Origin of the sequence: Acinetobacter sp. A47 (genome assembly GCF_000805455.1) — a bacterium.
In the GTDB taxonomy this organism is placed as follows: Bacteria; Pseudomonadota; Gammaproteobacteria; order Pseudomonadales; family Moraxellaceae; genus Acinetobacter.
The window spans coordinates 1-57,671 of sequence record NZ_JSUS01000049.1 but is presented as its reverse complement, the minus strand read 5'-3'; the positions used below and the strand labels follow the sequence as shown (position 1 = coordinate 57,671).

At 42.0% G+C, this 57,671-nt stretch carries 49 protein-coding genes and 4 pseudogenes (1 of these 53 running past the window's edge); 15 read left to right on the top strand and 38 right to left on the bottom strand.

Annotated elements, in window-relative coordinates:
* On the bottom strand, window positions 1-497 hold the 5' portion of the coding sequence (locus OC23_RS11695) for an IclR family transcriptional regulator (RefSeq protein ID WP_038345079.1). 349 nt of this gene lie to the left of the window's left edge; only the first 497 of its 846 coding nucleotides appear in the window; the start codon lies at window positions 495-497; the stop codon falls past the left edge of the window.
* Between the two features lie 162 nt (window positions 498-659).
* Complete coding sequence (locus tag OC23_RS11690) at window positions 660-1,877, bottom strand: CaiB/BaiF CoA transferase family protein (protein ID WP_038345005.1); 1,218 nt, start codon at window positions 1,875-1,877, stop codon at window positions 660-662.
* A gap of 326 nt (window positions 1,878-2,203) precedes the next feature.
* On the opposite strand from OC23_RS11690, the gene OC23_RS11685 reads away from it, so the two are divergent.
* Window positions 2,204-3,355 carry an acyl-CoA dehydrogenase family protein gene (locus tag OC23_RS11685; RefSeq protein WP_038345004.1) on the top strand — a complete coding sequence of 384 codons (1,152 nt, stop codon included), beginning with the start codon at window positions 2,204-2,206 and terminating at the stop codon, window positions 3,353-3,355.
* Between the two features lie 63 nt (window positions 3,356-3,418).
* Window positions 3,419-4,672: an MFS transporter gene (locus OC23_RS11680; protein WP_038345003.1), complete on the top strand. Its 1,254-nt coding sequence runs from the start codon at window positions 3,419-3,421 to the stop codon at window positions 4,670-4,672.
* Window positions 4,673-4,876: 204 nt separating this feature from the next.
* On the opposite strand, the gene OC23_RS11675 is transcribed toward OC23_RS11680, so the two are convergent.
* Both OC23_RS11675 and OC23_RS11670 read right to left on the bottom strand, forming a co-directional pair.
* A complete protein-coding gene (locus OC23_RS11675; protein ID WP_038345078.1) occupies window positions 4,877-6,028 on the bottom strand; it encodes a winged helix-turn-helix domain-containing protein in 1,152 nt (383 codons plus the stop codon).
* A gap of 92 nt (window positions 6,029-6,120) precedes the next feature.
* Window positions 6,121-6,897: an AraC family transcriptional regulator gene (locus OC23_RS11670; RefSeq protein WP_038345002.1), complete on the bottom strand. Its 777-nt coding sequence runs from the start codon at window positions 6,895-6,897 to the stop codon at window positions 6,121-6,123.
* Between the two features lie 150 nt (window positions 6,898-7,047).
* Between OC23_RS11670 and OC23_RS11665 the strand changes: the two genes are divergently transcribed.
* Both OC23_RS11665 and OC23_RS11660 read left to right on the top strand, forming a co-directional pair.
* Window positions 7,048-8,271, top strand: coding sequence for an MFS transporter (locus tag OC23_RS11665; protein ID WP_038345001.1), 1,224 nt, complete (start codon window positions 7,048-7,050; stop codon window positions 8,269-8,271).
* Between the two features lie 325 nt (window positions 8,272-8,596).
* Window positions 8,597-9,781 (top strand): TCR/Tet family MFS transporter, encoded by a 1,185-nt coding sequence (locus tag OC23_RS11660; protein ID WP_038345000.1) that lies wholly within the window; start codon window positions 8,597-8,599, stop codon window positions 9,779-9,781.
* Between the two features lie 75 nt (window positions 9,782-9,856).
* Here the strand turns inward: OC23_RS11660 and OC23_RS11655 are convergent, their stop codons facing one another.
* The 15 genes and pseudogenes from OC23_RS11655 to OC23_RS11590 form a co-directional block, all read right to left on the bottom strand.
* A complete protein-coding gene (locus tag OC23_RS11655) occupies window positions 9,857-10,723 on the bottom strand; it encodes a cysteine ABC transporter substrate-binding protein (RefSeq protein WP_038344999.1) in 867 nt (288 codons plus the stop codon).
* A 34-nt stretch (window positions 10,724-10,757) separates the two neighbouring features.
* On the bottom strand, window positions 10,758-11,660 hold the full coding sequence (locus OC23_RS11650) for a transporter substrate-binding domain-containing protein (RefSeq protein ID WP_038344998.1): 903 nt from the start codon (window positions 11,658-11,660) through the stop codon (window positions 10,758-10,760).
* Between the two features lie 18 nt (window positions 11,661-11,678).
* Window positions 11,679-12,410 (bottom strand): amino acid ABC transporter ATP-binding protein, encoded by a 732-nt coding sequence (locus OC23_RS11645; RefSeq protein ID WP_038344997.1) that lies wholly within the window; start codon window positions 12,408-12,410, stop codon window positions 11,679-11,681.
* The gene (locus OC23_RS11640; protein WP_005231252.1) at window positions 12,407-13,078 is read right to left on the bottom strand and encodes an amino acid ABC transporter permease; all 672 of its coding nucleotides are present in this window, start codon (window positions 13,076-13,078) and stop codon (window positions 12,407-12,409) included. Before OC23_RS11640 ends, OC23_RS11645 begins: the two co-directional genes overlap by 4 nt.
* Window positions 13,068-13,727: an amino acid ABC transporter permease gene (locus tag OC23_RS11635; protein WP_038345077.1), complete on the bottom strand. Its 660-nt coding sequence runs from the start codon at window positions 13,725-13,727 to the stop codon at window positions 13,068-13,070. Before OC23_RS11635 ends, OC23_RS11640 begins: the two co-directional genes overlap by 11 nt.
* 326 nt (window positions 13,728-14,053) lie before the next feature.
* A complete protein-coding gene (locus tag OC23_RS11630) occupies window positions 14,054-14,392 on the bottom strand; it encodes a hypothetical protein (RefSeq protein ID WP_227505552.1) in 339 nt (112 codons plus the stop codon).
* A gap of 165 nt (window positions 14,393-14,557) precedes the next feature.
* A pseudogene (locus OC23_RS19055) lies at window positions 14,558-14,695 on the bottom strand (IS256 family transposase); the annotation flags it as partial.
* A gap of 142 nt (window positions 14,696-14,837) precedes the next feature.
* Entirely contained in the window at window positions 14,838-15,173 is a 336-nt protein-coding gene (locus OC23_RS11625) for a hypothetical protein (protein ID WP_038344994.1), read from the bottom strand.
* A 241-nt stretch (window positions 15,174-15,414) separates the two neighbouring features.
* On the bottom strand, window positions 15,415-16,140 hold the full coding sequence (locus tag OC23_RS11620; protein WP_038344993.1) for a hypothetical protein: 726 nt from the start codon (window positions 16,138-16,140) through the stop codon (window positions 15,415-15,417).
* Between the two features lie 142 nt (window positions 16,141-16,282).
* Complete coding sequence (locus tag OC23_RS11615; protein ID WP_038344992.1) at window positions 16,283-17,284, bottom strand: spore coat U domain-containing protein; 1,002 nt, start codon at window positions 17,282-17,284, stop codon at window positions 16,283-16,285.
* On the bottom strand, window positions 17,284-19,779 hold the full coding sequence (locus OC23_RS11610) for a fimbria/pilus outer membrane usher protein (protein ID WP_152607831.1): 2,496 nt from the start codon (window positions 19,777-19,779) through the stop codon (window positions 17,284-17,286). The genes OC23_RS11615 and OC23_RS11610 overlap by 1 nt, the downstream gene beginning before the upstream one ends.
* Before the next feature lie 8 nt (window positions 19,780-19,787).
* Window positions 19,788-20,612 carry a molecular chaperone gene (locus tag OC23_RS11605; protein WP_038344989.1) on the bottom strand — a complete coding sequence of 275 codons (825 nt, stop codon included), beginning with the start codon at window positions 20,610-20,612 and terminating at the stop codon, window positions 19,788-19,790.
* A gap of 4 nt (window positions 20,613-20,616) precedes the next feature.
* Window positions 20,617-21,129 (bottom strand): spore coat U domain-containing protein, encoded by a 513-nt coding sequence (locus OC23_RS11600; protein WP_081407327.1) that lies wholly within the window; start codon window positions 21,127-21,129, stop codon window positions 20,617-20,619.
* Window positions 21,130-21,139: 10 nt separating this feature from the next.
* Window positions 21,140-21,694, bottom strand: coding sequence for a spore coat protein U domain-containing protein (locus OC23_RS11595; RefSeq protein ID WP_038344987.1), 555 nt, complete (start codon window positions 21,692-21,694; stop codon window positions 21,140-21,142).
* Window positions 21,695-21,746: 52 nt separating this feature from the next.
* Window positions 21,747-22,283, bottom strand: a complete 537-nt coding sequence (locus OC23_RS11590; RefSeq protein WP_161792289.1) for a spore coat U domain-containing protein — start codon at window positions 22,281-22,283, stop codon at window positions 21,747-21,749.
* 582 nt (window positions 22,284-22,865) lie between these two features.
* On the opposite strand from OC23_RS11590, the gene OC23_RS11585 reads away from it, so the two are divergent.
* The 3 genes from OC23_RS11585 (at window position 22,866) to xseB (ending at window position 25,840) form a co-directional block, all read left to right on the top strand.
* Window positions 22,866-24,224 carry an amino acid permease gene (locus OC23_RS11585; RefSeq protein WP_081407326.1) on the top strand — a complete coding sequence of 453 codons (1,359 nt, stop codon included), beginning with the start codon at window positions 22,866-22,868 and terminating at the stop codon, window positions 24,222-24,224.
* 154 nt (window positions 24,225-24,378) lie between these two features.
* A complete protein-coding gene (xseA, locus tag OC23_RS11580) occupies window positions 24,379-25,656 on the top strand; it encodes an exodeoxyribonuclease VII large subunit (RefSeq protein WP_038344984.1) in 1,278 nt (425 codons plus the stop codon).
* On the top strand, window positions 25,631-25,840 hold the full coding sequence (gene xseB, locus OC23_RS11575; protein WP_038344983.1) for an exodeoxyribonuclease VII small subunit: 210 nt from the start codon (window positions 25,631-25,633) through the stop codon (window positions 25,838-25,840). Before xseA ends, xseB begins: the two co-directional genes overlap by 26 nt.
* Window positions 25,841-25,916: 76 nt before the next feature.
* Here xseB and OC23_RS11570 read toward each other — a convergent pair whose 3' ends face one another.
* Together OC23_RS11570 and OC23_RS11565 are read right to left on the bottom strand one after the other, a co-directional pair.
* A complete protein-coding gene (locus OC23_RS11570; protein WP_038344982.1) occupies window positions 25,917-26,606 on the bottom strand; it encodes an LrgB family protein in 690 nt (229 codons plus the stop codon).
* A gap of 11 nt (window positions 26,607-26,617) precedes the next feature.
* Window positions 26,618-27,049, bottom strand: a complete 432-nt coding sequence (locus OC23_RS11565; protein ID WP_038344981.1) for a CidA/LrgA family protein — start codon at window positions 27,047-27,049, stop codon at window positions 26,618-26,620.
* 111 nt (window positions 27,050-27,160) lie between these two features.
* Between OC23_RS11565 and OC23_RS11560 the strand changes: the two genes are divergently transcribed.
* Window positions 27,161-28,075 carry a LysR family transcriptional regulator gene (locus OC23_RS11560; protein WP_152607830.1) on the top strand — a complete coding sequence of 305 codons (915 nt, stop codon included), beginning with the start codon at window positions 27,161-27,163 and terminating at the stop codon, window positions 28,073-28,075.
* Between the two features lie 116 nt (window positions 28,076-28,191).
* The gene (yghU, locus tag OC23_RS11555; RefSeq protein WP_038344979.1) at window positions 28,192-29,043 is read left to right on the top strand and encodes a glutathione-dependent disulfide-bond oxidoreductase; all 852 of its coding nucleotides are present in this window, start codon (window positions 28,192-28,194) and stop codon (window positions 29,041-29,043) included.
* Between the two features lie 110 nt (window positions 29,044-29,153).
* On the opposite strand, the gene OC23_RS11550 is transcribed toward yghU, so the two are convergent.
* The 6 genes and pseudogenes from OC23_RS11550 to OC23_RS11525 all read right to left on the bottom strand — a co-directional run bounded on the left by OC23_RS11550 (window position 29,154) and on the right by OC23_RS11525 (window position 37,901).
* Window positions 29,154-30,302, bottom strand: a complete 1,149-nt coding sequence (locus OC23_RS11550) for a DUF1624 domain-containing protein (protein ID WP_038344978.1) — start codon at window positions 30,300-30,302, stop codon at window positions 29,154-29,156.
* Window positions 30,303-30,521: 219 nt separating this feature from the next.
* Window positions 30,522-32,240 (bottom strand): fructose-specific PTS transporter subunit EIIC, encoded by a 1,719-nt coding sequence (locus OC23_RS11545; RefSeq protein ID WP_038344977.1) that lies wholly within the window; start codon window positions 32,238-32,240, stop codon window positions 30,522-30,524.
* Window positions 32,227-33,177 carry a 1-phosphofructokinase gene (gene pfkB, locus OC23_RS11540; RefSeq protein ID WP_038344976.1) on the bottom strand — a complete coding sequence of 317 codons (951 nt, stop codon included), beginning with the start codon at window positions 33,175-33,177 and terminating at the stop codon, window positions 32,227-32,229. The genes OC23_RS11545 and pfkB overlap by 14 nt, the downstream gene beginning before the upstream one ends.
* Window positions 33,170-34,828 (bottom strand): annotated as a pseudogene (ptsP, locus tag OC23_RS19655) (phosphoenolpyruvate--protein phosphotransferase); the annotation flags it as partial. The pseudogene ptsP and the gene pfkB, both read right to left, overlap by 8 nt.
* A gap of 80 nt (window positions 34,829-34,908) precedes the next feature.
* Window positions 34,909-36,031 (bottom strand): annotated as a pseudogene (locus tag OC23_RS19650) (HPr family phosphocarrier protein); the annotation flags it as partial.
* Between the two features lie 421 nt (window positions 36,032-36,452).
* Window positions 36,453-37,901, bottom strand: coding sequence for an aldehyde dehydrogenase family protein (locus OC23_RS11525; RefSeq protein WP_038344971.1), 1,449 nt, complete (start codon window positions 37,899-37,901; stop codon window positions 36,453-36,455).
* A 1,004-nt stretch (window positions 37,902-38,905) separates the two neighbouring features.
* Here OC23_RS11525 and OC23_RS11520 point away from each other — a divergent pair.
* Window positions 38,906-40,069, top strand: coding sequence for an oxygenase MpaB family protein (locus OC23_RS11520; protein WP_052209164.1), 1,164 nt, complete (start codon window positions 38,906-38,908; stop codon window positions 40,067-40,069).
* 97 nt (window positions 40,070-40,166) lie between these two features.
* Here the strand turns inward: OC23_RS11520 and OC23_RS11515 are convergent, their stop codons facing one another.
* The 5 genes and pseudogenes from OC23_RS11515 to OC23_RS11495 form a co-directional block, all read right to left on the bottom strand.
* On the bottom strand, window positions 40,167-41,759 hold the full coding sequence (locus tag OC23_RS11515) for an AMP-binding protein (protein WP_038344969.1): 1,593 nt from the start codon (window positions 41,757-41,759) through the stop codon (window positions 40,167-40,169).
* A gap of 716 nt (window positions 41,760-42,475) precedes the next feature.
* Window positions 42,476-42,922, bottom strand: a pseudogene (locus OC23_RS11510) (META domain-containing protein); the annotation flags it as partial.
* 407 nt (window positions 42,923-43,329) lie between these two features.
* Window positions 43,330-43,971: an HAD family hydrolase gene (locus OC23_RS11505; RefSeq protein ID WP_038344967.1), complete on the bottom strand. Its 642-nt coding sequence runs from the start codon at window positions 43,969-43,971 to the stop codon at window positions 43,330-43,332.
* 6 nt (window positions 43,972-43,977) lie between these two features.
* Window positions 43,978-45,039 (bottom strand): zinc-dependent alcohol dehydrogenase, encoded by a 1,062-nt coding sequence (locus OC23_RS11500; protein WP_038344965.1) that lies wholly within the window; start codon window positions 45,037-45,039, stop codon window positions 43,978-43,980.
* Window positions 45,039-46,274: an aspartate aminotransferase family protein gene (locus OC23_RS11495; protein ID WP_038344964.1), complete on the bottom strand. Its 1,236-nt coding sequence runs from the start codon at window positions 46,272-46,274 to the stop codon at window positions 45,039-45,041. Before OC23_RS11495 ends, OC23_RS11500 begins: the two co-directional genes overlap by 1 nt.
* 807 nt (window positions 46,275-47,081) lie before the next feature.
* On the opposite strand from OC23_RS11495, the gene OC23_RS11490 reads away from it, so the two are divergent.
* From OC23_RS11490 to OC23_RS11480, 3 genes are all read left to right on the top strand, one after another.
* Complete coding sequence (locus tag OC23_RS11490) at window positions 47,082-47,351, top strand: PAAR domain-containing protein (RefSeq protein ID WP_038344963.1); 270 nt, start codon at window positions 47,082-47,084, stop codon at window positions 47,349-47,351.
* A 336-nt stretch (window positions 47,352-47,687) separates the two neighbouring features.
* On the top strand, window positions 47,688-48,485 hold the full coding sequence (locus OC23_RS11485) for a hypothetical protein (protein WP_038344962.1): 798 nt from the start codon (window positions 47,688-47,690) through the stop codon (window positions 48,483-48,485).
* 401 nt (window positions 48,486-48,886) lie between these two features.
* A complete protein-coding gene (locus OC23_RS11480; RefSeq protein WP_227505551.1) occupies window positions 48,887-49,192 on the top strand; it encodes a hypothetical protein in 306 nt (101 codons plus the stop codon).
* A 182-nt stretch (window positions 49,193-49,374) separates the two neighbouring features.
* Here the strand turns inward: OC23_RS11480 and OC23_RS11475 are convergent, their stop codons facing one another.
* The 3 genes from OC23_RS11475 to OC23_RS11465 all read right to left on the bottom strand — a co-directional run bounded on the left by OC23_RS11475 (window position 49,375) and on the right by OC23_RS11465 (window position 52,520).
* On the bottom strand, window positions 49,375-50,145 hold the full coding sequence (locus tag OC23_RS11475; RefSeq protein ID WP_038344961.1) for a hypothetical protein: 771 nt from the start codon (window positions 50,143-50,145) through the stop codon (window positions 49,375-49,377).
* Window positions 50,146-50,210: 65 nt separating this feature from the next.
* Window positions 50,211-51,026, bottom strand: coding sequence for a hypothetical protein (locus tag OC23_RS11470; protein ID WP_038344960.1), 816 nt, complete (start codon window positions 51,024-51,026; stop codon window positions 50,211-50,213).
* 798 nt (window positions 51,027-51,824) lie between these two features.
* Window positions 51,825-52,520: a biliverdin-producing heme oxygenase gene (locus tag OC23_RS11465; protein ID WP_161792288.1), complete on the bottom strand. Its 696-nt coding sequence runs from the start codon at window positions 52,518-52,520 to the stop codon at window positions 51,825-51,827.
* Window positions 52,521-52,819: 299 nt separating this feature from the next.
* Between OC23_RS11465 and OC23_RS11460 the strand changes: the two genes are divergently transcribed.
* Entirely contained in the window at window positions 52,820-53,260 is a 441-nt protein-coding gene (locus OC23_RS11460; RefSeq protein WP_038344958.1) for a hypothetical protein, read from the top strand.
* A gap of 197 nt (window positions 53,261-53,457) precedes the next feature.
* On the opposite strand, the gene OC23_RS11455 is transcribed toward OC23_RS11460, so the two are convergent.
* Both OC23_RS11455 and OC23_RS11445 read right to left on the bottom strand, forming a co-directional pair.
* A complete protein-coding gene (locus tag OC23_RS11455; RefSeq protein WP_038344956.1) occupies window positions 53,458-54,375 on the bottom strand; it encodes an OmpW/AlkL family protein in 918 nt (305 codons plus the stop codon).
* A 1,257-nt stretch (window positions 54,376-55,632) separates the two neighbouring features.
* Window positions 55,633-56,703 carry an LLM class flavin-dependent oxidoreductase gene (locus tag OC23_RS11445; RefSeq protein ID WP_038344954.1) on the bottom strand — a complete coding sequence of 357 codons (1,071 nt, stop codon included), beginning with the start codon at window positions 56,701-56,703 and terminating at the stop codon, window positions 55,633-55,635.
* Between the two features lie 277 nt (window positions 56,704-56,980).
* On the opposite strand from OC23_RS11445, the gene OC23_RS11440 reads away from it, so the two are divergent.
* On the top strand, window positions 56,981-57,442 hold the full coding sequence (locus OC23_RS11440; RefSeq protein WP_038344952.1) for a hypothetical protein: 462 nt from the start codon (window positions 56,981-56,983) through the stop codon (window positions 57,440-57,442).
* Between the two features lie 102 nt (window positions 57,443-57,544).
* On the opposite strand, the gene OC23_RS19475 is transcribed toward OC23_RS11440, so the two are convergent.
* Window positions 57,545-57,671: hypothetical protein (locus tag OC23_RS19475; RefSeq protein WP_227505553.1), on the bottom strand; the 127-nt coding region annotated here is incomplete at its 5' end.

Sequence of the window (57,671 nt, the reverse complement as noted above, 5' to 3'; positions counted from 1 at the left end):
GGTAAATATGTTCCGACTTGACGGCGCATGGTCATATTGCCTTTGCCCTGTACCACATCCAGATAGATCATATTCAGGCGGTCACGTGTAGCCATGGCAACTGCCGCACCGGCATAGTCCGCCAGATTTTTCATATAAGGATGTGCAATTGAACGGATCGAGACATTGGAGAGCATGGAATAACCAAAAGCTAACACCCCAACCGAGAGCTGGAATTTACTCGAATTTGGCACCTGCTTGATATAGCCCAGACGCGATAAGGTATGGGTCAAACGGGTAATGGTTGGTTTGGGTAAGCCTGTCATCTGAGCCAGTTCCTGATTGCCCAGATGTTGATGCTTTGGGGTAAAGCAACGTAAGAGCTCTAAACCGCGGGCCAAAGCCGTAATAAATTGACGGTCATTTTCATCCTGCATATCTTCAATCGGATGCAGTAGTTCATGCCTTAAAGGCGCTAATAATTTTTCTGCTTGTTCGGCATCTACGGCATCATTCATGGCTTTATCAATCCACATATTTATTTCGCACTGCGAAAATTATAATCTATTTTTTCTATAATAAACAGTTTAAAGCACATCGCTGATTTATTTGCACAACAAAAATGATGTCAATCAAAGCCCATGCCAAAATACATATATCTTTTGGCATGGGTGCATGGTTTATCCAATAATCCCTTTCTGCTTCAATTCATGGAGCTTTTCCCGGGTAAAGATCCGGCCAAGAACCGTATCGGTGTGTTGCCCCAATAAAGGCGGTGCATTTTTATACTCGACTGGCGTTCTTGAAAGTTTAATCGGCGATCCAATCACAGTCAGCTTTTCGCGTTGCGGATGCTGCATCTCAACCAGCATTTCCCTTGCCTGCACCTGTGGTTCCTGAAAGGCCTGTTCCAGATTATTGATCACCCCCACCGGAACTTTGGCGGCATGAATGGCAGCCACCCATTCATCGGCACTCTTGCTTAAAAAATGCTGCGATAAAATTCCGATAATTTCATTTCGATGTTTGATACGGTCGGCATTGCGTCGAAACCGGGGATCATTCGGTAAATCAGGTAAACCGATACTTCTACACAGCTGAATAAACTGGGTATCATTGCCGCAAGCAATAATAAACTCCCGATCAGCAGCTTTAAACACCTGATAAGGCACGATATTGGCGTGTGCATTACCATAACGTTTGGGGATATTTCCTGAGGAAAGATAATTCATGCCCTGATTGGCCATAGTGGCAATTTGTACATCAAGCAATGCCATATCAATATACTGCCCCAGACCGGTCTCATGGCGGTTGAGTAAAGCAGCCTGAATGGCAATGGTAGAATAAAGACCGGTCGCCAGATCTGAAAATGCCACTCCGACTTTTTGCGGACCACCGCCCGGTAAATCATCCTTTTCACCGGTGACAGACATTAACCCGCCCATACCCTGAATAATGAAGTCATAACCGGGCTCTTCTGCTCGCGGGCCAGTTTGACCAAAACCAGTAATTGAACAGTAGACCAGACCAGGATTGATTGCAGATAAAGCTGCATAATCCAGACCATATTTTTTTAGCGAACCCGCCTTATAGTTTTCAATCACGACATCTGTGTCTTGAATGAGAGCTTTAATCAGCTCCTGTCCTTCAGGAGTGGCAATATCAATCGCTACCGAAAGCTTATTCCGGTTGGTTGACTGATAGTAAGCCGCCTCTTGCGTGTCTTGTCCTGAATTATCCTTCATCCACGGCGGCCCCCAAGACCGGGTATCATCACCCAGCTTTGGCCGTTCTACCTTGATCACTTCTGCCCCCAGATCAGCCAGTATCTGTCCACACCACGGCCCAGCCAGTACCCGACTTAAGTCAAGCACCCGAATTCCATTTAAAGCACCCATGTTTGTCCCTTCAATTTACAGCTAATGTCCCAGATAAAAACCCATTTAAAAGTTTCGCACAGCGATATATATTTTTAATATACACAGCTATTTTTAAAAAACCAACTTTAATTTTCTACTAAAAATAATGATTTTCTATAAGAAAATATAGCTTAAATAAATCAATATATTATTAAATATAAGTCAAAAACCATATATCGCATTGCGAAATTTATTTTCAAAATATATTGTTTTGCAACTTTTCTTTGATTACTATCGCATCAAATATTGATGATTTTACGAACATCGTATTGCTGTTTTTAGCTATATGTACAAAGGATATGACTATGATTCGTGATCAGGAAACACTGAACCAGCTGGTCGATATGATTCGGCAGTTTGTTGAAGGTGTATTAATTCCTCATGAGAATGAAGTCGCTGAAATGGATGAAATTCCTGAAGATCTTGTTGAGCAAATGAAAGCTCTCGGATTATTCGGTTTAACCATTCCTGAAGAATACGATGGTCTTGGGCTGACCATGGAAGAAGAGGTCTATGTGGCTTTTGAATTGGGTCGTACCTCTCCTGCTTTTCGCTCTCTTATTGGAACCAATAATGGCATTGGCTCAAGTGGACTCATTATTGATGGGACTGAAGCGCAAAAATCTTTTTTCTTACCCCGTTTAGCACGTGGTGAAGTGATCAGTTCTTTTTGCCTGACCGAACCGGATGCAGGTTCTGATGCAGCATCTTTAAAAACCAGTGCAGTAAAAGATGGTGACTTTTATATTTTAAATGGCACCAAACGCTTTATTACCAATGCACCTCATGCTGGTGTATTTACAGTCATGGCACGTACAAACGCTGATATTAAAGGTGCTGGCGGCATTTCTGCTTTTATTGTTGATAGCCAAACTCCGGGCATTTCTCTTGGCAAACGCGATAAAAAGATGGGACAAAAAGGTGCCCATACCTGTGACGTTATTTTTGAAAATTGTCGCATCCCAGCTTCAGCACTCATTGGCGGTGTTGAAGGTGTTGGTTTTAAAACGGCGATGAAAGTTCTGGATAAAGGCCGACTGCATATTGCCGCGCTCAGTGTCGGGGCAGCGACACGGATGCTAGATGATTCTTTAAATTACGCCATCGAACGTAAGCAATTTGGACAACCGATTGCCGGATTTCAACTGATTCAAGCCATGCTGGCTGACTCTAAAGCTGAAATCTATGCCGCTCGATGTATGGTGCTGGATGCAGCACGCTTACGCGATCACGGGCAAAACGTCAGTACAGAAGCCTCTTGCGCCAAAATGTTTGCAACCGAAATGTGCGGTCGCGTGGCAGATCGTTGTGTACAGATTCATGGCGGCGCCGGCTACATCAGTGAGTATGCCATCGAACGCTTTTACCGCGATGTCCGTCTGTTCCGCCTCTATGAAGGCACCACGCAAATTCAACAAATGATTATTGCCCGAAACATGATCCGGGCGGTGTCTTAATCAACTCCCCAGCACTTTAAACGACTTAAGGTGCTTTAAAAAATCAAATGTAGGTAATGGATTATGGCTACACACGACTATTCCCCCGTTTCCACGGTACAGGCCCGCACCTGGAAAATTGCTTTTATTTTTGCCTTTCTGGCTCTACTGGTCGATGGCGCCGATCTGATGCTGCTGTCTTATAGCTTAAACAGTATCAAGGCAGAGTTTGGCTTAAGCTCGGTTCAGGCCGGAATGCTGGGTAGTTTTACCTTGGCCGGTATGGCGATTGGCGGGATTTTTGGCGGCTGGGCATGTGATAAATTCGGACGCGTCCGCATCGTTGTGATTTCTATTCTCACCTTTTCGCTATTAACGTGTGGCTTGGGTTTTACCCAAAGCTTTATGCAATTCGGAATTTTAAGGTTCTTTGCTTCACTGGGACTGGGTTCACTTTATATTGCCTGTAATACCCTCATGGCAGAATATGTTCCTACCCGTTATCGTACCACAGTACTCGGCACCTTACAGGCTGGCTGGACCGTTGGCTATATTGTGGCAACCTTGCTTGCAGGCTGGATTATTCCTGATCATGGCTGGCGTATGCTGTTTTATGTCGCCATTGTCCCGGTCATGATTGCCGTATTGATGGATCTGCTTGTTCCAGAACCTGAAGCATGGCAGCAGTCCCGTTTAAAACAGTCCAATACCCCAGCGAATACCGAAAAAGCCTCTGCCTTCAAACTGATCTTTCAAGATAAACGCAACCGGAACATGTTTATTCTGTGGGCTTTAACCGCAGGTTTCCTCCAGTTCGGTTATTACGGCGTAAATAACTGGATGCCGTCATATCTGGAAACTGAACTGGGCATGAAGTTTAAGGAAATGACCACGTATATGGTCGGCACCTATACTGCCATGATTCTGGGTAAAGTACTGGCAGGTATGATGGCAGATAAACTGGGCCGCCGTTTTACCTATGCCTTTGGTGCAATTGGCACTGCGATTTTTCTCCCGCTGATTGTGTTTTATCACTCTCCAGACAATATTCTGTTTTTGCTGGTCACCTTCGGCTTTTTATATGGCATCCCATACGGCGTAAATGCAACCTATATGACCGAGAGTTTCGCTACGGCTATCCGTGGTACTGCGATTGGCGGGGCCTACAATGTCGGTCGTTTAGGTGCCGCAATTGCGCCAGCAACCATCGGCTTTTTAGCCTCTGGCGGTTCGATCGGTTTGGGTTTTGTGGTGATGGGTGCAGCCTACCTGATCTGTGGTCTGATTCCGGCACTATTTATCAAGGAAAAACAATATGATCCACAAAACTCTCAATAAGAGACTACAGAACATCATGGGGTAGCGTACATACGCGATGATGGCTTGAATATGCTTATTTGTTAAAGCTATTCATGCAGAAGAATTTAGCTTCTTCTTACCCAAACGCTTAGGGTATTGATCACTCTAAGATTGAACTTTTTAGGTAAACCTAGTCCTCTGGGGGGCTAGGTTTAAAAAAAGCAAACCTATCAATTGCATGCGTTAACGCATTAAATGGCTGATCTTCCCTACATCAACACCGCTACACTGGTTAAACTCGGCAAAACGCTGTAACTCTCGTTCAAATGCAAGTAAAAATTGGGCTTGATCCTGTACTTTAGACTCTTCCAGATGCAGAGCCATGACTTCCAGTCGCTTTTCACGACGATGCACTTTGCAATCGATCCGCCCCACAAGGTGATCTGCATACAACAGCGGTAAACAAAAATAACCGTATTGTCTTTTGGCCGCCGGGACATAGCATTCGATACGATAATCAAAGTCAAATAAGCAACTCAAGCGCTCCCGATGAATCACCAGATTATCAAAAGGAGACAATATTTTTAATTCCGGCTGAATGATAGGCTGATGTTCCAATATTGCGCTGGCAACATAAAACGTTTGTCCATGCTCAAATTTCAGTACCTGGACTAAGCCCGCATCAATATAGTCATCCAGAACAGTACGCATCACTTCACGTACGTCTTTACCCTTTAAATGTACTAACTGTTTCCAGGTAAATACGCCATGAGCGCGTATATTCATTTTTAATAAATAATCGGCATATTCACGCAACGTCGGCATGCTCAGATCAATATCCGGAGCTATACAGCGTTCTGTCAGGTCATAGACCTTCTCCATTCCGTTACGCTCGCAGATCATCAGATCGCCTTGCATAAACAACTGCTCAAGCGCTTTTCGGCTTGGTCCTCTATTCCACCAGCCGGCAGTGCCTTGTCGCGTTTCCTTTTCCATCTGTCTCAGCTGGATTTTGCCTTCTGCCCGAACCTGCGCCAGAATCTCGTTCATCAAATGCGGATCAGCCCTGTAATAGCGGCTTTCGCCATTTCGGATCGCATTCATCAACGGCATGGCATAGCGATAATCCCGCATCGGCAGATAAGAAGCTGCATGTGCCCAATGCTCAAAAATCTGGCGCTGCTGCACCAGCTGATTTAAGTGGTTCAACCGATAATCAGGCACCCGGTTCCACAAGACATGATGATGGGCACGTTCAACCACTGCAATGGTATCAATTTGCACATAGCCCAGATGTTCAATCGCTTTTAGGGTTCCAGCTAACCCTTCACCAAAACTGTGGTTTCTTGTCAGCCCCTGATGCGATAAGGCCAGTCTTTTTAATAATGAAAGCATAATGTTATCGTTTATATGATGTGCACCCATCTGAATATCGGCTGCGAAGTAAATGTATGGGTCTGATCGCTCACATTAACATATTTAGCCGGTTATTTGCCTTGTAAATAGACTCGTGGCGCAGCTCCCAAGGCACGTTTGAAGGCTGCCGTAAATGCACTACTGCTGCTATAACCCAGTTCCATGGCCACCTGGGTAACCGGCTGCCCCAGTTCCATCCGGGTCAAGGCATTGAGTAAGCAGGCCTGTTGCCGCCAGTGACTAAAGCTCATTCCCGTTTGTTGCCGGAAGATTCGGGTGAAGTTACGGCGGCTCATCCCGATCTGTGCGGCGATTTGGTCAAGATCATTCTCCAGACTTGGTGCTTTTAACAATTGCAGACATAAAGCCGCCAGGCGCGGTTCTTGTGGCAAGGGGGCATTCAACGGCAGTTCAGGCATCAACGCAATTTCAGCAATAATCAGTTGCATCAAATAATCATCGCGTCCACCCAATTCATATTCAGCAGGCAAATCTACAGCACTTGATAACAGTTCATGCAATAACGGCGATACATTGATCACGGCACAATACGACGGTAAACCGGCCTTACTTGCAATGTCTGGAAGAATATAAGCACTGCGTGTTTTAGTGATTCCGCCCATATGTACTTCATGATCAATGCCCGCTGGTATCCACAGCGCGCGTTTCGGCGGCACCACCCAACTGCCGGTATGCGTGATAACAGTCAATACGCCTGTAATTGCATATAGGCACTGCCCACGGCGATGGCGATGACTCGGCAGGAGGAAACCGTCCGGATAATCATTGCCCGTTGCCATCACATGACGCGGCACATCCTGATAATCGTTGACCTGAATATTACGCATTGCCCGGGTTCCTTAAAATGGCCTGAACTCGACACTATCTGTCCCAAATATGATTGTGGGCCGATTCCTGTTCAGTCTAGGATAAACATACTGAAAAGCAAACCACTTTCAGCATCAGCATTCGGGCTGATACAACGTGTTGGAGTAAATATGGCAAGCAATACAGGGACGCTTGAGAATACCTTTTCACAAGCCCAACCTTCCTCTCATGATCAACCACAACAGTTTGTCTTACGCATTGTCGGCGCAGTTGCCTTTGCGCATTTGTTAAATGATTCGATTCAGGCGGTGGTTACTGCAAGCTATCCCATGTTAAAAGCCGAGTTTTCACTGAGCTTTGCCCAGATTGGCTGGATTGCACTGGTGTATCAAATTACGGCCTCATTATTACAACCCTGGATTGGCCTGTATACCGATAAACATCCCAAACCGTATTTACTGCCTGCCGGGATGTTCGCCACGCTGGTCGGTATTGGACTGATGGCAATGGCTGGCAGCTATCACAGCTTGCTCCTGGCTGCCGCACTGATTGGGGTGGGTTCATCCACCTTTCACCCGGAAGCCTCACGGATTGCACGTACAGCATCGGGCGGCCGTTTTGGTACGGCGCAATCCATGTTTCAGGTTGGCGGAAATACCGGTTCAGCCCTTGGCCCCTTAGTCGCGGCTGCCGTGATTATTCCTCACGGACAAGGTGCGATTGGCTTATTTGTTTTAGTCGCTGCTTTAGCTATTTTTGTGTTGTTACGCGTAACCAAATGGCTGGTTAAACAAGCACCAGTACAACGCCTCGCCAGTCAACGTGCTATGTCGACTTTGACGCGTCAACAGGTCATTCAGGCTATGGCCGTGATCTGTATTTTACTATTTGCCAAGTTTATTTATATCGCAGCCATTACCAACTATTTTACCTTTTACCTCATTGAAAGATTTAATGTTTCAATTCAAACCTCTCAGCTCTACCTATTTATATTTTTAGGTGCTGTTGCACTCGGTACTTTTGCAGGTGGTCCAGTCGGTGACCGTATCGGACGTAAAGCCGTGGTTTGGGTGTCTTTCCTGGGGATTGCGCCATTTGCCCTGTTGTTGCCTTATGTCGGCCTAACGGGAACTGCCATTCTGGTGATTATCATTGGTCTGGTAATGTCCTCCGCTTTCTCGGCACTGGTGGTCTATGCACAAGAAGCGGTACCCGGCCGGGTTGGCATGGTTGCAGGTTTAATGTTTGGGCTGATGTTCGGCATTGGCGGGATTGGTGCGGCAGGTTTAGGTCATTTAGCCGATACCCATGGCATTGTCTGGGTGTATAAACTCTGTTCATTCTTACCTTTGTTAGGTTTTATGACGGCATTATTGCCAAATACCAAATCATAATCTCCCCTTCACCATCAGATGTGTGATGTTTCATGGCATGGCACATCTGTCTTCACTTCAGGCCATATTGTTTGCTGCTTATGCTTAGTGCTAAAATTTCGGCCGAAGACCGGATTTTTCCGATCCCTTCATTTCCATTGTTACGATAAAAAAATCGCGAAAAATTGATGCAGTACACTTTTCTATTGAGAAAAAAATATCGCATCCACACACACCCCTATCTGTTAAAGATTCGGTCAGCGTTCATCAGGGCTTGAGTTGTTATCAGGCATCGTTAACAGGTTTCCACAGCAAGTCTGTGCCTGATTTTTCGATAGGACGCTTTATGAATCGCTCTCTATTTATTATTTTTTTGACCATTGCTTTAGATGCCATGGGTATTGGTCTTGTTTTTCCAATATTACCCGCCTTGCTTCAGGACATTAGCCCTAGCCATCATACAGCCCTCTATATTGGTCTGCTTGGCAGTCTCTATGCTGCGATGCAGTTTATCTTCTCCCCGATACTCGGAACATTGAGTGACAGGCTTGGACGGCGCCCCATCCTGCTGCTTTCATTGGCAGGCTCAGTTCTCAATTACCTCTTGTTAACGTTTTCACATAGCTTCATGCTGTTATTGATCGGACGCATTGTTGCAGGTATGAGCAGTGCAAATATGTCTGTTGCCTCGGCCTACCTGATCGATATTTCAGTACCTGAACAACGAACAAAATACTTTGGCTTAAGCAGTGCCATGTTTGGCGCAGGTTTCGTGATTGGGCCAGTCCTGGGCGGGTTGCTGGGTGAATACTGGCTCAGGCTTCCCTTTCTGGTAGCAGCACTACTTTCTGCCATCAACTTGTTACTGGCGTATTTTGCCTTGCCAGAATCGGGAAAAGCACTCTCTTCACAACCACTTTGCTTGACCCTCAATCCTTTTAAGGCATTTCAATCCCTTCACAACATGCCTGGTGTGTTACCACTAATGGCTACTTTTTTTATTTTCAGTGCTACAGGTGAAGCATATGCGGTTTGCTGGGCCTTGTGGGGGCATGCCGCCTTTCAGTGGAACGGGTTCTGGACGGGCCTATCTTTAGGCATGTTTGGTTTGTGCCAGATGCTGGTTCAAGCCTTTGTGCCCCAACATGCTTCAAAACGATTTGGCAATCGAAATACTGTTCTGATCGGCATGGGTTGTACCGGCATTGCTTTAAGTATCATGGCTTTGGCACAGCAAGGCTGGATCATTTTTGCCATCATGCCTGTTTTTGCATTAGGCAGCATCGGGACACCTGCTTTACAGGCCCTGGCATCTCAGAAAGTTGCAGCCGGGCAACATGGGCAGTTTCAAGGCATGGTTACATCGACCGTGAGTTTAGCCGCCATGTGTGCCCCGCTATTCTTTTCTACCTTATATTTTCAGCTTCAATCCAGCTGGCCGGGCGCGATCTGGCTCAGTGTAATTGCCCTCTATCTGCTGGCTTTGCCTGTAGTGCTTCAAGCGATACAGCCAGACCCTGCTACAGATTAATTCAAAGCCCCTTATCGAATAAGGGGCTCATCAACTATTTGACCCAATTACTTACGATCTGCATAACAATTTAACTTATTCAACAATCAAGTCTTTGGCAGGGATACCATCCCCATACACTGGTTTTAAGGTTTTTTCATAGGCTTGATGAATGACACCTTCTTTGGCCAGTTTGTCTAAATCCTGATTTAACCAGTCCAGCAATTCTTTATTGCCCTTTTGTACAGCAGGTGCAATCAAATCTTGCTCACCCAGATTGGTAATGCCGACGGTATAATTCGGATTTTCTTTCGCCCAGGCCAGTACCAACAGATTGTCATGGGCCAAAGCAGCACCACGGCCATCTTTTAGCGCGTCAAAGGTTTCGGTATTTTGCTCATATTTTTGCAGCTTAATTTCAGGATGTTGTTTGCTAAAAAAAGAGTCCGCTGTGGTGCCTTTATTCACCAATAAAGTCTGGTCCTTTAACTGGGCAATATCCGTAATCGGTTTATTTTTTGGAGACACCACACCTAAGGCAACTTTTAAATAAGGCTTGGCAAAATCCACCACTTGCTGACGTTCAGGGGTCACAGTGAAATTGGCAAAAATAATATCGACTTTATTGGCTTTTAAGTATTCGACCCGATTGGCAGCTTCTGTCAGCACAAACTGAACCTTGTTTTCATCTCCCAATAAATCCTTGGCCACATGCTTGGCAATTTCCACATCAAAGCCCTGATTTTTACCTTGCGCATCCAGATAACCAAACGGCGGCTTATCGCTAAACACCCCAATACGTACCACACCATTTTTCTTAATCTGTTCGATACTGGAAACCTGAGCTGAGCTATCTGCTGATTTTTCTGCCGACTGTGGCGTCTTGTTACATGCGGTGAGACCCAGACCCAATACAGAAGCCAGCAACAGTTTTTGAATATTTGAGAATGTTATTGTCTGCATATCGTTACCTCTATTTTTAACGGTTTCATTTATGTTATTGCTTCGCCAAATCGACATCTAAAAAGATATCTGGGTTCACTTTTTCGCCGTAAATCGGCTTTAAGGTCTGGTCATAAAGCTTCTGGATTTCCCCCGTGCTGCGTAGCTGTTTGATTTCATCATTGAGCCAGTGCAGCAATTGGGTATTGCCTTTTTTCACGCCTGCGGCGATAAAATCTTCATTGCCAATCTGTGGAATACCGACCACATAATCCGGATTGTTGGCAGCCCATGCCAAGGCATAGGTACTGTCTTGGGAAATCGCATCACCCCGGCCATCGGTGAGGGCATTAAACGCATCGGTATTTTGTTCAAACTTCAACAAATTCACTTTCGGATAGTTTTTAGTGAAATAGCTGTCCGAGCTTGAGCCTTTATTCACAATTAAAGTTTTGCCTTCCAGACTTTTCACATCGGTAATGGCTTTGGCTTTAGGTGAAACAATGCCTAGTGATGCCTTTAAATAAGGTTGGGAAAAATCCACCACCTGTTGACGTTCGGGTGTCACAGAGAAGCTGGCAAAGACCACATCGACTTTGTCTGACTTTAAAAATTCAACCCGGTTGGCTGCCTCTGTGACGACAAACTGGATTTTATTTTCATCTCCGAGCAAATCTTTGGTCACACGCTTCGCCAAGGCGACATCAAAGCCCTGATTTTTGCCTGCACTGTCCACATAACCAAACGGTGGGTTATCTGCGAACACCCCCACCCGTAGCACGTCATTTTTCTTGATCCGCTCCAAGGAGCTGTCTGCTGTACTCGTTTTGGATTCTGTTGAAGCCGGTTGATTACACCCTGTTAATATGCCTGCCACCAGCACACAGCTAATGCCAAGCCTTACTGTTTTTATTTTCGATGTATTGCCAGATCGTCCGGCGACTAAATGTAATCTCATCACGTCCTCTGCTTGCTTTTAATAATTCAGAATATTTAAAAAAGTTTTGGCCCGTTCCGTCTGCGGATGCTGAAAAAAATCTTCAGGGGTGCTTTGCTCAATAATCTGGCCTTTGTCCATAAAAATAATGCGATCTGCCACTTTGCGGGCAAAGCCCATTTCATGCGTAACAATCAGCATGGTCATGCCCTCCTGGGCCAGTTTCAGTACCACATCCAGCACTTCGCGTACCATTTCCGGGTCTAAGGCCGCCGTAATTTCATCCAGTAAAATGACTTTGGGCTGCATTACCAAGGCACGGACAATCGCAATCCGCTGTTTTTGCCCACCTGATAGATTAGATGGATAATCATATTTACGATCCAGTAGGCCCACGCGCTGCAATAACTGATCTGCCAGATGTTCCACTTCTGCGCGTTGGCGTTTTTGTGCTTTTAGCGGCCCCAGCAGAATGTTATCAATCACATTCATATGCTTGAACAGTTCATAGTTCTGAAACACCATGCCAATCTGCTGACGTACGCGATCCCAAGGCAAGTCCTGCCCAAGCACGCCCACATCTTTGAGCTGGATTTCTCCCTGCTGAATCGGTTCCAGCCCATTGATACAGCGCAACAAGGTGCTCTTTCCACAACCGGATGGCCCCAAAATCACCACCACTTCACCTTGTTGCACATTCAGATCAATGCCATGCAATACCTGACTTTGCTTATAAAATTTATGTAAATGCCGTATCGATAACAAAGTCATGCGTTTTCCCACACTTTTTCTAAATGCGCTGCTAAAAGCGATAATGGATAACAAATCAGGAAATAAAGAAGAAAGATAAAACCGTAGATCCATAACGATGCACTAGGAACCGTCAATAATGAATTTTCAATAATCTGCTGCCCGACCTTCAGCACTTCCACCATACCGATCAATACCGCCAGAGAGCTGGTTTTGATCATGCGGGTAAACAGATTCAGTGCGCCCGGGGTGACCCGTTTTAGGCTTTGCGGAAAAATCACATAAACCAGAGTTTGGACATGATTTAGACCTACGGCATAGGCTGTATCACGTTGATGCTGATCGATCGACGTGATGGAAGCCCGAACCAGATCTCCCATTTCCGCAGTTCCCCATAAGGTAAAGACAAAAATACAGACCCAAAACGATGACAACTGCCAGTTAAACCATGTTGCCAGACCAAAATAGAACACAAATAACAGCACCAGAATCGGCACAATCCGAATGGTTTCCAGATAGAAACGGCACAGGATCTTGACCAGTAAATTTCTGGAAGTCATGATCACCCCAAAAATGGTGCCGAAAATGGCAGATAAAAATACCGATAAAAAGGCAATTTCAATGGTTTGCAACAAGCCATACAGTAAACGCTCGACATGGCTCGGTTGAAATAAATACTCAAGTCCCATGGCTCACCTTGCGACTGCGATATTCCAGATAACTGGTCAGCGCTGAAACGGGTAGCAAAATCATCAGATAAGCCACGATTAACAGAAATAAAGCTTCGGTGGTTTTGTAATCCATCCCGATTAGATCTTTGGTCACAAACAGAAGTTCTACCACTGCTATGGCACTCAAGACCGAGCTTTCTTTAATCAGGAACAAACAGTTTGCGCCAATGGCAGGAATGGACAGCGATAACGCTTGGGGAAATACCACATATTGAAAGACTTGCACGGCGTTTAATCCTACACTTCTGGCCGAATCAATTTGCCCTTGCGCCACAGACTGCAAACCAGCACGGAACGCCTCGGCCATGTAGCTGCCACCCAAAAAAGTCAGGCCAATCACACCACAGCTAAAACCATCTAGTTTGATGCCGATCTTAGGCAAACCGTAGTAGAGAAAAAATAGCTGAATGAGCAAAGGGGTATTACGGGAAACCTCGATATAAACTTTGACAATTTTATTGAGTATCCGAACCTGATATGTGCTGATGATGCTACAGATCAGCCCAAGCAGAATAGAGAGTACGATACCGATAAAGGAGATTTTTAAGGTCATGAGGGTGGCCGCATAGAACTGCGGCAGCACACTCTGTATATACTGCCAATCCAAAGAAAACATCCGAATGAAAAATTGATTCTTTTGATAAATACATTGTTGTTATTTATCTTTGGATGAGTCTAATCTGGTTGAAAATTCACATAAAATATTATTATTTGCTAAGCTTTGCTGAAATTGGAATGATGAGTTTTTAGCTAAGTAAAAATAAAAAAGTGGTGATATTTCAGATCAAATACCGCCATTCTTAAATAAAAAACCATATTTCAAAAATAAAATGCAGTTAAACTATAAACTCATTCGGCATGCCACCATTTTACAAAATTTCCGCTTTCATCATATATTTTATGAGCTAATGAATAAGGGCAAAACATTAAAAATTACCATCCTAAATAGCCATTTTCCTCATCCATCTTATCCATTTCTGCTTTACCAATCCAAACCTCTTTAAGTAAAGCAAGCTGCTCTTCTGGTGTGCCTGCTAAATGCTCGCCATCTCTTGATGGTTCTTCACTATTTAGATTATAAAATAAACATTTATCTCCACTTTTCAATAAGGCTTCTAATGCTTTAAAGAAGGCAGTATCTGGATCATATTCCATTTCTAATTCTGGATAAAATCTAGTTAACTCATCATCACTAGCATACCAAAGATACTCTAATCCCATATTTTCATGCCATTCCTGAAATATCTTTAAAATTGCATTTATTTGATTCATTGAAACTTTAACTCCAGAGTACGCTTGTTTATCCCAGCAGGCTTTTGAATCAACGCCTTGTGATAAAGAGAAATTCCTTAATACCACTGTACTTCCATCTTACCTGCTGTTGTGACAACCTTAGCCAAGGCATTATTTTTCAACTGTGGTCTCTGCCTTATTTTTATGATCTGAAAGCTCTGTATTGAGTGCTGTTTCAAGCATGAACTCTTTAAAGAGAGCTGTCATTTAGTTTAAGTATTCTGGTGTTTTTAGACCTTTAGCCAACTCAATAGACATACTTCTGTTTGTTGCTTCATCCATGTAAAGTACTTTTTTTATTTTCCTCTTCAGGATAAATGAAAATGAAGTACTTACACAAAATTTAGAACAGTCCCAGTACTTCTGCTTTTTTAAGGCAGAAGTACTGCTAAACCTATTTAAACAGAAATTTATAAACTAAATCTTAAGACTCCATACCACTTATTTTTATTAAAAACTTACTCCATAATTTTATCTCAACAATTACTCTATAAGTTTGATTAAATATCATTTTTATAGTTTGCTTATCTTCATCCAAAAAAAACTCTCTAAGATTTTCCATATAAACATCTGTTAATATTAGAGAATCACTATTAAGAACCACTTTGACACTATCATCCACCTGTCCAATATAGATACTCAACTCACTTTTATCTTCATCAATAAATTTCATTACTTGTATATGATTATCATCTAACCAACAATCACATCCAAAAATAGAAGATAATTCATCACATGATGGGATCACATATTCAGACATTTATTTTCCTCTTTTAATAATAATCGTAGAAAATCTACGTTGTCCATCTGGCATAATTTCAAATGTTGATTCTGCTTTTCTTACTCCCATAGGGCCTGAAGACAGAGAACCTCTTATTTCAAATTTTCTATCAACTCCATCAATTTTCTTTATAGAAGTCTCAGAAACATTATCAGATCGACATTTAACTTATAAGAAATGCTGGGCATTTTCCCAGCATTTTAGGGATTTAACTATTAAATTAAACACACAAATAGAACAGAAATATAAATAAACCACCCAATACAATTGCTATCCAAGATATTACCTTAGAAATAAATCTCTCCTTTTTAAAAAACAATGGAGCCACCCATTTATTGACATCTATTTTTTGCAACCATGATAAATACCAAGGAAAAGTTAAGGTAAATATAAGTGAACTCATCAAAACAATAACAAAGTTCGGACTTTTATAAAAGTCAGAACCATCTATTTTAAAATATACAACCCAAAATACAATTTCTGCTACACAGATTAAAACACAAAAATACACATCAATCTTAGATTTTACATTGGTTAAAAATAATGGCATTAATATCCAAAAAGGACATATAAATCCAAGCATAAATCTAAAACCATAAAAAATATTATTAGTATTTAAAAAATCAGTTCGAAACAAAACAGCAAAATAATAAAAAAATAAAAGAAAATAAGCTAAAACTTTAATTTCATTAAAATAGAAATCATCTTTATTTCTAATATACACTTGCTTAAATATAAAAAAACCCAGCAAATAAGAAAAATAAAAATAGATTACATACCAAATAAATTGGGCAATACCATCTAATTTAAGACCAGAATAGTTATACAATCCAACAGAAAGTCCCAAAAAAAAGCTAAATAGGACAAAGATTAACCCAAAAACCGTAAAACTTTTTAAAATAACAAAATAGGATTTTTTGCCTTTAAAAGGATGTGTTTTCATCATGTTTTATTCTACCAGTGCAATCACTCAGACTATCACATACTTAGGTAATAAGTGCCTTTATACACTTACACCTACCACTCTGCCTATTAAACTTTACTACTTGTAATTCCAAGAAATTCTGATATCAGCCATCTACTCCATTTTAGAACTCAACCTGTACCGTCACCGTATCGCTATACGTTCCCGCAGGCAGGTTCGGCTGTTCGGGCAGAATTTTGGTTGTAAACGAATAACCCTGTTGAATGCGGCCGTCATATCGCCCCGGATTGATCGTGGCTTGAGCGCTCGACCAGCTTTCACTGCCGCTGCCCCAACGGTTCATCCCCGGATTTTTGTAAATTTCATATTTCATGAAATTATTTCCAGTGCTTGATTTCATAGCCCGCTGGTTTCCACTCTGAGGATAGGTGCCGTTATTCAAGCTGACACTATAGGCTGTTTTTGCAGAACAGCGCACCCCCATTGAAGTGGTGACAGGCTCAAAGCGATCAATAAATGCTGCTGTACCCAGATTGACATCAGTCACCGAAATCCGGCAATCAGGCAAGACATCGATCATCAGGAATACATTAGAGTTTTCCCCCGTTCCCCAATCAATACTACCAATCAGGGATGGCCTGCGAAATCCGGGACTGGAATGGAAAAAACCAATTCCACCAATGGATAGCGCAGGCACTGAATAGAACCAGCGCACCTCAAACAGGGTCTCTGACACATAACGCCCCGGTGCAACCGACTGTCCAGCCGGAATCTTTAAATAAAAAGGAACGGCACCATCAGGACCAGAAAAGAAATTGATCAGCGAGAACCCGCTCATATCTACTTCCTCTCCCTGCTTGACCAGTTGCTTATTGGTATCCAGATAAATAACATTTAAAGTGTCTGATGCCGTTGCATTGACAAACTTGAGTGGCAGGCGGCTGACTTGATATTTTAAATAGGTCTTGTTTCCTGCCCCAAGGCCGGAACAGGATAGCCCGGCACTAAACTGGGTCGAGAGTTCACCTTGCTCTGCCAGTGTAATTGACGGAGTTGTGGCTGCCAGAATATTGTGCCCGGCACTGACCTTACAATCTGCATAAAGATCAGTATGCAAGAAGATACCGCCCAAAAGCATGCCAAATTTTAATGTTCTATTTAACATTACTGAATCTCCGCTGCACAGATCACGGGCTTGATCGTTGAAATCTGCTGCTTTGCTTTTTCTGGGTGAATGGAAAAATTGGCCTTACAGATACGCTGATCCGGCATCTGCACTTTAATCTGGTTATCTAGTTCAAGGTTCTCAAGATAGGCAATGCCATCCATCCCGACATAACTTGATTCTTGCTGATCACGATGCACAACAGAAGCAACAGGCACAGGCTCTCCATTTTCCAGTCTTAGGTAGACATTTGCTGCCAGTGACTGTTTGATCGGAAAATCGACCACAATGCCTGAGCCTAATTTGGCTGCCTGACGTTTTTCAACAAGGGTGGTATTAAAGTTAGAAGGTAACTCCAAAGGATCAATACTGTATTTCGCTGAAAAATAAGGCGTCACTGAAGGTACAAAGACATAGCCTTTGGCATTGCTGTGACCGATCAGATTATTTTCATAGCGTACCGGAATATCAGCGACCCCATTGGTATCAATGAGCGCAAATGAATCACCAATACGATTGGCAACAAATAATCCCGGCTGCATGAGAATGACTGAACCGGAAAGCCCTAACCAGTAACTGTAATCATCATGGCCAGTCAGCCCCAGATCGGTATTGATATAGCGGTTTCGATAGCTTACACGTGCCTGATTGAGGTCTTCACCGTGTTGATAAATCCGTTTGCTGAGCTCGAACCCGACCCCGCCATCAGTTGGGATTGCCTGGCTATAGCTCATAAATCCGCTATCTTCACCTGATCGCCAGTTATATCCTGAGCTTAAAGTATTTGAAGCACCTTTGAATGACATCGGTATTGAAAGCTGTAATGCCGCATTTGTTTCCTTTGCATTCAGGTCATAGGTGGCACTTAAGGACACGGTCGTACCACGCATATAAGCCGGCAAAATAGGCGCCCAGGAAATATTGAGCAGCTTGTTTGCGGCATTGTCCGATTCAGTCTGGATATAACCGACACCAAAGGTCCCACTTTTTTCCAGGGCAAAATATGTATTTGCTGTCGTGGTTTTCTGGCTATTTACTGAAACAAGGTCATGGTACTGCTGTCTGGATAAATCGGAATACCCCTGACTGCGCTGCGTATGATTGACGCTCAACCCGAATCGGTTCTGGTTATAACTATAGCCGACTGTATATTGATGCCCTTGCAAGGTCTGTGGTTGTGAAGCCGTATTTTGTTCAGCATGGCTATGGGTAATCGACTGGCTTAGAACACCCCAGTGTTGCAGTTTCATCACTGCACCTAAACCCAGTAAGCGCAGGTCATCCGATAGCTCGGTTCGCCCTTCCGTTGTTAACCAGTCAGACAGGCCATATCGCATATCTGCGGCCAGTGCAAAATTACCATATGAAAAGTTTTTTACCCCGTAATCTTGACGGATTGCTCCTGCAGAGATGGAATAGTCCAGTAAGTCTTTTTTAAGCAACGTATTGGAAATATAAAAAGGTACACTGGTCATGACCTGACGCCCGACCAGATCGGTGGTTACAATCACCGCTTCGCCTTTACCATTAATAAACGGCACATTATTTAAAATAAAGGGACCTGACTGTATTTCCTGTGAGTTGGCTTTTTGGCCATTGATCAGTAAATCTACGGTACTGGGCAAGGCGGCTTGTCCCTTGAATTGAGGTAATGGATAAGTAATCAGATCCGGGCGTGTATGAAAGTTACGTTGTAACTGTATCCCCCCTAACCGTATGGAACTGCCCCAGCTGGTTTTATTTCCTGTAATAATATCCCCGACAAGCAGTGACAAGATCCGGTCCTGATTGTCATATTGCCAGGTCGTATCATAACGGCGATATCCACGGTCTGTAGACCCCGCTGTTGCAGCTGTGGCTTTGGTCTTTACATGAGAAAAACTGCCTGAGTTACGCAACGTGCCAAACGGAGAGAAAAATCGTTGCTCTGTAAACAAGGTACTATGCAGGTCTCCGGTATGAGAACGGAAACTATAAAAATCATAGTTATTTAACAGGCCCAGTCCTGAGCCGGCATTCTGTTTATCGTACCAGACATCACGTCCTAGCAACTGCGTTGGCAACCAGTCACTCGGTAAATTCAAACTTAAAGCCTGCGAAGCTGAATCGTAGGTAAATTCAATTTCCCTGATCTGGTTTAATCCGATCCAGTCCTGCGCCCCGCCACTATAGCCCAAGGCGATGATATCGGTATCGGAAAGTGTGGTTCCCTCTGCTTCGGCAGATCTTTTATCCGGTATCTGAATCTGCAACTCATCCAGTTTAGCCCGCTGGATAAAATATGCTTCACCTTTCACAATTACAGGAATGGTTAAGCGGGTTGAATACTGATTTACGACCAGATCCAGATAAAGCTTGTATAGCGGGTTCAGGTCTTCAATACTGCGTGGCGGTGGAGGCAGGCCATCGGCCAGACCTTTGCATGGCAGCAACGAGATGGAAGTAGACATGGCAAGCCATATACATTTGAGCAGTATGGAGTGTCTGGTTTGAATCTGCCGGCTCATCGCCCAGCCTCTTCACGCCGCATTTCAATCACTTCGGTTTTGATGCCTGAACTATCCACTGCATATAAGATATTCTGTTGCTGGATACGTTGCAGCTGTTTGGTATCAATCTCAAATTTCATGGTGCTTTGCGCCAGTACATAGCCAAATGAGACCTGATCAAAAGCGACTTGTGTTGCGTCTGGCTGTAACTTGATTCCTGAGAGGCGGGCAAACTTGCGGCCTGAATTTTTAATAAACAGTTCGGTTTTGCCTTGTGCATTGTTCCCGGTCCACCAGGTCAAAACAGGTTTTGCTAATGGGTTCTTTTCATTGATTTTCTGGCTGCTTTCATTGAGACCGCTGCCAATGCCCTTGCCATAGGCAAACAGTGGGATTGAATAGCGCATCTGAAAATTAACCTTTGAGGCCGTCTGTGTATCGTCCTGATTTAATTTAATCGGCAATTCATCCACAATAACCCGATAAGCCTGCTCTTTCCCCTCAGTCGTCTGCTCCGACCGGGTCAAGCGCAGCATATGCTTTTCACCGGCCTTGATCCGAGTAACAGGCGGGCTTGGAATAATTGTATTTTGTTCTGCATATTGATCCTTATAGTGTTCTTGTCCCCACTCAAACACCCGTACCTGAATCATGGCATCAGTTTTTCCGGTATTTTGCAGCCACACTGCGGTCGCCTTTTCTTGTGCTTCTATTTTTGGATAAATCGGCCAGATCAGAAAAGTGGCTTGCGCGAAAGCAGAAGATGAGATCAAGGCGCCAGTGAGTAAAATGCCGGAAGTTTGTAGCGTATTTTTTAGTGTTAAGGTATTAAAAAGCATATCATCACCATGAAATTGTTATTGCGACAGTATCTTGATACAGACCTGGCGAATGTAGTTGAGCCTGAGAAAGCTCAACGGTTCCGAAAATCGAAAAATTCAAGACCGGGTTACTGGCAGTTGTAGCGGGCAAAGCATATGCCTGCCCGGCGATATATTCATTTTTCTGATCTGCCTTGCTATACAACCGATAAGCAATAAACTCGTTTTTAGCCGTATGTTTCATTTGACGCAGTGCCGTTTGCGCATGCTCACCTGCGTTTAAAGACACGGTAACCGGTAGCTGCTGTGTACAACGGATGTTCCAGCTTTGCGCATTGTTTTCTATTTGCGCGCGGGGTTGGATCTGGGTTATGGCTGCATGTTGACCAAAATTTAATAGCTGTTCATTATTGGTAATGGAACAGCCTTTTTCCAATGTGGCCTGAACCTTGAAGTTTTGTCTGGTTTGCGCTTCTGCGGCAAAGACAGCAGACATGCCTAGCCCGAGCAAAATGCCAAATATTAATCTTTTCATATAGATGTATTTAAAATTCAATCAAGATTGAAACCGTATCGGTATATTGTCCTATTGACACTGGATGGCCGTTATTGGTCACTTGCCCTGAAAGCTCCAGATCAAAAACTTTTCCATCATTGGGAATCGTGATGATTTCACTGGATTTAAGGACCTGCTTTTTTGCGCCATACAACAGGTTATAGGCTAAATAATCTTTTCCATTGCTGAGTGCCCTAAAATAGTTTGCAGCAAAATCAGACGGAATATTCTGGCGATGCCTGCCCCCATCAAAAGTCAGCTTGACGGGTGCATGACTGGAGCACCATATTTTGATGCCTGAGCCCGGTGCATTGACCTGATGCAATTGCCCTTCAATCACGCCATTAAATGAGGCGGCAACCTCACCAAAATTAATCTGTCCAAAGTTGAAAACCTGATCAGAAATCACTTTTTGATCGTTGATCAGACAAGAAGGTAATAATTCAATTTGTGTTTTTAAAAGAAAAGATTGTTGTCCCGAAAAAACCGGTAATGAATAAAACCCCAATATAAAAAAAATAAGACTTCTTATAAAACAGTGCATAACGACCTCTTAAAACAGGTTTGCAATTGATGCAAACCTGTTAAGGTTTTAATTAGAAGTTTATAGTCACCAGGAGTGTATCTTTATAATCACCTTGTGCCTTGGCCTCACTGCTATTGGCTGCAATGGCACCATACATCGGAATTTCCTGGGCTTGATTACCGCTGGTGGTAAAGGTTTGCGGGGTATTAATGGCATATAGGTTGGTACGGGCCGCATCACGGTAAACGTTGTAGCTCACCACATCACTCCCGGTAGTATGTTTCAGGGTGCGGTTTGAGCGTTCGCCGCCATCAATCGATACAGTAAAATCTACCGGATCTGCACTATCACATTTTACGGACAAGTGTCCGGCATTGGCGCTAGAGGCAACCTGTGCAGTTAAAACGTTATTCCACACACCGGAGGTTTTGCCAAAATCTAGTGTACCAAAGTTGTTCATGCTCCCCTCGACCTGAGAACCTTCGACCGAACATCCTGCAGAGACATTGAGCAAAACATCGACTTGTCCTGTGACTGCTGCCTGAGAAGCAATGGCAATGGGTGAAAGAGTACATACCACCAAAAGTGATTGGGTCAGCTTTTTCATATTAATATTCATTTTAAAGTCACCTAATAATGTTTTTTTGCGAATTGCCGCACATTATGATACTTAGGGACATATTATTTTTCAGAAAGGAGCTTTCATTATTTTTGATAAGTTAAAATTAATTACCTGATTTTAATAAGTTAAAAACTAAAATTTAAATACAAGCTAGCTGGTTGTTTTTTATATAAATATTTAATATATTTTTATATAATTTATGTAAAGACATAACACTGCTGCATATTTGCTCAAATATACATTAACGCAACAAAACCTTCATTAATTGATTAAAATTCATGCTAATTCTTTAAAAGTTATCATATTATGTACAATGAAACTTTATTTTAATAAATAAAATGATTTCCATTTTCAATTGGCAATAGCTTTCATGTCCATCTTTTGTAATCAGCCTTCCTATAGAGACTGATGCGATAAAAGATTAAAATAACAGGACGGCAAGTTCTGTGCCGGGCCAACCTGAGCCTTAAAAGCTGATGATAAATCTCTACTTAATCTCATTTTCAAACTAGGCGATTTCCAGCCAATCCATTACAATCATTTCTTTTTTGTTCAGCGCATCTTATTTTGAGTAATTCCTCCCCCCAATTAAAACGTGGACTAAAAAACCGCCACATCCAGTTAATCGCGATGGGTGGCGCTGTGGGTACAGGTCTGTTTTTAGGATCTGCTCAAGTGATCCAGTCTGCTGGCCCTTCAATTATTCTGGGTTATGCCATTGTCGGCCTGATTGCCTTTTTAATCATGCGACAAATGGGCGAAATGATTGTTGAAGAACCTGTCGCCGGTTCGTTCAGTTATTTTTCACAAAAGTATTGGGGCAGCTTTGCCGGCTTTTTATCGGGCTGGAATTACTGGGTGGTGTATATACTGGTGGCCATGACTGAGCTGACAGCCATTGCCAAATATATCCATTACTGGTGGCCACATATACCGGCATGGATTTCGACCTTGTTTTTTTTCATCGTGGTCACCTGCCTGAATCTGGGCAATGTAAAACTTTATGGCGAATCTGAATTCTGGCTCGCCATTATTAAAGTCGTTGCCGTGATTTCCATGATTGTGTTTGGTTTATACCTGTTGCTGACAGCTGGGGCCGATTCAACCGCCAGTTTCACCAACTTATGGCAACACGGCGGATTTTTTCCGCATGGTTTCTCCGGATTGTTTTATATGCTGGCCTTTTTAATGTTTGCCTTTGGCGGCATTGAACTGATCGGTATGACCGCAGCTGAAGCAGAAAATCCTGAAAAAAGCATTCCGCAGGCCATTAATCAGGTGATTTTCCGGATTCTGGTTTTTTACGTGGCTTCCCTTGCCATCATCATGTCGTTGATTCCATGGAACCAGCTGGACTTGGGCGGGCTGGATAAAAGCCCATTTGTGATGATTTTCAGCCAACTCGGGATTGACTGGGCTGCGCATTTACTCAATTTTATCATTCTGACAGCGGCACTTTCGGTCTATAACAGCGGTATGTACGCCAATAGCCGCATGTTGTATGGCCTGGCCGTACAAGGTAATGCTCCCAAAGTATTTGCAAAGGTCAGCACACAAGGCGTGCCGATGCCTGCGGTGATCTTTTCCTCGGTCCTGATTTTTGGCTGTGTATTACTGAATTATTTTGTGCCAGAACAGGCCTTAAGTCATTTGATGTATATGGCGGTTGCGGCACTGGTTCTAAACTGGGCCATTATCAGTTTTACCCATTTAAAATTTAAACGTGCCGTTCAGCAACAAGGCAAAACTGTCAAATTCCCGGCCTTATTCTCACCCTTGAGTAATTATCTGGTTTTGGCATTCATCGTGATGATTTTATATATCATGTGGACGCAAGGCTTTAAGGAATCGGTGATTTTAATTCCGGTCTGGATCATGTTTATGTTTGGATTATTTAAATTCTTGAAATGGAATAAATCACTCTAATATCTACCTCACAATATGCATCTACAGTAATCTTTAAAATAGACTGTAGATGCGTTATGATTCAACAAAAATAAATAAAAACAAGATGGGTCTGATTTGTTATCAGGTTAATCCATTTGCTACTATAGCCCTATCCTATTCATTGTCTGACCTCATGTCTGAACCGCAACTTTCTCTAAGCGACTACCTGACCACCGTACAGGAAATTATTCGCCTGACCTTTGACGAGCCAGTCTGGGTGAAAGCCGAAATTCGGAATCTGAGTATCAAAGGTGGACATTATTATCTCGAACTGGCTGAAAAAGAACAGGACACTGACAAGGTTATCGCCAGCTGTAGAGCCACCATCTGGAAATTTACTGCCGCAAAAATCGTGCTCAAGTTTGAACGAGAAAGTGGCATCGAACTGTCCAGAGACTTGAATGTACTGATTAAAATCAAGGCCCGCTTCGATCCGCAATACGGTTTCTCTGTCAATATTGAAGATATTGACTCAAGCTTTACCTTGGGTGATATTGCCAAACGTTATCAGCAAATCCTGACCAGACTCAGCAGTGAAGGTTTGCTTCCTCTCAATAAAGCCCTTCCTACCCCCTTTGATGTTGAGCATGTCCTGGTGATTGCACCTGAAAATGCGGCCGGACTAGGTGATTTCAAGAAAGATGCCAATGCCTTGCAACAGGCAGGTGTCTGCAATTTTGTCTATCACACAGCGACTTTTCAGGGAAATACCGCAGCCAATAGCATTATGGAATCGCTTGGCACAGGACTACGTCAATGGGCGGCAGAGTTTAGCCTCCCGCCCGACCTGATCGTGATCATTCGAGGTGGTGGTGCAGTCAACGATCTGGCCTATTTAAATGACTATGACCTTGCCGTCCTGCTATGTAAACGCAAAGTACCGATTTGGGTCGGGATTGGTCATGAAAAAGACCGCACCATTCTAGATGAAATTGCACATCGCTCCTTCGATACGCCAAGCAAGGTGATTGCCGGAATCCGCAACCTGATCGTAGAGCGTTCTCAGGAGGTAATGGCACATTTACAAAGCATCCAGCTGCTTTCCCAGCATCAGATTAGCGCGTATCAAAGCCAGAATGACCAGTTGATCAGTCGTATCAGGTCGCAGGCCGAGCATCAGATCAGTGCCAGCCATTTGCACCTTCAGGTTGCCAGATCAACCTTGCAATATTTTGCCAGGCAGCAACTGAAAACGGCATCGACCCAGATCGAAACCCTGATGCGGGAAACCTTATTGCAAAACCCGAAAAATGTACTCGCCAAGGGTTATGGCATTGTCCGTAGTAAAAACAAGGCGATTCGCTCCATCCATCAGGTGAGTTCATCGGTTTCGATTGAAATGCAAGATGGTTATATCCAGGCTCAGGTAAATGAGGTGATTGATCATGACGAAGAAAGAACTAAGCTTTAAGGAAGGTTATGCATTATTAAAAAACAATGCTGAACTGCTCGAAGCGCAGGAAGAACCTGATATTGATAATTTGATGAAAATTGTTGAAGAGTCAATGACAGCTTATAAGGCCTGTAAAACCAGAGTCGAGGCCGTACAACAGGCTTTAAATGAAACCTTTAAAGACAGCGATCCCTCACCGTGACAAAAGCCGCCGGCCTGAAGCGGCAAGCAGCCCGGACTGGTTTAATATTTTACTTATGCAACAGCCAATATCAGGCTTACAGCAATAACCACAGGTGAATGGCAAATGGTCCGACCAGTACCATCAGGATCCCTGCTATCACCATGGTCAGGCTGGCAATTACCCCTTCTTCATTATTGCGCTGTTGTGCTCTGGCTGTACCAAAACCATGAGCAGCATTACCAAATGCAGCGCCGCTGGCCACCGCAGAACGGATTTTGGTGAGGGCTAAAATCGCATCACCACAAATCATGCCGACCAGACCGGTAATCACGGTAAATAGCGATACCAGTGCTGCCGAACCATGAATGTCTTCGGCAAGAATCATGGCAAAGGGAGTAGAAATCGAACGGGCCATTAAGCTGTTGGTGACCTCGGGACTGAAATGAAACAGTTGTGCCATTTCATAAGCCGACATTACCCCGACACTCATGCCGACAATGATCGCAATGGAGAGCACACCAAGATTTTTACGGATAGTATCGCGATAACGATAAATGGGAACAGCGAATGCAACTGTCGCCGGCCCCAGCAAATTGACAATCCATTGGGTATCTTCGGCATAGGTCTGATAGGAAATACCAAAAATCGCCATCAGTATAATGGTCAGCACAGGCACACTGATCGCCGGAGAAAGCCATAATTTGGGATGTTTCTGATAGAGACGTTTTGCAACCACATAGGCCGCCAAGGTCCAGACCAGACAGAGGATTGACCAGATATTCATCAGAAATGCCCTTAAATATGCTTATGCTGGAAAGGTTTACGCGTTTGCCAATACTGCTTGAGACGGTTGTAATAATGGATGGTCAGACAGGTACTCAACATCACCAGAATCGTGCCTAAGGCAATACTCAGGACAATTTGCCAGCCTTCGGTCATAAACAGGGTTTTGTACTGCACCACGGCCACAACCACAGGCACAAAAAACAGCAATAATTCGCCTAAAACCACCGAAGCCCCCATAGCCACCTGATCCATTTTAATAATCTTTAGAAATAGACAGATCAGCAGTAATAACATGCCTAAAATCCCGGCAGAAACCGGGACCCCCAATTGCTGGTGCAAGACATAACCCATGCCCCAGAAAGCCGCCAGGATGAAAATCTGTTTGACCAGTTTAAAAAAAGTATTTGGGGAAGACGTTGCAGAAACGGATTCAGTACTCATAACAGCAAAGTAAAATAGTGAACTACATCATTATGCTATCCCGGCACTATGCGGATAATATGAATTATTCATGTTAATATTATGCCAAAATGGAATAATACTGACTTCATTATGCTTTCATTCAAATCGTTGCAGTGCTTTGTTACGCTGGTCAAAACCCAGAGCTTTACCCGTACTGCCGAACAGCTTTGCCTGACTCAGCCAACCATCAGCAAGATTTTGCAGCAGCTTGAAGACCAGCTTCAGGTACAGTTACTGGTCAAGCCTGAATATGGCCGCAAAAGACAGGTGCAGCTCACCGAAATTGGCCAGCGCATTTATCAACATGCAATCGAGCTGCTGCAGGCCGAACAAAATATTTTTCTGGAAATCGAAAATTACCAGCAATTAAAAACCGGTACCTTGAAACTGGGCGTTCCCCCTCTAGGTTCTCAACTACTCACCACCGCCCTGTTCGATTATCATCAACAATGGCCAGAGATCGAGCTTGCCTTTCTTGAAGTCGGTTCCAAAGGGATTGAACAGGCCTTAATGAATAATGAGCTGGATGTGGGCGTATTGCTGCATCCTTTTGACCAGCAGATTTTTAACAGTATCGAATTGTGTAATTATCCGGTGATGGTCGTGTTACGGCGCGATGCGACCTGGGCAACCCGCAAGAAAATACAGCTGGAAGAACTGCGCCATCAATCTTTTTTAATGTTTCCTGAAAATTTCTCGCTCAACCGTATTATTCTGGATGCCTGTGAACAGCATGGTTTCTACCCAAGCATTGCCTGCCGTACCAGTCAATGGAACCTGCTGGCAGATATGGTGCTGCAACGGATGGGCATTGCCCTGTTACCGCAATACTATACCGATATGCTCGATCCCGATTTGTTTGCCGCCATTCCGCTTGAAAAGCCAAATATCCAGTGGCATCTGGCCATGGCATGGAAAAAAAACCTGCCCGTCTCCCCGGCAGTGCAGGCCTGGCTGCATGTGATTGACCAGCACTTTCAGACAATTCATGCCAAAACGGATTAATCAGCGATTCAACTTATTCATGCAAAAATGGTTAAAGTTTTGCCACAAAAAACCCACTCAATCCTGCGCTGGCTCACCTACACTAAATCGATCGATTCATGACATGGCCAATAAAAATGAAGGATTCAGATTACATTCCACCGCAAGTCTGGCAATGGACTGGAGAAAAGACCGATCTCAACCAGCCCACCTCAGGGAGTCGCTATGAACAGAAACTCCCGGTCGGAAAGCACCCATTACAGTTATATTCACTGGCAACCCCGAACGGGCAAAAAGTCACGATTCTACTGGAAGAATTACTCGCACTCGGACATAGCGGGGCTGAATACGACGCCTGGTTAATCAAAATTGGTGAAGGTCAGCAATTCGGTAGCGGTTTTGTTGAAATTAACCCGAATTCTAAAATCCCGGCGCTGGTTGACCATAGTCAAAATCCACCGCTTCGGGTATTTGAATCAGGTTCAATCCTGCTCTATCTGGCGGAAAAATTTAAAGCCTTTATTCCCACTGACATTGCTGCACGTACCGAATGTTTAAACTGGTTATTCTGGCAAATGGGCAGCGCACCTTATATTGGGGGCGGTTTAGGACATTTTTATGCCTATGCGCCCGTAAAAATTGAATATGCAATTAACCGTTTTGCCATGGAAACCAAGCGTTTACTGGATGTATTGGACCAGCAACTGGCAAAGCATCAATACTTGGCAGGTGATGAATATAGCATTGCCGATATTGCTGCTTTTCCGTGGTATGGCAGCATCGTTAAGGGCTGGGTTTATAATGCAGATGAGTTTTTAAGTGTCGATCAGTATCCACATGTGCAACGTTGGGCCGATGCCATTCTGGCGCGTCCTGCGGTACAACGTGGTCGGATGGTGAATCGTACTTTTGGCGATCTGGCCAGCCAGCTGCATGAACGCCACGATGCCAGTGACTTTGAGACCAAAACCCAAGATAAGTTGCAATAAAACAATTTAAAAAAACCTCTTAGCCAGAGCCAACTGAGAGGTTTTTTATGAATTTTCAAATATTTAATCTAATAAATTAAGTTATATGCAGAGAATCAACTTTCAATAAACTAAAAATATTTAAGCAACGGAATATGCTTATTACGATGTTTAAAGGAAGAGAATTTCAGCATCGCTGGATATAAAACAATGCTTAAAATCACAGCAATCCCCCACACTGTCGCCATGTGAGCTACGCCATAATAATCGCCATAATTATGTCCCCAGATACCTACAGCAATGATATATAAGGCTTTAAGTACAAATAAATGCACGATGTAGAAAAACATGGGTACCGAGCCAAAGATGATTAAAGGCTTGACCCAGTTTTTTGTTTCAACCTTCTGGAGTAAGACCAGAATAATAAGCCCGATACCCACATTCCATAAAATGAAAAATAATGAAGGTGGATATTTGGTCAGGTTCAGGAAACTCATCAATGTTTCACTCCATGTTGGCATCATTTCCCAAGGTTGGTCACCATACATGTTGAGCATCCTTAGTACGAAAAATAAAGCAATGCCAATCAGACCAAAAGTGAGAAGAATACGATTCTTTTGCTGAGTCGTCTTCGGTTTGCCAAAAACAACGTGGCCAAGACAATAACCTAAAGTCATCACACCAATCCAGGGCAACACGGGATAGGATGTTCTGACCCGTAGCACATCTCCAAAACTGATCCAGCCCCGCTCATGTAAGATCAACCATATCCCGTTCATCACAGAACCCGGTGAGAATGAAATATGGTCCATTAAATGATGCCCAAAAATGATCAACAGGCTGATGCCCCACAGCAGTTTTTGCGGCAAGCCAATGAGTAATGCCAAGGCAATCATACTAAAACCAATGGCCCAGATGACTTGTAAATAAATCACATCGGGTGGGAATTTACCTGTCCATGCAAAATTGACAATCAGCAGCTCTAGCCCAATAAGAAATAAACCGCGTTTCAACAAAAATTCGTGCGTCATCGCAATACTATTGTGCTTGGCCTGATAAAGATAAGCAGATAAACCGGTCAGCACCACAAAAACTGGCGCACACAGATGGGCTAAAGCCCGGCTAAAAAACAGTGATCCTTCTGTTTCAGAAATCACCATCGGGTCTGGAACTTGATGATGCAGGTAAAAGGTTTCCCGTACATGATCAACCATCATGATCAGAATTACCAACCCTCTTAGTGCATCAATCGCTTGTAAACGTTGAGATACAGCAGACATAAAATCATAAATAAATTAAAGTTATGTTATATCATAACAATAAATAGTGATCGAATGAAATAAGGGCTGGCAAATGAAAGATAAAACCAATTGAATTAAAAAAACATCGCCTTGCCCGCCCCTATATGCCAGTGAGGCCAGGCACAGGTAAAGCATAAAAAAGGCAGATCATTGTGACCAATGATCTGCCTGATCTGTTTGAACAAAATGCTATGCAACTTAGGCTGAAGCCGCTTGTGCCTCAACCACTTCACGGCGTTTTAATAGCGCATAAATTACACCGGTAATACAGCTACCAATTGCTATAGCGGCAAGATAAAGCCAGGCATGACTAATCGCATTAGGAATGAGCAACACAAAAATGCCGCCATGTGGAGTTACCAGTTCGCAGTGGAATAGTGCCACCAAGGCACCAGTCACCGCTCCACCTGCGATACAGGCCGGAATGACCCGGATCGGGTCTTTGGCTGCAAAGGGAATCGCCCCTTCAGAAATAAAGCACAGGCCCAACACAAATGCAGCCTTGCCCGCATCTCGCTCACTCTGGTTAAACTTCTGTTTTGCCAACAGGGTTGCAATCGCCATACCAATCGCTGGCACCATTCCGCCTGCCATGGTCGCTGCCATCGGCATATAGGTATTGGTGGTCAATAAACCCACAGTGAAGGCATAGGCAGCTTTATTAATCGGCCCGCCTAAATCAATACACATCATCGAAGCCAGCACAATGCCCATCAGCACGGCGTTGGTGGTGCCCATATTGTTAAGAAAATCTTTCATCATCTCAAAAATCTGGGCTACCGGATATCCTACCACATAGAACATGATCAGCCCCACCGACAAAGTACCCAATAAGGGCACAATTAAAATCGGTTTCAGGGCCTCCAGACTGGTAGGCAGCTTGATTTTTTTGGCCAGGAATAAAGCAATATAGCCTGCCAAAAAGCCAGCGACGATGCCGCCTAAAAAGCCTGCATTTAATTGCGTTGCGATGAGGCCACCGACCAGACCGGGTGCCAGCCCCGGACGGTCGGCAATCGAATAGGCTATATAACCGGCCAGCATCGGCACCATCAGGCTAAAAGCAGCCGCACCAATCTGCTTTAACACAGCAGCCAGACTTCCGGCCTGCTCAGCCGCATTCAGACCAAAACATAAAGATAGCGCGATGAGCAAACCGCCGGCTACCACCATCGGCAACATAAAGGACACCCCGGTCAACAGGTGTTTATAAACGCCTGTTTTTTCCTGCTTGGCCTCCTGACTGCTCTTTTGACTGTTTTGTTTAGAGCTTTCTAAAAGCTTGGCTTCCGTGATTGCTTCTGCAAAAGCCTTGTCGGTTTGTTTCAGTGCAAAGCCTGTACCGCAACGATAGACCCGTTTACCCACAAAGCGGTCGGTATTGACTTCAATATCCGTGGCTAAAATCACGATATCGGCAGCTGCAATGGCTTCATCCGTCAGGATATTTTTCGCCCCGACCGAACCTTGGGTTTCGACCTGAATGTGATAGCCCAGTTTGGCTGCACCCTGCTGTAATGCTTCCGCCGCCATAAAGGTATGTGCCACACCTGTAGGACAAGCCGTTACCGCCACAAAATTCTGTGCCTGATGCTGATCATTTGGCTGTGTCGCCAATTGTGCCACTGAGGTACTATTGTCTAAAGCATCCTGTAAGGCCTGCCCTGCATTTTCCATCGCTTGCCGGATTGAAACTGTGGCGACCTGATAAGTTTTAAAGGCACCCAGTTGTGATGGAACCTGCCCGACAAAGATCACGGTATCAAAACCCTGTTCAGGCAGTTCATCCTGCATCGAGATGATCGCACTGTCATAGCCTTGCTGCTGTGCAAGCTGCGCCAGTTTTTTAGCCAGAATCAACGCATTGACATACTGTTGCGAATTGATCACAAATAAAAGGGATTTAATTGTTTGCATCAGACTTATCCAGAGTGTTGATCGTGGTTTGTTGTTTTAATGCTTCCAGCCGTTCAGCTTCAGGCACACGAAAGCCGATTTGGGTCACGGCATGACTGGCAATGGCGGTGGCAGTTTTGAGGGTTTGCTCAGGTGTCATGTCACTTACCAGACCATGCAGCATGCCTGCCAGCAACGAATCACCTGCACCGACGGTACTTTTTACAGTGACTTGAGGTGGGCTGGCATGTAAGGCTAGTGCCGGGTTGATCCAGTTGACCCCGGCTTCGCCCATCGAAATGACAATATGTTCAATCTGACAATTTAAGCGCTGGAACAAGGCAAGCTGCTGGGAAAAACTGTCAGCCGCTTCGCCAAAACTTTCCTGTAGCTCATCTGTATTGGGTTTGATCATCCACGGATTCATTTCAATCGCAGCAACCAAGGCCTGACCACTGCTATCAACCGCAACATGCTTGTGTTGTTGATGCAAGATCGAGATCAGGTACTTAAAATCATCTATGCTGAAGCCCTGAGCCAGACTACCAGCGATCACCACATAATCGGTCTGTTGGCAGCAGGCCTGAATACGCGCAAACAAGGCCTGTTTATCATGCTCAGACACCCGAAAGCCCTTGGCATTAAGATCGGTCATACGTCCAGACTGTTCTGCAATCTTGATATTCTGGCGGGTTTCACCGTCCACATAGACAAACTGGTTATCAAACTGCATCGCCTGAAAATGCTGGTCAAACAAGGCCCGGTTCTGTTTTCCCAAAAAGCCCGTCACAATCAGCTCATGCCCGAGATCATGCAGTACCTGCGCAACATTGAGGCCCTTACCTGCTGCATGGGTTTGTACCTGTTGCTGGCGGTTAACCTCACCCACTCGCAATTCATCCAGTTCAAGCGTGACATCAATTGCAGGGTTTAACGTCACTGTCAAGATTTTAGCCATGCTTCAACTCCATCAATTCACGCACTGCCGTGGCACTTTCACACTGTAATGCACGCTGAGCCAGTTGCTGGCAATCGGCATAATTCAAGGTCCGGATTTGTGCTTTTACCAATGGAATGCTGGATGAAGACATACTCAGCTCATCCACTCCCAAACCCAGCAAGATCGGTACAGCCTTCGGATCTGCTGCCAGCTCGCCACATACCCCGACCCATTTCTGGTGGGCATGTGCTGCCCGGACAGCCTGATCAATCAACAATAAAATACTTGGATGTAATCCATCGGCCTCGGCTGACAGTACCGGATGGCCACGGTCAATCGCCAGCGTATACTGGGTCAGGTCATTGGTACCGATACTAAAGAAATCCACTTCTTTGGCCAGTAATGGTGCCAGCAAGGCCGCTGAAGGGACCTCGATCATGATCCCGACCTGAAGGTTGTCACATGGATATTCAGTGAGTACTTCATCCAGAATATGTCGGGCTGCCCGCCATTCTTCGATTCGTCCTACCATCGGGAACATAATCCGTAACGGGCGTCCATCTGCTGCCTTGACCAAGGCAATCAGTTGCTGGCGTAATAATTGCGGTTTTCTTAAAGTCAGGCGGATGCCGCGTAAACCGAGAAACGGGTTCTCTTCTGCAGCAATCGGCAAATAAGGCAGCGGCTTGTCTCCCCCGACATCCAGCGTGCGAACCACCAGCGGCCGGCCGGCTAGCATATCCAGTACATGGCGGTAGTCTTTTTCCTGGGTGATTTCATCCGGTGCCTGTCGATGGGCCATAAACACCAGTTCGGTACGTAATAAACCAATTGCCTCCGCACCATGATCGACCGCTTTTGCGGTATCCAGAATCTTGCCGATATTTGCAGCAATTTCGACCTGATGCTGATCCACCGTCACGGCGCTTTCATGACAATGGCGCTCCGCTTCCTGACGTCGCTGTCTTTGCTGCTCACGCTCACGAATGGCCTGTTCGATCTGCTCAGGTGCCGGATCAATCTCAATTGCGCCCGTATCACCATTAATCAGGACCGTAGTCTGGGCCTCAATATGTAAAATCCCGTCACCGGCACCCACCACCGCAGGGATACCCAAGGCACGTGCCACAATCGCACTGTGTGCCGATGCACCACCAACGGCTGTTAAAATCCCGGCAACACGGTCTTTATCCAGACGGGCGACATCCCCGGGCCCAAGGTCATGCATCACCAGAATATAAGGTTGTTCAGGTTCAGCTGGCATCACTTCATTACACAGCACACTGAGCACCTTGTCGCCAATATCCCTTAAATCGGCAGCACGTTCTGCCAGAAGCGGATCATTCAGCGCAGCCTGTGTCTGTGCAGCCTGCTCGATATAATCATGCCAAGCCGCCGCGGCGGTCAGATTCTGGTTCAGGCCTTGGTGTACCTGCTGGATCAGGTCAGGATCGTCCAGCATTTCCAGATGCGCCTGAAAGATTTGTTTAATCTCATCAATCTCGTTTTTTACGATCAGCTGGTGAATGGTATTTTTTACACTATAGAGTGCAATTTCCAGCTTTTCCTTTTCCGCTTTTACGTTCTGGCCAAAACGTGGGTATTGGAAGTTTCTTGGCTTAATGACATGGGCCGGGCCAAAAGCCAGACCTGACGAGGCTGCTGTTCCCCTGGCCGGCGTGGCGGCATCCGCCATTTCTTGCAGTGTGCTTTCCGGTTCAGCCAAGACGGGTGACCCAGTTTCGGCAACCGCGTCCACCTCTTCGCCCAGACCATTCTTGACCGCCTGTACAATCGCCGTTAACCCTTCTACCGCATCGGTATTTGGCTCAGCAATAAAGGTCAGGGTCTGTCCATACTGACAGCCCAAGGCCAGTAATTTGGTCAAGCTTTTGGCAGACACATAAGCACCGCCATCTACAGCAACCTGGATATCGCCTTTAAAGGTTTTAGTGATATTGACCAGTTGCGTGGCAGGACGGGCATGCAAACCATGCTTATTGGCAAGCACTACAGGCTGATAAGGCCAGTCCGGAATAATTTCTGCACCCATCAGCTTGGCAATTTCATGACGGCTTTGTCCGGACTGTAATTGCTGCTGGATGTCTGCCTGAAATAACAGGTCAATCAAACGGCTCAATTGTGTGGTATCCAGCTGGTCATGCTGTGCAATACAAATCAGGGTCTGTATCTGGCCTTGTGCAAAGTTTAGCGCCTGTTCTGACTGTACAATACTGACCGCAGCTTCGGAAACATAATGCTGCCCTGAAATACTCCAGATTGAATCCTGGATCTGGATCAGGTGACCAGGATCTAGCTGGCTCATAAAGCCGGCTTGCACCAGTTTTTGCTGTTTTAATAATTTGGTGGCCGCCCAAAAGAAATCATCAATATCTTCCACATGCACCTGAGTCTGGATCAGGTTTTCATGCAAGACCAGTGCATCTGGCCGTACCTGAAGAATATCAATAATCTGTTCGGCTGTCGTTGCGGTCTGTACCTGTGCGCTGACATCATGATTCAAAGCACGCGTCAGGATTTGCAGGACCTGTAAATGTTCATCCGATTTTGCCGCAATAACCACGGCCAGATAAATTTTATGTTCCCCATCCCAGACGACACCTTCCGGAAAATGCGCAAGCCGTATCCCGGTTTCCTTGATAAACTCACGAGACTGGGGAGTACCATGAGGAATGGCAATACCTTGTCCAAGATAGGTTGCGCCCTGTGCTTCACGAGCCTGTAAACCGGTCAGATAATCTGCTGTGGTTAATTGATCTTCAACCAGAATATTAACTAAACATTGTAGAGCTGCCGCCTTATCCTTGGCATGCAGGTTCATATGTACATGCTTCGGCTCAAGTACAAACATAAAGTGTCCTTCAAAAAGTTGAAACCGTTATTGTTAATTAAGTATGAATGAAGGAAATATTCAATCAGCCCATCCATTTCGGCACATTCTACAATAAGGTCTTGCGTTCTAGTTTTAACAGTGACAAATTTTATGAAAAACAGCTTCAATCGGTCATCAGTTGTTTTGTTGTCCTGCGCGGCAACATCCATTTGCATCAAACGGTACACCCATACCGATAGAAAAAGCCCTTATCATGCTAAGGGCTTTTTGACAGTGTAGTTTTGCTATAGCCATGCAAGGACAGCAACAGGCACAACAATGCCCTCGCCATATAGACAAATCGGCTTGCATATTTATGACCCAACATAAAACCGCTGTTTTAGCTCAGGCCGTCATACCTGATAAGCCAAGAATTGACAAAACAGGCTTTCCTCCTACCTCAATGTAGATTGATTGTGGCCAGTTTTAATTCGGTTAAGGTCTCGACATCAATCTCCGTGCCTTCACGGCCAAATCCACTGTCTTTTATGCCACCAAATGGTACATGAGGCTCATCCCAGATGGTCGGAGCATTTATATGAACCATTCCGGCTTCAATCTCGTCCATAAAGCGAAATGCCTGCTTGATATTTTGCGTAAAAATGGCAGAAGACAAACCATAATGGCTCGCATTGGCCAGCTGAATTGCTTCATCCAGGCTGGAGAAAGCATAGACAGATGTTACCGGCCCAAAGGTTTCTTCATGATAAATCTTCATGGTTTGATTGACCCCGGTTAAAATAGTGGGCTTGCAACGGTTACCCAGCCAGTCTCCGCCTGTTAATACTGTCGCCCCTTTGGCTTGCGCATCTTCAATATGATGCCTGATCCGGTCACGTTGACGTGCCGAAATAATAGGCCCAACACAGGTCTTCTCGTCGTACAAATCGCCCAAAACCAGTGCTTGTGCTTTTGCAATGAAGCGTGTGATAAATTCGTCTTCAATAGATTGATCGACATAAATCCGGCTAGAAGCCATACAGGTCTGCCCCTGATAATAGAACTGACTGAAAACTGCAGCTTCAACAGCAGCATCCAGATCGGCATCATCTAAAACCACCAGAGGATTCTTGCCGCCCAACTCTAAAATTACACGCTTCATTCTGGCACCACATAGCTCACCTATGTGTTTACCGACCCGACTTGAACCTGTAAACATAACCGCCTTGACCAATTCATGCGTGATCAGGGCATCCCCGATAAGCGCGCCATTGCCTGTAATTACATTCACCGTACCCGGAGGAAAACCGGCTTCATGATAAATATCTGCAAGTAACAGGCTGATCATGGGCGCCTGTTCCGATGATAGCAATACCACCGTATTGCCTGTGGCCAGCGCCGAGCAGCTTAGTTTTACACTTTTGAGTAAAGGCACATTAAATGGCGTGATGGCAGCAACCACACCAATAGGCTGGCGCATTGTCATGACAAACCGCCCCGCCGTATCGGATGGTATGGTCTGGCCGCAAATACGGCGTGCTACGCCAGCGGCAGCTCGTAAACATTTGGCAGCATAAGCAACCTCATAACGTGCTTTTGCAATTGGCGAACCCACCTCGCTGACCAGTAACTCTATAAACCGGTTTTCATACTTTTCGATTAAAGCCGCTGCCCGAGACAAATAGATTTCGCGCTCTTTGGCAAGACTTTTTCGATAGGACTGGAAGGCCAGATGGGCACTTTGCACCGTCCTATTTACATCATGTTCATTGGCATCGGCAATTTCTGCCAAAACAGAATCATTTTCCGGATTATGATCAATAAAATACGTTTTTGATGCGGGCGCTACATGCTCCCCATTGATCCATAAATCAAATTTTTTAACCTGATTTACTCTTTTTACCGACATTGACCTGTTTCCTTAAACTAAAACGAACTGACGATCGCAATACAAATTTTCAAAACCGGAATTCCTGGTTAAGTAAAAATATCGCTGATTGCTAAAAAGCGACGCAGGATGATAGTATAAGTCTCTGTTTTTTCTGTTTTAATTGGTAATTAAATGCTCTTTTTTTAGCTGTTTCTCCATGCTATTTTTATGCTAAAAGTATTTTAATTGCACATATTTTTCGCTTTTCATGTTTTTCTTACCTATTACGCTGATATTTTGATCTTTCAAAAATAATAAAAGCCTATAAAAAAATACAAATTACCTCTTATCATTTTTAAAAAATGAACTATTAATTGCTATAAAAAACAACAATTTGACTACAAAAAGACCAATCCAATCATTTATTGAGCAAAAGCTTAAAAGAACTGTCGGGTTAACCGTCAGACGGGCGAAGCTGCGGCTGATGTATCGACGCTTTGTTCTGAATTTAAGCACGGCATTCCCCGTATCGCACCTGCATTTACCAGTCGATCTGAACCAGAAAGTGAAAAAACCAATGCAGCTCAGAAGCATTGAAGTGCGGTTGAATTTATCTTTTTATTCAAATTAACAAATGGATAACGTATAAAGCCGCTTGTTACATAAATTTTATGATAGAAAAGCTCCCCCCTCATCTGGAGGTAAAACTTCAGATGCCTGTTCGACCAGCGACGTTGAACAGATTCACATTGAAAAAAGTCCACTTATCTAACCTATCGCTAAAGTCGACTTGATCAATCCTTAACATGATCACTATTCCGGAAAACGAAGTAAAGGTATTCAGCGTGTTTAATAAAGACATGAGGCAAAGTTTAATCAGGAATCTGGCTAGAAACCTTGACCACCTCGTGAACAATAATTTTTCTCAATTGTCCCCTAGATTTTTTACTCTCCCCGATCATCAACAACTATCTGATGATCAGCATTTAAGACTTGATCCTGACAAAATTACCAGGCCCAAACGTCTGGCGGCTTTTGAGGAGATGATTCAATCCAATATTAAAACCCGAATTTTAAGTTATATGACCCGACAGGAGACCCAGCCAAGTTATACCGAATATCTGGCACTCAATACTGCCCTGCAAACGGGGGATGAACCTATGGATCAGGTGGTTCGCTGGGTACTCAAAAACCCCGGCTTACACCGGAAATATTTTGAGCAGGCACTTTATCAAGGTCTGGACAAACTCCCGCATGAAATTCCGGAACTCAGCCACTTCTTTCAGCAGGTTAAGCAAAAGCCCAGTTGGTATAAGCCGGAAAAGATTGAAGAGGCTCTCAAATTCACTTATCGCCTCGGCCTCAATAACTGTCTGATCCTGCGGGATTATGCTTTAATGAACGGTTATAGATACCCCGGTTTTAATCGGCCACTGATACTGACAGGCGCGTTAAAAAAACAGGCTGGCAGGCGTCTGGCAGAAACAGTCCAATGGTGGATCGATATTACTGAACAAGAAGGCTTGCAGCGCTTTAGCAAAGGCTTTACCTCTACCCTGTATGTACGTTTTATTCATGCCTTGATCCGTCATCAATTACAGCACTCAGAAAAATGGGATGCCGAGACCTGGGGTCTCCCCATCAATCAGTATGATCAGGCCATGACCAATATTGGCTTTAGCGGAGTGGTTCTGATTGGAATAAGGGCATTGGGTATTTTCCCTAACCAGAAAGAAGTCGACAGCTTTCTACATTTCTGGAAATATGTCGGCTGGTTAATGGGTGTAGAAGAACAATGGCTGATCGACAAAGAAGCAGATGGCTGGAAAATGATTTACTGGATGCAATTTGCACACCCGGAAGCGGATGCCAGCAGTATTTCGCTTGGTACCAGCCTGTCGCAAGAACCATTGCAACGGCAATATCGCTACCTGCAAGCTTTCCAGCAGAAATTCGCTTATAAGAAACATCTGGAAATCTCCCAGTTCTTGATTGGCCGTAAAAAAATGCAGTCCCTGGGCTTGTCCCCTCAACCCGTTTCCTGGTTTCCTTATTGTCTCATCGGATGCAATCTGGCACTGTATACGGCTGCCAAACATGTTCCCAAGCTACAAGACCTGCTTGAAAAAAAGGGGCGCCATCTGCAAAAGTCCGGTTTATTACTCTACCGTCAACAGCCACAATCACAGACCAGTATGCACCAATAACCCATAAAAAAGCCCTCATGTCTGGAGGGCTTTGTTGAGTAAATCGTTCAGTTAAAACCGGCTTGACCCCGTGGCTGCCGGATTGTAACTTGACCGTTTAACCTGTACTCGCCTGAAGTGGTAATCCCTTTAATTCCTTACGCAGTATTTTTCCTTGTAAGGATTTTGGAATGGCTTCAATAAATTCGACAATACGGACACGTTTATGTGCCGCCACCCTTTCTGTCACAAATGCCGTAACCTGCTTCTGGTCAAGGTCTGAGCCGGGTTGACGTACAATGAAAGCACGCGGCACTTCTCCAGCATCTTCATCGGGATATGCAACCACCGCAGCATCATAAATATCAGGATGAGTTAATAACAGGGCTTCAAGCTCGGCCGGTGCGACCTGATAGCCTTTATATTTGATCAGTTCCTTCAAACGGTCTACCACATAAACTTCTCCATAAGCCCCAACCTCGACAATATCGCCTGTATGCAAATATCCGTCTGCTGTAATGGTTTCATCTGTGGCCTCCTGGTTATTTAAATAACCGAGCATGACATTCGGGCCTTTGACTAACATCTCTCCAGGCTGACTTCGTCCATGACTGACCCCTTCTATTTCTTTTCCGGTTTGAGGGTCTATCACCTTAAAACAAATATTAGGAATGGCAAACCCAACCGAACCTACCGGTATCTCAGGTTGATTCAATGGGGTTACATGCGATACCGGAGCAAGCTCAGTCATGCCAAACCCTTGTAACAGCAAGGCTGGAATTCTCTCAACCAGTGTAGTGCCCAGCCCCTCGTCCATTGGTGCTGCTCCACAAACAATTAAACGGACACTTGACAGATCATAGTCTTTTAGCAGTGGATATTTGGTCAGCGCCACAGCAATCGGAGGAGCGATATACAAGGTTGCACACCGTTCATTCTGAATCAGTTCCAGACAGGGCTTTAAGTCAAATTTTGACAAAATCACCAGCTTCCCGCGCTGTTGCAGGGTCAGGTTCATGATGATATTCATGCCATATATATGGAAAAAAGGGAGTACTGCAAGCACGGCCTTATTTTCATATTTTGGTAGCATGGGATCTGTTTGCGCAATGTTTGCAACCAGATTCAAATGGCTAAGCATGACGCCTTTGGCCTTGCCGGTTGTTCCTGAGGAATAAGGTAAAACCGCCAGATGGGTGGCAGAATCGAATACAACTTCCGGAGGACGGCGTGACTGCTGGATAAGCTCGGAGATGGAAACATAATTTTCAGCCTGATCAAGCAGTATGACGTGATCACGGCTCAGACCAGCTTCCTCCAACCCCTTAAGCGCATTGGGCAATAACATGGAGGTAGTGAGATACAGTTTTGCCTGAGCGTCATTGATCTGGTTAGCAATCTCTGCTGGACTATACAATACATTCAAGGTGGTCACTGTTGCGCCAAGACGTAAAACTGCATGAAACGCAACCATGAAACCGATACTGTTGGGCGCATGTAATGCAACAACATCACCAGACCGGACTCCTCTATTATCTAAAGCGCCCGCCAAGGCATCAATGCTTCGCCGTAGTTCAGCATAAGTCATTTTTTGAGGGCCATCGACTATCGCAACAAGATCAAGCTCATCGGCCTTAAGGGAAGAAAAAATATAATCATAAACCGAACATTCAGGAATCTCGACATCAGGATAAGTGCTATAGAAAGTCATAATTTTAAGGCCTATAAGCAAAATTAAATAAATAGAAAATAATCGGGTCGTTCAGATACATTCAAACCAGACAGATAAAATATTTTAAGATTCATTGATATCAAAAATAGTTTTCTTTACCCGTCTATATTTTCACCCTTTTAGAATAATCAAAAAAACCATACTCATGCTTATATAACTTTAAGCAAATTTTGTAATTGACACTGCTCTTACAACATATTCTATACATAGCCATTTCATGATGACTTCCTGTTAACAGACAGTTAACTTTAAAAACCGGGTACGTTTTATCAACAATTAAATTTATAATTTTTCCATTCATAGGTTAATATAAAAAAACCAAAAAACCGCACAAATATTAAATCCAGTATAAATTAAATATTTTAAAATAAATGTACAGTAATGCCCCTACAACAAAAAAAGGCTGTTTATCACAAAAAATTTAGCAATTGATTTTATTAAACTTTTTAAACAACCCTAACTACTCGCAAGATTCACCCGCCATCATTACTCAATCATTCATTATCATGTTTATATCATTAAACTTCTGCTCACTATAAAATTGCTTTAAATAGAAGCTCGATTTTATCTATTTTATATTCCTTCCTTATATATGCCTTTTTTACTCATAGACCGAATAAAAAAAGCCAATCAAACTGACTGGCTTTTTCGGTAGGCCTTTAAACAGGCAGAAACCATAAAGAAACTTAGTTCTTATTGGTTTCTTTAGTTCCTGTAAACATGTATTTCTGACCCTTTTCATCTGTTACCGTCAGGATTGCCTGATCATTGGTCGTACTTATTTCAAATGGAACTTTTTTCTCACTGAAAATAGCCATTGATAACTGTTCTTGTTGCTTCAAGTCATCTGCACAGGCCATCATTGTCGATACCAGTGGAGAAATAACCAGCGTATTGCCTTCTACATTCCAGGTACCGCCCTGATTATTACAACCCGTTTCAATTGAAAGTTTCTGGTCGCCATTAAATGCTAAAACCAGCGGTTTAGATGCTTTTGAATCCTGATACGTCCAGTTATATTCTGCGAGTGTAACAGCAGCATTATTTGTCTGGACAATCGCCTCGTTTGTTTCATTATTTGCTTTGTGGCAAGCCATTAAAGAAAGTGGAAGTAATGCAAGTATTAAATATTTCATTTTCATATGAAGAAACTACGTCAGATAAAAGCAGCCATAAGCTTAAATTATTATTAAAAAAAAGCGCAAAGAAAACTTATAAGCAATTAAGTTCAACAAAGGTTTCAAATTGTAAAAACAATATCAAACAAAGGCTTAAGATAAAATTTAACTGCATTTACGGATATAACAAGCAAGAATGCTTAAAATATAAGCTCACTGGCTTTCATATACTGGAGATTTGTTATTATTGATAAAATTAAGTATCTTGATTTAAGTGTTTAAGTAACAGAATCTGGCTAGAAATTAAAATTTCCACCTTGATCATCTAATCAATAAAAATAAATTATTGCAGCTCATGATTAACTAAAAATACCCGACCATAGCCGGGTATTTTTTATACCACCAAACGGGCGATAAAAACCTGTTCGGTTTTAATTGATAGCAGCTAAACCATCCTGATGCAGCACTTTGATTTCATCCAGAGATTCGATCACCTTGATGGCTTGTCCATACTGCTGGGTTGTAGATAACGCATGCGGCCATCCATAAATATATTTAATCCCGGCCTGATAGGCCGCCGAAATTCCCAGATCAGTATCCTCAACCACGATTGTCCGTTCAGGATCTGCGTTTAAAATAGTTAACATCTCAAGATAAGGATCAGGATATGGCTTGGTACGTTCAATGTCCGTACCAGAAATCAGCAGCAACTCGCGCTGCATGTCCAGCAGGCCTAAATTTGACACACACACTTCACGCGGAGCTGTAGAAACAAAACCATACGGTACCTGATTTTGCTCCAGAAACCGAACAAAGTCTTGAATACCCGGCCTTAAATAACGAACATCCAGCATATGATTATAGCTGTCTGTCAGCCGGTTCTTTGTGTCTGGCTGCTCATGCTTGGGAACGGCTAAAGCATCCAGTGTTGCCTCCAGGCTTAGACCGATCAACTGTTCTGCATGAAAGCCCTGAGCCTTGTCAGGAATGACCTGTAAAAGCGCATCAAAATGTAGTTGCTCGCTATCTACCACGACCCCATCAATATCAAATATGACTGCAAATTGTGTCATCCGCGATTACCCCTGTTCTGTCATACGCATTAAGACTTTGCAATTTGCATTTTGCGGTGGCGTTAACTTTTCTTCAGCAATATGACACCCGACCAGCTGAAAAGCCTTTTCATATTCAGAAATGGAAAATTCATGGCTGATCAACTGCTCTACCGGAATCTCGCCATCCCGAATCATGGCATAGGCACGTTCAAAACTATTATTTAGCGAATCAATAGAGCCCTGAATCGATAAGCTTTTATCGGCGATCTTTAGCACATCAACAGTCGCTTTTTTATCTTTTAGGGCAATATTTAATAGCTTGCCACCAGGCGCAAGACAAGCCATTACCGTTTCGGTCAGATATCCGGTGGTATCTACAACCAGATCAATTTGAGGCGCTGGCTCTGCATATTCTGCATGCATAGCCTCATCAAAGTCATGATAAATTGAGGTCGATGGTGGCAGATTGTCACGTGCAAAATCAAAACGGTATTCATTTTTTTCAACCATAAAGGCATTAACACCTCTTCTATGCAGCACCCAGAGGTAAAGCATCCCCATAGGCCCCGCACCAATTACGGCAGCGCGAATATTGGTGTGGCGAATCGCAAGCTTGTCGCCCCCCGTAATTGCACAGCTTAAAGGTTCTGTTAATGATGCGGCAGCAAAAGATACATGATCGTCCAGCTTGATCAAGAAATTTTCTTTAGCACGATATTGCTCGGCAAACGCGCCATCGTAAGAAACGCCAGCTTCGGTCCCGTCTTTATCTTCACAGTGATTGAAATTGCCGATCTGGCACATCCGGCATTTCTGACATGAATAGGTCGGGTTAATCACAACACGGTCTCCCACCTTAAAAGCGGTTACCCCGGTACCCACCCGGGATACAATACCGGCAGTTTCATGCCCCAGGGTTACACCGGCATGAGCAACAGGATAATCCCCACTGATAATCCCGACATCTGTACCACAAATACCACATACCTGAATATTTACGATTACATCATCAGCCTCGATACAGTCCAGCTCATGCGTGTCTACCAAATCTACGTGCCATTGATCAAAATATTTTAATGCTTTCATTATGCAATCGCCTGAGTCTGTGTACGTGTTAATGCTTCAAAGGTTTTATCGAGTTTGCTCACAATCTCATCTATATGAGCGCGATGACAAATCAATGGTGGCCGTACTTTCAATGTGGCGCTTTTCCCATAACGAGCCCCACGAATAATCAGACCGAAACTTGCTGCCATTTCGATGCATTGGGCTGCAAAAGCAGGAGATGGTGTATCAAATCCAAACATATAACCCAAACCACGAACATTACTGATTTCTGGATATTTATCTTGCAGGCTGAATAAACCCTCTCTTAAATATTTTTCATTCGTCTGGACATTATCTAAAATTTTTTCGTCTTCAATAATTGAAATCGTTTCATTTAAAGCCGTCAAAGAAAGCGGGTTGGCACCGGATGTACTTGAATGTTCAAAAGCCTCCAATACATCCATTTTCTCTTTCATCAGTACCCCACCAATAGGTATACCAATCCCCCCGGCACCTTTTGCAAAAACGATAATATCTGGATTCAAAGACTTGGCATAACCATTTGAAGCGAATAATGTACCGGTACGCCCAAAACCGGTTTGAACTTCATCTGCAACAAGCACAATATTATGCCGGTCACAAAAGTCCCGGATATAACGGTAAAACTCTTGTGGAATAACAATATTTCCACCATTCCCTAAAACAGGTTCAATAATCAGACATGCAATATTATTATTTGAACCGAACTCGAGTAATTGATCTAGATCAATATATTTATCCATATCATAATCATCACTCTGGTTTTCTATATTCGAAGGCACAGGGATTTTTAATGAGCCGGGTATAACGACTTTAAAATCCCGGATTCTAAATGCATTACCTGAAATCTGTGCCGTAGCCAGTGACTGTCCATGATGTGCCATGTAGAGCGTGATCACCCCCGAACGCCCGGTGGCTTTCTGGGCCATACGAATTGCACATTCCACGGCACCAGAGCCAGATACATCACGCAACCACATCCGGTTAATTTCGGCGGGCAGATAAGGCAATAACTTTTTTAATATTTCCTGTGACATTTGATGGGTATAGCTAGAACTCAAATGTGCACAACGGTCGATTTGCTGTTTAAGTTTTTCATTTAATCTTGGGTGGGTATAACCTAAGGGCAGATTAAATGTTCCGGAAGCCGCATCAATCATAACTTGGTTATCAATATAAAGATAAGGGCCTTCCCCTTTATATTTAGTCAGGAGATTTTCAAATTGATTATTCATTATTTAGCGCACCATCTTGAAAAAATATCTTTTAAAATATTTTTCTGAGCTTTATTAAACATACAGAATAGTATGTAAAATTCATCATATAAAAACCAACCAAAAAAAACAAACCACCCTCAAAAGATGTATTTAAAAAACATTATAACAACAGTGTAAAACCCTGCTTTGAAATTCTATTTTTTAATTTGAATAATAAACAAGAGTCCGCTATTATTTTCATGCAGAATAATTAAATAAATTACTTTATTATTTAATATTATTAAAACCAATATTTTTACTGTAGCTTACCAGACAGCTTATGCAATGAACAAAACATACACATTAATAATTATTTTATTTAAATCCAAACATTTAACTTTAAACCAACCATTTTAGTCAAAATTTCGTTTTTTAATATCAATATAATTCTTATTATAATTTTTTTATTTTAAATAAAAATAAACTCCTATTTTCAAACACAATAAATAAAAAGTTATCTGATGCACCATTCATTACATCAGCTCCCCTTATATACTGTACATTTAACATTCAAATTGATTGTTTAAAAGTGCGGATCAAGCCAACAATACAGACTTGTATGTATACAAAAGATCAATAGAAAGCAGACGAAAGAGTAACAATGTAAATCAGCATGGAATTGCAGTATTCATCACGTGATTAATATACAACTCCGTTAATCACATATTTTCACTTTATGGTGGGTGGCTATCTTGATCGGTCTGGGTAGTCATTTTTTATTTCCCATTTAGGCCAGGCAATCTTTGGATTTAGCCGGCTTATCACTGCACAACGCGTAAAACCTTTATGGCAAAACAGTATATTGTGGTTGGCTGCCCCACAACAGGAGGAGGAAAAGTCCTCACCGGTAATCACAATTTTTTAATTAACGGCAAAGCTATCGCCTGTATTGGTGATGAAGCGACCTGCCTAAAACACGATCGTGTTGCCACCATTATTACAGGCGATCCAAAAACCCAATTTGGTGGCCGGTCAGTTGCCCGTATTGATGATCTACTTTCTTGCGGCTGCAAGTTACTTCAAGCTGAAACAAGTCAGGCTAAAACACCTGTCTAGCGCCCGCTTCTACCCAACCTTTTTTATATTTTTTAATGCTTCAGCGAAGTCAATCCGGGCTCTAATCCAAGCCATAAGGCTTCATCATCAGCTAAAAATCTGTTCTTTACCAAAGTGAACCTAATGATTTAATGACATTTCATCTGGATAAGACCGCATCACGGACATCGGATTTCCATGCAGTCTAAGAGAAATAACAGCCTAAATATTACTAAAAAAGATAAAAATTTACATTGAATTACCCTTCCACTTACAAAACATGAAAACAATTCTCATTTGTAATTTTGAGATGGGACCTATGATTCCCGCTCTTAAATTTTGCACCGCTGTTTTTAAATGATTAAGCTTCTACTGCCCTTATTCTGCCTTACTATTTTATACGGTTGCTCGACCAAGGAGATCACCCCGCAAGGATACCATCCTCTCTCGGCTGCCGAACTCAATGAAGAAGAGAATTTTGAACTCTGCCCTGACCAGGCTTACTCATCATGCAACCATCAGTTCGTATTGAAAAAAATAGGAAATACGGTCATTAACGGTGACCCGGCACCTGCCCCAACCTTAAAGATAAATCTGGAAACAGATAGCATTTCCGGTTATGCACATCCCTACTATTACTCTGCCTTCATGGTCAAAAATGGTCGAAAAATAAAGTTTAAACTGATCGAATTTCATAAAGGTAAAGAACTTTCTTCATATAGCATTACACCTCAGTTTCAAAAAATGATTGAAACAACGAGAAGCTATAAACTTGATGGAGATAATCTCTATCTATTCGACGCTGCCGGAAAAGAACTGGCCGAGTTTATTAGCAAGTCGCAAAGCAAACTCGAATACGAATGGGAAGGCTATTGCAATGCCCTGCGCTCAGATAGCGAAGGGATTATTGAAAAATTTCAAAATGGCTTAACGCTTGGGCAAGCAAAAAGTAAAATGCGCACAGATCAGGCTATTAACAGGGAGTTTGCAAACAGTCTTTTCCAGAAAGTTTCATCAACCCCCTTTGAAGAATGGGAACAAATTCCGGATGAATTGGCTGATGAATGCATGCTTGGTTTTTTACCACCCGATATCAAGATGATTCCAGCATTTGACAGGGAAAAAAACACCCTAAAAAATAAATTAATAGATTAAAGCAGTCTTCTATACGGCACAAGAAATGTCCTTATCATGAACAGGCATTTCTTGGCAGTTTTATAGGGCTGTTTCTATGTATCGCATATTATTAAGGTCACATCAAAATTCATTTAAGTTTTCATCGAAACACCAGACCGTTTAAATACCGTTTTTAAGCTGCAAGCCCCCCAGAAAACAAGAATAAAATAAACAAAACATAACATAACAATGTAAAGAGGCATGAAATGCATAAATAGCTGCCCAAGTTTAATTAAATGAGTTGTAACTTTTCATGGATGTTAGAGCTTACCGGTTGCATTGCGCTATTGTTTAAATCACCGGCCAAACTTGATAAATTTCTACAACTTATTTATTGACCGTATTTTTGTGTATTTATTTTTGCCACTCCAGATAACCCAATGATGATTGATTACTGCCGAATAAAGCCTGAAGTAAATCGTATGGTAAAACGTATTCCTGACCCTTTGATTTTCCCGTTTTCTGTATTTATGCGAAATAACGGATATACAATCAGTGCTGTAAAAGATGGAATAATATATAGAAAAGGAAAAGCAGTCGCAAAAATACTGGGGGCTGTGGAAACCAGTGAACAAAGCTATGCAATGAATGAACACTGTAGCATGCGCTTTAAAACCTTTACCGAACTATACTTAAAAATCGGATATTTATTTATCGAGGAATTAAACCGGCAGGGGTTAAAATAATCAGCACGACCCTAAAAAATATTAACAGGATGTAGCAGCGCTGCGGATTAATTTCGCCCCCTGTTTCTGTCAAAAGACATTTTCTAAACAAGATCTGCGATGGAACAGCCAATTGCAGGAAACCCTCCCGATGAAGGAGAGCAACCCACCCGAGCAGTGAATTGCGATCCCTTCAAATATTTTTACTGCTCTTCAAAAAATTTTTGCGAAATATCTGTCATATACTTATTAACCAGAGGCATTAACCAGTTTCTAGCTTTCATCAGTGCAACCGAATTATTGCTTTCATCAAACGAAATACCAATATATTCTCCATCATAGCCCTGCTGGGCATCCAGCCCCAAGATGTCATACTTGTTTGACGGCTTGACAAGTAACTCCCAGGCATCCTCTTCAGACCAGGGACATGCAGCGTAATCACTCACATAGGCTGATTTTAAAGTTTCAAAAATCTTATGCAGACTAGACCAGCTAATCGGCAGGCTGCAAAACTTCATCAAGCAATATACAGTGGTATTATGTTTAGCAATATGCGTCAAAGTATGAAAAAGACTTTTCTTCAACAGACTTTTTTCAACTTTTATATCATTACCATTTCCCAAAACCTGTAAGATATAGTTTTGTGGCCGGATGGTTTTAAAATCAATATTTCTTACACTATCATTGATATAGCACTTTTTAATCACAACTGGGCGGATTATATTATAATGACTTGTAAACTGCGCATAACCATTTAGCAAATCAATTAATTCTTTAGCTATGGCATACGCATGATCAACCCTGCCTACATTTTCAAAAAAACTACTTTCCAGCATATAAATCTTATTATTTGATTCGTGATACCAGTTAAACTCTAAAATCACCTTAAAGAAATCAATCGAATCACACATCATATCAATTTGAAAATTACTATTTGCATTTAACTCAAATTTATATTCACTAATAAAATTCATACAACCCAATTACACTCTTAAACTTATAACTTAAAATCAAATAAAAATATCTTAAATTTCAAATACTACTTGGCATGATCAAGCTGCACATCCCAAAATTTTTCCCAGAGCTCACAATACTTCAGGCACAATTCATAAATACTTATAAACTCCTCCTTTGTACAAGCCTGAGCCAAAGCCAGCCACAAATCATTTTCCTGATCTTGATCCAAGGCATAAACATTATTAATGAGTTTATCTTTGCACAACTCATCCACATTAAGCTGTAGAGCATTAAAAGCGTTGTATAAAGATTTTCTAAATGACATGGCCATCACCTCAACAACAGCCAATAATGCGATAGTCGAGGTATAATCATAAAAACTGTCTTCCAAATAATGCCTAACTTTTTTAGCCGCTTTAGAAGGCATATATACTTTTCTTGCAATACTTCCGACATCCAGCTTATCCAGAATTTTTTCAAATAAAGGGTAATAACCCTGCTCAGGATTAGCCAGATCATTTAAACTATTGGCATTAAACTTGAATTCATCAAAAACCTTCAGACCCAATATAAATCTTGGATAGCTTTTTGCACCAGGCGCCAACCTTTGCTCAAGATGTCTTGCCTGATATTGGGCCATCAGCAAGGCGTCTGTAAATATCTGCGCAATTGCATGTCTGTACTCTAGATTTATTTTTGCCAGACTTTCTTTATTCACCACACCGCTGTCTAACCGGTCAATCATGGGATGTGTATTTACAGGATGTTTTATAATCGTTTCTTTTAATAATTCAACAAATTTTATATTTTCACTCCACTGCCGATCATCAATACTCATTCTAATTTTATTGATAACAACTTTTCTTGTATTATTAAATATTTCATACTGAGTAGACATTTGCATTTCTCTAGATGTGTGCCGCAGTTCAAAAAAATATTCACATTAAAAACCACAAGTTGTGACTATTTTAACCACTGAATATTTAACCCTCTATCATATATTAAATGTGCCAGCATACTACCTAAAGTATTTTAAAAACCAAAAAATCCAAATCAGACTCCAACATTTTTAAAATGCAAAAAAAATCTCCAATCAAAAATATATTTTTACTGAGACTTTTTTCAAGATAATACACGTTAGGCCAATTAATTGTGGTGTTAAAATTATGAAACTACGCTCATTAACACTGTTTTCAATTCTTTTCTTTTTATATAACTTGTGTATATAGAAAATCTATAAAAAACAACCTCAATTTATCTTTATACTTAAAATTCATAAACTTATAACAAAAACTGCATTAGAATTAAGATTACAAACAATTACATTTAGAATTTCTTTTAACCTATTGTTTTATATATGAATTAATTGAAAGCAAATACTCATAAACTGATATTTTAAAGAAAAACCAACAATACAGCAAAAATAACTTAAAAATTATGTAAAATAATTTAAAAACAAAAGCTTAGATAACAAAAAATATACCAAACGGTCAAAAAACCAATATTATCTGCTTAAAAAGCTGTTTTAACCTCAAATAAAAAACAGCATATTATCACATTATGATAATCACCTAGTTTGATACACATAAAATTAGAATAAATACTCCATAAAAAATCATTAAACACAGCCTGTCGATAGAACTCAAAAATCATACCTGTCCATAGAGAACATTACCTTTATAATCCATAGAATGAATCAATCCAGCATATTTAAATCTGCTACAAGGTGCTGGAATTGTTCAAAGGTAATTAATGCCCCGTTTATTATTTGTTTTCTTTCTTCATTGCTAAAAGACAAAATATCCAGAGTATCCAGAAACTCTCGCCAATACATCGTTTTTTCAATCGAACAACCTGCCAGACTTCTGGCTCCAAAATGTTGTGACATACAAAAGCTATTTTTTACCCCTTGATAGATCGTACCAGAAAATAAGTTAAGCCCCTCTACCACATATAGCCCGCCCAAAGCCTCATACTGATTTAAGATTAATGTTGCAGGCCACTGCATACAATCTGGCTGAATATATAAATCCTCAAGGTCTCTTTTTAAAAGCAGCAAATTTTCTCGGCATCTTTGTAATGAAATTGACTGCTCCAGCTTATGCTGAGCAAATATACACAGCATATTTTCATAAAAGAAATAATGCATTAGCATAAATTTTTTATAATGTCCTAAATTTTTAAACATCCCCCTCTCAACCAGAACTCCGATTAACTTCTTATACTTTTGAAAAATTTTATTTTTTATTTCTATATGAATATCAAACTGATATGCCCTTTCTATTAAATTTAACTGTTCTATATTGAATGCTAAAGACATAGGCTTACTCATGCCAAATAAATCAAAAGATAAAGCAGCAATTCCGTTAACAGTGTTTTCAATTGATTTCAAACTATATTTTTTTGTATTAACCCATATAAATAACATTAAAAATACTGATTAGATCATTCTTGTTCTGCTACTATCACTTCACCTAATAGAGCAATTATTCAAAAAAATACCTATCATTTTTTACAAAATAACAGTCTATATATTTTTAAGCTTTTTTATAAAATTATGTAACCAGCATTAAAAAAATTAAATATACATTTATAATCTCAAAACAGAATTTATCTTATTCTCTTTCTTTTTCTTTATTTAGTTAGAGAAGAAGATAGAAACGTACCGATGATTAAAGAGAAAGTATTAAAATGAGTATGTTTGACGTATGCCCCATCTGTGGCACCCATTTTGCAATTCAAGAGCATAAATTTCATCATTCATTAAGATCACAACGCCCTGAAAAGATTACCTGCCCCCAAAACTCTTGTATATATATAAAAGAGCAGCCGACAAATGGTTATTTTACCACTTATGAAATAGACAGCTATATTTTGTCAGATATCATCTTAAAATCATTGATAGAGACGCTTTTGAAAAAAGGATACGATCTGGATAAAATTTATCGTGATTATGAAGAGATGAATCTGGATGATGTTTCTTTAACATTTTCTCCCCGGTTTAGAAATAGCTCATCAGAATATTTAAAATCTATCATGAACAATCAACACAAACCTGCTCATGAAGAAAAGCCGACCCCGCCGAAAAAGTGGAAAGCCACGCTAACTAAATATTTTTCCTTAAGATCGTAGCAGGTTTTGCTTTTTATTATCTGTTTCATTTCATCAATAGCCGGTCTTGCTCTATCTTTCAAAATACTTTTTTAAAGATATGCCCTACAAATCCATAGTCCTGCTTATCCTGCTGAAAAAAATCTTTAATTCATACTAAAAAGCCCTATTTAAAGGGCTTATATCAATATTATCTGGCAAATCAATTTAAGCGTTGTCTAGAAACGATAGCCTAAACCGAAATACGTCGTCACCGGGTCCATATCGATCTTAGTGGTAGCATGGATCAACCGGGTGCCAGTCGCATTATTGACAACATCAATAGTTGCTTGATTATTTAATTTTGCATAAGAAACAGACCCGATTCCATACCATGAATCATTAAAATCATAAGTAAAACCCGCTGTAACAACAGGAGCAATCGCATCCTCAGCCACAATTTTGACGGCCATATCCCTGCGTGCGACCTTTTGATCCAAGCCAGCCCCGCCTTGTAGATCTAATATATTTTGCATCATATGCCCGGCAGAAATCAGGTCAGACCGGATACCCTCATTAAGTTTAATTTGATTTAAATGAGCATACATTAACCCGGCACCTAAATAAGGTCTAAATTTATCCACGCCGCTTCTGCCAAACTGGTATTGTACTTCTATGGCTGGTGTCCATGCACGGACGGTTGCAGCTTTAGACCTGTTACCTAAATTGGTAATAGGAATGGATTGTTTATAATGAGTTTGGCTAGAGGCCAAATTAAATTCACTTAATGGTGCAGAAACATCGCCCTTTCCTTTCAGATCAACTTTTGGCGGGATTCCCCCTATCAGTTGCAGTGAAACCTTGTCATTCAAATAATAATTGAATGTCAAACCAATACTATCCACTTTTTTAACTTCTAGGCCTGCCTCTGGTTCCTGCCAACTGTCGACCATACCATATCTATTCACAATCCCTTCTGCGAGCCCAGCCGGATTTTTTATATTCGCATTCACATTAATCGGGTTTGCTGATCCTTGTGGCATAATATGAAACCAGCCAGCAGAAACTGAATATTTCTTAAACTCTTGGGCACAGGTGAATTGAGTTAATGACATTAAAGTAATAAGTGTCGCAATTTTTAATGCTGGTTTTTGCATTCTATTTAATCCTAAGTTTCAATAAAATATATTGGAAATATTTTTCTCAATATAACCAAAAACATATTTTTATTAAACATTAAAAATGGCTTGTTAATATTTCTTTTCAATAAAAATCTAAATGTGTTTTTTTGTAAATCAAAATACTGAGTGACACAAAATTTTCTTATAATTTTTACGCTATTATATGATCAAATAATGTTGACGATAATCTTATACAGCAAAAAGGTTTTTGTAATCACAGCATATAGGTTTGCATTTAAAAATTGATGGCTGTGCAATCATGGCTATAAGTTTACATCATTTAAGAAATCAGAATTTACCGAGCGGCTATTTTGAAAAAGTTATTCTTTATATTTTTAGGTTTAATCACTGCTGTTATCACTTGGGTTTTAGTACCTACGATTTATGGCCTTTTATACCCTAACCATGTGATCTGCGTTAAGGGATGTAATGAACATATACTGGCAGGCCTCTGTATTGCTCTAGCAATGCTCTTTGGCATGCTAGGCTATCTCTATCAAAAGCAGATAATTTCTTTTAAAAAAATATTTATGATTTATATTGCTTTTTTATTGATCTACATTTTTTCCATGTGGTTTATGAAAACTATCAGCTTCATTTAAATTTTATTAATAAAATCATAGGTTAAAGACTATCAATACTTTATCCGGTTAAAAGCGGGATACCGAAAAACATGGAGTTCGCTCCCTAAAAAATCAAGAATCAGTATTGTACCTTGGAAAGACGAATGACGAATAGAAGCTGATTCCTTGCTCTCCACAGCAAAACCGAATTGATTCACAGCTTGGATCATTTTTCCAATATCGTCTTATGTGGTATTTCCTATATTAAAATTCAAATAAACAGGATTAATTTTTTTCGCGTAAAATTCATTTGCACTTCGTATAGCATCATATTTTTTTAGTAATCCGATTTTCTTTTCTTCAAGTTAGCACGTGCCTGCTCCGCCTTAACATATTTTCCCATAAAAATTAATCTCCAATTTAAATAAAAATCTATTTTGATGTTACAAGCTCCTTCCTATCGATTCGCTCTTTAATATTTTTTAATAGAATTAACAAAAATTCTGGTTTTACAATTTCCTAAAAAATCCTGTCATCGAATGACAACAGGATTTGATATAAAATCTTGGCTGACACCTCAGTTAAAATTTAAAATATTTAGGCTGATATCAATATAAAGCATATAGGGCCACTAACGCTCTCATTCAATCATTATATTTGTTAGATAAGGTTAATTATCACTCTGGTACAATAATGGCAAAACATGATCCCTGAAATAAGCAAACTCTTTTTTATAATCAAGAAATGCAATAGCAGCACCCGAAAATCCGATGGCCTGTAAATTTAATATGCCATTCGCCACTTGTTCTGGTGTACCGACTATTGGAAACCCGCCAAAAGCCGTCACAATACGGTCGCGTAAATCCTTGATTAAATCTGGCTGTATAGCCTGAGAATATGCAAACAATGTATGCATAATATATTCCACAGCATCAGTATCTTCATGATCTAACTGACGTTTCCACTCAGCTTGTGCTTCTTCTTCGGTAGGCCGGCAAATTATATGTATAAAGGTAAGCACCTCGATGTCTCGCGCCACCTTGTTGGCTTGCAGTTTAAGCTGTTCTATTTCAAGCTTTGATTCCTGTAGGTCTCGGGCAACTGTTGTAAATAAAAAATCAGAGTTCTTAAGGGCAAACTCACGCCCTTGCTTTGATCCCGCCGCATTAAAAATAGGTGGAACAGATTCCAGACGGGGCTTACCATAAACTTGTTTACACTGAAAAAACTCTCCATTCCAGTCAAATGGTTTATCGCTTTTCCAGACTTTTTTTACGAGATCAAACCATTCCTGAGCATATCTATATCTAATGGAATGATCATCTGGTAACTCCACGCCCAAGGCTTCACATTCTGCCTTATAAAATCCGGCAACAATATTTAAGCCAATTCTGTCTCCCCCTATCTGCGCCATAGTTGCGAGTTGCTTTGCGGCAATTACCGGATGATTCATCGGAGTATGCAAGGTCGTAAAAATACGGATTCGTTCAGTTCTCGCCAGCAATGCCGCAGCCCAGGTGATCGTTTCCAGTACTTTTCCCTGAAAGTCTTTTTGCCCGCCAAACCCGATGAATCTGGCAACAGGTAACATAAAATCGATTCCTGCTTCGTCCGCCATCTGGGCCAGTTCCAGGTTGTCTTGCCAATCCGCTTTCCATCCATCGTCCAGTAATGAAGGAGTAATGCCACCAGAACAGTTTGCTGAAAAAATTCCTAATTTAAATTTTAAATCTTTACTCATGGTTATGCCATTAAATCAGTTGAGACCTTAATCAAAACAAATGTATTTAAATAAAATAGATTTATTTAAGCTCTTTATTTATATTGCGCAGCATTTCTAACACAGTAAAAAATACACAGTGTCATAAATATGTATATAACCATGAGTAGAAAAATAAAAAACAACAAAAATAAAATTTACTTGATCAATTGCCATTGAACATAATGCATAAATTTTTAAATATGAACCAGATTTAAGTTCATATCAATGAATTAGAATTTATTTTATTGAGTTTTTTATGAATTCGGAAACAGCCATTTTTATGTCTTATCAAAAACAGACTACCTCCTCCTCCTGTAATTCAACCTACCCATCAGATTTTTATTTTCACAACCAGATATACAAGTTAAAATTTTTATTAAACTTCCCTATAGGCAATTTCTCTACCACTCCACCAATTATCGCTTTTTATCCCGATCGAAATCTGGCACAAGGTTTTGATAATATATATTTTTTTAATGCCTATCTGCATAATAGCGGCAGTCATATAGAAATAAGCAATCTTTCACTCACAAAAAAAATTGAGGACAATGGTAGCGACTATCATTTATCTTCATTATTTCAGGAAACCCTGCTTAAAGTGCGGCATTATATTTTAAAACAAAACCATGCAGCGAATATGCCTCGCTTGCTGCTTCTTGATGATGCAAACCATATTTTAATGATTTTTGAACCAGATACTTTTAATTTTAGTTTATAAGAAGTTTTATCAGTATAAAAACTCAAAAACTTGGGGCACATATTTGATAGCATAATGCCAGTTGATCAACTGGCATTATGCTTTAGCTTTATAAGTTACATTTTAGTGGTCAGATGCACCTGAAGCACCGATCCCTGTCATTGAACGGACAAACTGTGCATCAAAGGCTTTACGCTCTTTCTCTGCACGTGCTGACTTGTCGGTTACAGAGAACAACCAGCAGCAGAAG

Bases quoted from the DNA above. Each gene is read 5' to 3' on its own strand.
- OC23_RS11630 (WP_227505552.1), bottom strand. From the start codon at position 14,392: ATGAATCAAATAAATGCAATTTTAAAGATATTTCAGGAATGGCATGAA.
- OC23_RS11500 (WP_038344965.1), bottom strand. From the start codon at position 45,039: ATGAAAGCATTAAAATATTTTGATCAATGGCACGTAGATTTGGTAGAC.
- OC23_RS11485 (WP_038344962.1), top strand. From the start codon at position 47,688: ATGATTAAGCTTCTACTGCCCTTATTCTGCCTTACTATTTTATACGGT.
- OC23_RS11615 (WP_038344992.1), bottom strand. From the start codon at position 17,284: ATGTTAAATAGAACATTAAAATTTGGCATGCTTTTGGGCGGTATCTTC.
- OC23_RS11685 (WP_038345004.1), top strand. From the start codon at position 2,204: ATGATTCGTGATCAGGAAACACTGAACCAGCTGGTCGATATGATTCGG.
- xseB (WP_038344983.1), top strand. From the start codon at position 25,631: ATGACGAAGAAAGAACTAAGCTTTAAGGAAGGTTATGCATTATTAAAA.
- OC23_RS11640 (WP_005231252.1), bottom strand. From the start codon at position 13,078: ATGGGACTTGAGTATTTATTTCAACCGAGCCATGTCGAGCGTTTACTG.
- OC23_RS11660 (WP_038345000.1), top strand. From the start codon at position 8,597: ATGAATCGCTCTCTATTTATTATTTTTTTGACCATTGCTTTAGATGCC.
- OC23_RS11550 (WP_038344978.1), bottom strand. From the start codon at position 30,302: ATGTCTGCTGTATCTCAACGTTTACAAGCGATTGATGCACTAAGAGGG.
- OC23_RS11645 (WP_038344997.1), bottom strand. From the start codon at position 12,410: ATGACTTTGTTATCGATACGGCATTTACATAAATTTTATAAGCAAAGT.
- OC23_RS11620 (WP_038344993.1), bottom strand. From the start codon at position 16,140: ATGATGAAAACACATCCTTTTAAAGGCAAAAAATCCTATTTTGTTATT.
- OC23_RS11590 (WP_161792289.1), bottom strand. From the start codon at position 22,283: ATGAAAAAGCTGACCCAATCACTTTTGGTGGTATGTACTCTTTCACCC.
- OC23_RS11545 (WP_038344977.1), bottom strand. From the start codon at position 32,240: ATGCAAACAATTAAATCCCTTTTATTTGTGATCAATTCGCAACAGTAT.
- xseA (WP_038344984.1), top strand. From the start codon at position 24,379: ATGTCTGAACCGCAACTTTCTCTAAGCGACTACCTGACCACCGTACAG.
- OC23_RS11520 (WP_052209164.1), top strand. From the start codon at position 38,906: ATGATTCAATCCAATATTAAAACCCGAATTTTAAGTTATATGACCCGA.
- OC23_RS11560 (WP_152607830.1), top strand. From the start codon at position 27,161: ATGCTTTCATTCAAATCGTTGCAGTGCTTTGTTACGCTGGTCAAAACC.
- pfkB (WP_038344976.1), bottom strand. From the start codon at position 33,177: ATGGCTAAAATCTTGACAGTGACGTTAAACCCTGCAATTGATGTCACG.
- OC23_RS11675 (WP_038345078.1), bottom strand. From the start codon at position 6,028: ATGCTTTCATTATTAAAAAGACTGGCCTTATCGCATCAGGGGCTGACA.
- OC23_RS11455 (WP_038344956.1), bottom strand. From the start codon at position 54,375: ATGCAAAAACCAGCATTAAAAATTGCGACACTTATTACTTTAATGTCA.
- OC23_RS11460 (WP_038344958.1), top strand. From the start codon at position 52,820: ATGAGTATGTTTGACGTATGCCCCATCTGTGGCACCCATTTTGCAATT.
- OC23_RS11525 (WP_038344971.1), bottom strand. From the start codon at position 37,901: ATGTCGGTAAAAAGAGTAAATCAGGTTAAAAAATTTGATTTATGGATC.
- OC23_RS11665 (WP_038345001.1), top strand. From the start codon at position 7,048: ATGGCAAGCAATACAGGGACGCTTGAGAATACCTTTTCACAAGCCCAA.
- OC23_RS11505 (WP_038344967.1), bottom strand. From the start codon at position 43,971: ATGACACAATTTGCAGTCATATTTGATATTGATGGGGTCGTGGTAGAT.
- OC23_RS11650 (WP_038344998.1), bottom strand. From the start codon at position 11,660: ATGAGATTACATTTAGTCGCCGGACGATCTGGCAATACATCGAAAATA.
- OC23_RS11495 (WP_038344964.1), bottom strand. From the start codon at position 46,274: ATGAATAATCAATTTGAAAATCTCCTGACTAAATATAAAGGGGAAGGC.
- OC23_RS11440 (WP_038344952.1), top strand. From the start codon at position 56,981: ATGAATTCGGAAACAGCCATTTTTATGTCTTATCAAAAACAGACTACC.
- OC23_RS11680 (WP_038345003.1), top strand. From the start codon at position 3,419: ATGGCTACACACGACTATTCCCCCGTTTCCACGGTACAGGCCCGCACC.
- OC23_RS11570 (WP_038344982.1), bottom strand. From the start codon at position 26,606: ATGAATATCTGGTCAATCCTCTGTCTGGTCTGGACCTTGGCGGCCTAT.
- yghU (WP_038344979.1), top strand. From the start codon at position 28,192: ATGAAGGATTCAGATTACATTCCACCGCAAGTCTGGCAATGGACTGGA.
- OC23_RS11470 (WP_038344960.1), bottom strand. From the start codon at position 51,026: ATGTCTACTCAGTATGAAATATTTAATAATACAAGAAAAGTTGTTATC.
- OC23_RS11480 (WP_227505551.1), top strand. From the start codon at position 48,887: ATGATGATTGATTACTGCCGAATAAAGCCTGAAGTAAATCGTATGGTA.
- OC23_RS11445 (WP_038344954.1), bottom strand. From the start codon at position 56,703: ATGAGTAAAGATTTAAAATTTAAATTAGGAATTTTTTCAGCAAACTGT.
- OC23_RS11490 (WP_038344963.1), top strand. From the start codon at position 47,082: ATGGCAAAACAGTATATTGTGGTTGGCTGCCCCACAACAGGAGGAGGA.
- OC23_RS11690 (WP_038345005.1), bottom strand. From the start codon at position 1,877: ATGGGTGCTTTAAATGGAATTCGGGTGCTTGACTTAAGTCGGGTACTG.
- OC23_RS11600 (WP_081407327.1), bottom strand. From the start codon at position 21,129: ATGAAAAGATTAATATTTGGCATTTTGCTCGGGCTAGGCATGTCTGCT.
- OC23_RS11670 (WP_038345002.1), bottom strand. From the start codon at position 6,897: ATGCGTAATATTCAGGTCAACGATTATCAGGATGTGCCGCGTCATGTG.
- OC23_RS11625 (WP_038344994.1), bottom strand. From the start codon at position 15,173: ATGTCTGAATATGTGATCCCATCATGTGATGAATTATCTTCTATTTTT.
- OC23_RS11605 (WP_038344989.1), bottom strand. From the start codon at position 20,612: ATGCTTTTTAATACCTTAACACTAAAAAATACGCTACAAACTTCCGGC.
- OC23_RS11565 (WP_038344981.1), bottom strand. From the start codon at position 27,049: ATGAGTACTGAATCCGTTTCTGCAACGTCTTCCCCAAATACTTTTTTT.
- OC23_RS11515 (WP_038344969.1), bottom strand. From the start codon at position 41,759: ATGACTTTCTATAGCACTTATCCTGATGTCGAGATTCCTGAATGTTCG.
- OC23_RS11475 (WP_038344961.1), bottom strand. From the start codon at position 50,145: ATGAATTTTATTAGTGAATATAAATTTGAGTTAAATGCAAATAGTAAT.
- OC23_RS11595 (WP_038344987.1), bottom strand. From the start codon at position 21,694: ATGCACTGTTTTATAAGAAGTCTTATTTTTTTTATATTGGGGTTTTAT.
- OC23_RS11655 (WP_038344999.1), bottom strand. From the start codon at position 10,723: ATGCAGACAATAACATTCTCAAATATTCAAAAACTGTTGCTGGCTTCT.